This is a genomic window from uncultured Granulicatella sp. (assembly GCF_963515615.1).
Lineage (GTDB): Bacteria > Bacillota > Bacilli > Lactobacillales > Aerococcaceae > Granulicatella.
Genome location: NZ_CAUPZT010000007.1, coordinates 1 through 47,465 on the forward strand (window position 1 = coordinate 1; position 47,465 = coordinate 47,465).

At 33.5% G+C, this 47,465-nt stretch carries 46 protein-coding genes; 3 read left to right on the forward strand and 43 right to left on the reverse strand.

Going from position 1 to position 47,465, the window contains the following annotated elements:
• The 36 genes from relB to tig form a co-directional block, all read right to left on the reverse strand.
• Positions 1–135: type II toxin-antitoxin system RelB family antitoxin (gene relB / locus RYL55_RS02270; RefSeq protein ID WP_315006982.1), on the reverse strand; the 135-nt coding region annotated here is incomplete at its 3' end.
• 354 nt (positions 136–489) lie between these two features.
• The gene (locus RYL55_RS02275) at positions 490–2,037 is read right to left on the reverse strand and encodes an ABC transporter ATP-binding protein (RefSeq protein ID WP_315006911.1); all 1,548 of its coding nucleotides are present in this window, start codon (positions 2,035–2,037) and stop codon (positions 490–492) included.
• A 472-nt stretch (positions 2,038–2,509) separates the two neighbouring features.
• Entirely contained in the window at positions 2,510–3,724 is a 1,215-nt protein-coding gene (gene hflX, locus RYL55_RS02280; RefSeq protein ID WP_315006913.1) for a GTPase HflX, read from the reverse strand.
• Positions 3,725–4,669 carry a tRNA (adenosine(37)-N6)-dimethylallyltransferase MiaA gene (gene miaA / locus RYL55_RS02285; protein WP_315006914.1) on the reverse strand — a complete coding sequence of 315 codons (945 nt, stop codon included), beginning with the start codon at positions 4,667–4,669 and terminating at the stop codon, positions 3,725–3,727.
• A gap of 1 nt (position 4,670) precedes the next feature.
• Positions 4,671–5,396, reverse strand: a complete 726-nt coding sequence (locus RYL55_RS02290) for a glycerophosphodiester phosphodiesterase (RefSeq protein ID WP_315006916.1) — start codon at positions 5,394–5,396, stop codon at positions 4,671–4,673.
• Positions 5,389–7,107: a DNA repair protein RecN gene (gene recN, locus RYL55_RS02295; RefSeq protein WP_314257253.1), complete on the reverse strand. Its 1,719-nt coding sequence runs from the start codon at positions 7,105–7,107 to the stop codon at positions 5,389–5,391. Before recN ends, RYL55_RS02290 begins: the two co-directional genes overlap by 8 nt.
• 10 nt (positions 7,108–7,117) lie before the next feature.
• Positions 7,118–7,945 (reverse strand): TlyA family RNA methyltransferase, encoded by an 828-nt coding sequence (locus RYL55_RS02300; protein WP_315006918.1) that lies wholly within the window; start codon positions 7,943–7,945, stop codon positions 7,118–7,120.
• A gap of 10 nt (positions 7,946–7,955) precedes the next feature.
• Entirely contained in the window at positions 7,956–8,840 is an 885-nt protein-coding gene (locus tag RYL55_RS02305) for a farnesyl diphosphate synthase (protein WP_315006920.1), read from the reverse strand.
• An 11-nt stretch (positions 8,841–8,851) separates the two neighbouring features.
• On the reverse strand, positions 8,852–9,052 hold the full coding sequence (locus RYL55_RS02310; protein WP_006702549.1) for an exodeoxyribonuclease VII small subunit: 201 nt from the start codon (positions 9,050–9,052) through the stop codon (positions 8,852–8,854).
• Positions 9,046–10,386: an exodeoxyribonuclease VII large subunit gene (xseA, locus tag RYL55_RS02315; protein ID WP_315006922.1), complete on the reverse strand. Its 1,341-nt coding sequence runs from the start codon at positions 10,384–10,386 to the stop codon at positions 9,046–9,048. The genes RYL55_RS02310 and xseA overlap by 7 nt, the downstream gene beginning before the upstream one ends.
• The gene (folD, locus tag RYL55_RS02320; protein ID WP_315006923.1) at positions 10,379–11,227 is read right to left on the reverse strand and encodes a bifunctional methylenetetrahydrofolate dehydrogenase/methenyltetrahydrofolate cyclohydrolase FolD; all 849 of its coding nucleotides are present in this window, start codon (positions 11,225–11,227) and stop codon (positions 10,379–10,381) included. The genes xseA and folD overlap by 8 nt, the downstream gene beginning before the upstream one ends.
• Positions 11,228–11,322: 95 nt before the next feature.
• On the reverse strand, positions 11,323–11,787 hold the full coding sequence (nusB, locus tag RYL55_RS02325; protein ID WP_006702546.1) for a transcription antitermination factor NusB: 465 nt from the start codon (positions 11,785–11,787) through the stop codon (positions 11,323–11,325).
• Positions 11,784–12,182: an Asp23/Gls24 family envelope stress response protein gene (locus RYL55_RS02330; RefSeq protein ID WP_314078075.1), complete on the reverse strand. Its 399-nt coding sequence runs from the start codon at positions 12,180–12,182 to the stop codon at positions 11,784–11,786. The genes nusB and RYL55_RS02330 overlap by 4 nt, the downstream gene beginning before the upstream one ends.
• 126 nt (positions 12,183–12,308) lie before the next feature.
• Positions 12,309–13,370, reverse strand: a complete 1,062-nt coding sequence (locus RYL55_RS02335) for a Xaa-Pro peptidase family protein (protein WP_315006925.1) — start codon at positions 13,368–13,370, stop codon at positions 12,309–12,311.
• Between the two features lie 161 nt (positions 13,371–13,531).
• Entirely contained in the window at positions 13,532–14,299 is a 768-nt protein-coding gene (gene accA, locus RYL55_RS02340; protein WP_315006927.1) for an acetyl-CoA carboxylase carboxyl transferase subunit alpha, read from the reverse strand.
• On the reverse strand, positions 14,296–15,159 hold the full coding sequence (gene accD, locus RYL55_RS02345) for an acetyl-CoA carboxylase, carboxyltransferase subunit beta (RefSeq protein WP_315006929.1): 864 nt from the start codon (positions 15,157–15,159) through the stop codon (positions 14,296–14,298). Before accD ends, accA begins: the two co-directional genes overlap by 4 nt.
• A 12-nt stretch (positions 15,160–15,171) precedes the next feature.
• On the reverse strand, positions 15,172–16,542 hold the full coding sequence (accC, locus tag RYL55_RS02350) for an acetyl-CoA carboxylase biotin carboxylase subunit (protein WP_315006931.1): 1,371 nt from the start codon (positions 16,540–16,542) through the stop codon (positions 15,172–15,174).
• 3 nt (positions 16,543–16,545) lie between these two features.
• A complete protein-coding gene (fabZ, locus tag RYL55_RS02355) occupies positions 16,546–16,977 on the reverse strand; it encodes a 3-hydroxyacyl-ACP dehydratase FabZ (protein WP_006702538.1) in 432 nt (143 codons plus the stop codon).
• Positions 16,978–16,987: 10 nt separating this feature from the next.
• Positions 16,988–17,476 (reverse strand): acetyl-CoA carboxylase biotin carboxyl carrier protein, encoded by a 489-nt coding sequence (gene accB / locus RYL55_RS02360; RefSeq protein ID WP_315006933.1) that lies wholly within the window; start codon positions 17,474–17,476, stop codon positions 16,988–16,990.
• A gap of 3 nt (positions 17,477–17,479) precedes the next feature.
• Entirely contained in the window at positions 17,480–18,715 is a 1,236-nt protein-coding gene (gene fabF / locus RYL55_RS02365; protein WP_315006934.1) for a beta-ketoacyl-ACP synthase II, read from the reverse strand.
• Positions 18,716–18,727: 12 nt separating this feature from the next.
• Positions 18,728–19,459, reverse strand: coding sequence for a 3-oxoacyl-[acyl-carrier-protein] reductase (fabG, locus tag RYL55_RS02370; protein WP_315006936.1), 732 nt, complete (start codon positions 19,457–19,459; stop codon positions 18,728–18,730).
• The gene (fabD, locus tag RYL55_RS02375; protein ID WP_315006938.1) at positions 19,456–20,415 is read right to left on the reverse strand and encodes an ACP S-malonyltransferase; all 960 of its coding nucleotides are present in this window, start codon (positions 20,413–20,415) and stop codon (positions 19,456–19,458) included. The genes fabG and fabD overlap by 4 nt, the downstream gene beginning before the upstream one ends.
• A 47-nt stretch (positions 20,416–20,462) precedes the next feature.
• Positions 20,463–21,422 carry an enoyl-[acyl-carrier-protein] reductase FabK gene (gene fabK / locus RYL55_RS02380; RefSeq protein WP_315006939.1) on the reverse strand — a complete coding sequence of 320 codons (960 nt, stop codon included), beginning with the start codon at positions 21,420–21,422 and terminating at the stop codon, positions 20,463–20,465.
• A gap of 15 nt (positions 21,423–21,437) precedes the next feature.
• Positions 21,438–21,668 (reverse strand): acyl carrier protein, encoded by a 231-nt coding sequence (locus tag RYL55_RS02385; RefSeq protein WP_314111816.1) that lies wholly within the window; start codon positions 21,666–21,668, stop codon positions 21,438–21,440.
• 19 nt (positions 21,669–21,687) lie between these two features.
• Positions 21,688–22,641 (reverse strand): beta-ketoacyl-ACP synthase III, encoded by a 954-nt coding sequence (locus tag RYL55_RS02390; RefSeq protein WP_315006942.1) that lies wholly within the window; start codon positions 22,639–22,641, stop codon positions 21,688–21,690.
• Positions 22,641–23,105 carry a MarR family transcriptional regulator gene (locus RYL55_RS02395; RefSeq protein ID WP_315006944.1) on the reverse strand — a complete coding sequence of 155 codons (465 nt, stop codon included), beginning with the start codon at positions 23,103–23,105 and terminating at the stop codon, positions 22,641–22,643. The genes RYL55_RS02390 and RYL55_RS02395 overlap by 1 nt, the downstream gene beginning before the upstream one ends.
• Positions 23,106–23,248: 143 nt before the next feature.
• Positions 23,249–25,366: a heavy metal translocating P-type ATPase gene (locus RYL55_RS02400; protein ID WP_315006946.1), complete on the reverse strand. Its 2,118-nt coding sequence runs from the start codon at positions 25,364–25,366 to the stop codon at positions 23,249–23,251.
• Between the two features lie 285 nt (positions 25,367–25,651).
• Positions 25,652–25,936, reverse strand: coding sequence for a post-transcriptional regulator (locus RYL55_RS02405; protein ID WP_315006948.1), 285 nt, complete (start codon positions 25,934–25,936; stop codon positions 25,652–25,654).
• A gap of 15 nt (positions 25,937–25,951) precedes the next feature.
• Positions 25,952–26,242 carry a preprotein translocase subunit YajC gene (gene yajC, locus RYL55_RS02410; protein WP_315006950.1) on the reverse strand — a complete coding sequence of 97 codons (291 nt, stop codon included), beginning with the start codon at positions 26,240–26,242 and terminating at the stop codon, positions 25,952–25,954.
• A gap of 56 nt (positions 26,243–26,298) precedes the next feature.
• On the reverse strand, positions 26,299–27,444 hold the full coding sequence (tgt, locus tag RYL55_RS02415; protein WP_227931275.1) for a tRNA guanosine(34) transglycosylase Tgt: 1,146 nt from the start codon (positions 27,442–27,444) through the stop codon (positions 26,299–26,301).
• A 154-nt stretch (positions 27,445–27,598) separates the two neighbouring features.
• Positions 27,599–27,901: an iron-sulfur cluster biosynthesis protein gene (locus tag RYL55_RS02420; RefSeq protein ID WP_314111828.1), complete on the reverse strand. Its 303-nt coding sequence runs from the start codon at positions 27,899–27,901 to the stop codon at positions 27,599–27,601.
• A 62-nt stretch (positions 27,902–27,963) separates the two neighbouring features.
• Positions 27,964–28,389 carry a GNAT family N-acetyltransferase gene (locus RYL55_RS02425; RefSeq protein WP_315006953.1) on the reverse strand — a complete coding sequence of 142 codons (426 nt, stop codon included), beginning with the start codon at positions 28,387–28,389 and terminating at the stop codon, positions 27,964–27,966.
• 5 nt (positions 28,390–28,394) lie between these two features.
• Positions 28,395–28,988, reverse strand: coding sequence for a ribosome biogenesis GTP-binding protein YihA/YsxC (yihA, locus tag RYL55_RS02430; RefSeq protein WP_314111832.1), 594 nt, complete (start codon positions 28,986–28,988; stop codon positions 28,395–28,397).
• Positions 28,989–28,990: 2 nt separating this feature from the next.
• Positions 28,991–30,265 (reverse strand): MFS transporter, encoded by a 1,275-nt coding sequence (locus RYL55_RS02435; RefSeq protein WP_315006956.1) that lies wholly within the window; start codon positions 30,263–30,265, stop codon positions 28,991–28,993.
• A gap of 102 nt (positions 30,266–30,367) precedes the next feature.
• Complete coding sequence (gene clpX, locus RYL55_RS02440; RefSeq protein ID WP_315006958.1) at positions 30,368–31,606, reverse strand: ATP-dependent Clp protease ATP-binding subunit ClpX; 1,239 nt, start codon at positions 31,604–31,606, stop codon at positions 30,368–30,370.
• Between the two features lie 147 nt (positions 31,607–31,753).
• Positions 31,754–33,034 (reverse strand): trigger factor, encoded by a 1,281-nt coding sequence (tig, locus tag RYL55_RS02445; protein ID WP_315006960.1) that lies wholly within the window; start codon positions 33,032–33,034, stop codon positions 31,754–31,756.
• Between the two features lie 232 nt (positions 33,035–33,266).
• On the opposite strand from tig, the gene recU reads away from it, so the two are divergent.
• Both recU and RYL55_RS02455 read left to right on the forward strand, forming a co-directional pair.
• On the forward strand, positions 33,267–33,854 hold the full coding sequence (gene recU, locus RYL55_RS02450; RefSeq protein ID WP_399545504.1) for a Holliday junction resolvase RecU: 588 nt from the start codon (positions 33,267–33,269) through the stop codon (positions 33,852–33,854).
• Between the two features lie 10 nt (positions 33,855–33,864).
• Positions 33,865–36,363 (forward strand): PBP1A family penicillin-binding protein, encoded by a 2,499-nt coding sequence (locus RYL55_RS02455; RefSeq protein WP_315006964.1) that lies wholly within the window; start codon positions 33,865–33,867, stop codon positions 36,361–36,363.
• 36 nt (positions 36,364–36,399) lie between these two features.
• Here RYL55_RS02455 and rny read toward each other — a convergent pair whose 3' ends face one another.
• The 6 genes from rny to gtfA form a co-directional block, all read right to left on the reverse strand.
• Positions 36,400–37,965 (reverse strand): ribonuclease Y, encoded by a 1,566-nt coding sequence (gene rny, locus RYL55_RS02460; RefSeq protein ID WP_315006966.1) that lies wholly within the window; start codon positions 37,963–37,965, stop codon positions 36,400–36,402.
• Between the two features lie 124 nt (positions 37,966–38,089).
• On the reverse strand, positions 38,090–39,058 hold the full coding sequence (locus RYL55_RS02465; protein WP_315006968.1) for a bifunctional oligoribonuclease/PAP phosphatase NrnA: 969 nt from the start codon (positions 39,056–39,058) through the stop codon (positions 38,090–38,092).
• Between the two features lie 8 nt (positions 39,059–39,066).
• On the reverse strand, positions 39,067–40,383 hold the full coding sequence (locus tag RYL55_RS02470) for a DRTGG domain-containing protein (protein WP_315006970.1): 1,317 nt from the start codon (positions 40,381–40,383) through the stop codon (positions 39,067–39,069).
• 39 nt (positions 40,384–40,422) lie between these two features.
• Positions 40,423–40,827 carry a metal-dependent transcriptional regulator gene (locus tag RYL55_RS02475; protein WP_315006972.1) on the reverse strand — a complete coding sequence of 135 codons (405 nt, stop codon included), beginning with the start codon at positions 40,825–40,827 and terminating at the stop codon, positions 40,423–40,425.
• A gap of 244 nt (positions 40,828–41,071) precedes the next feature.
• Positions 41,072–43,705, reverse strand: a complete 2,634-nt coding sequence (adhE, locus tag RYL55_RS02480) for a bifunctional acetaldehyde-CoA/alcohol dehydrogenase (protein WP_315006974.1) — start codon at positions 43,703–43,705, stop codon at positions 41,072–41,074.
• A gap of 195 nt (positions 43,706–43,900) precedes the next feature.
• Positions 43,901–45,343: a sucrose phosphorylase gene (gene gtfA, locus RYL55_RS02485; RefSeq protein ID WP_315006976.1), complete on the reverse strand. Its 1,443-nt coding sequence runs from the start codon at positions 45,341–45,343 to the stop codon at positions 43,901–43,903.
• Positions 45,344–45,499: 156 nt separating this feature from the next.
• Between gtfA and RYL55_RS02490 the strand changes: the two genes are divergently transcribed.
• Positions 45,500–47,029: an AMP-binding protein gene (locus tag RYL55_RS02490; RefSeq protein ID WP_315006978.1), complete on the forward strand. Its 1,530-nt coding sequence runs from the start codon at positions 45,500–45,502 to the stop codon at positions 47,027–47,029.
• A 243-nt stretch (positions 47,030–47,272) separates the two neighbouring features.
• On the opposite strand, the gene RYL55_RS02495 is transcribed toward RYL55_RS02490, so the two are convergent.
• Entirely contained in the window at positions 47,273–47,398 is a 126-nt protein-coding gene (locus RYL55_RS02495) for a hypothetical protein (protein ID WP_315006980.1), read from the reverse strand.
• Positions 47,399–47,465: the final 67 nt, after the last annotated feature.

The following is a 47,465-nucleotide window of genomic DNA, read 5'->3' on the forward strand; positions in this document are numbered from 1 at the left end:
AGCATCGTATTCATCTTCTAGAGCTTCAAGAGTTTTGGTGCGGATAAGTTCCGATAGGGAAACTACTTCAAACTTAGCCATTGCTTTCATAAATCTTTTATCAGCTTCAGAAACTTTTAATGTAATAGTAGTCATCTTTTATACTCCCTTTTCTAAGGGTAACACCATTGTATTACTTTTTAGGTATTCAGTCCATTTAAAAAGAACATCTTCTCTTGTTTTTTATATTGAATGTTTAACTTCCATTTTTTACGTAACAAATTTAAAGTAAAAAGAACTTTTCTCCGTGGCCAAAGTAAAATTAGCTTGAAAAGCTAATTTTACAGGAAACTTTGAGACCGTGGCTCAAAGTTTAGGCATGAGACTCGCAAAGCGAGGCTGCTGCCGTCCTAGCTACTTTTAGAAAAGTTCTTTTTACTTTAAACGCCATTAATGATCTCTAAACAAAAGTACACATTTATTATCCTTCAAAAATAAATATGATTTAAATCATTTAAAGATATCTATCGAATCATACTCAATATCTTCTAATTCTTGCTTACGATGTGTTATCATAATAACCATTGTATTTTCTAATTTAGATAAACTATTTAAAATCATTTTCGAACTGGCAATATCTATACTTGAAAAACTTTCATCTAATAAAATGATAGGATTTGGATTAACTAATAACCTTGCAATCGCAATCTTTTGCTTTTCTCCACCTGACAAATCATTTATATTTTTAGTTAAATCAATATTTAATTGCCTAATAATTTCCTTAAAATTATCTGACTCTTCTTTTCCTAATAAAATATTCTCCTTGATACTTGTATCAAACATATAACCTTGTTGTCTTAAATAACTAAATAAGTTATCTGTATTGTATTGTGTAATATTATCCCCATCAATCAAAATGGTACCTTTTTTTGGTTCTAATTGCTGTAATAATAACTTGAAAAGTGTGGACTTTCCTTTACCAGAAGCCCCATTCAATACATACCATTTTCCTTTATCTAATTGTAAATTAACATTGCTAAATAATACATGATCTGTTGAATAACCAAATTCTAAATTTGAAATAGTAATATTATCCCACGATAATATTACTGGTTTTTCAATAGTTTTATCATCACTTGCTTCAACCTTATCAATTTTATCTAACAGTTGAACTGAAGAATGAATAATAGTCATATATTGATTAATCGCAGAAATTGAATCAAATAATTTCATTGCTAAATCAGTTGTAGTAAGAATTGCACCAACTAAAATTAACTGATTTATTATCAACAACCCTGTTACAAATATGACCGATAATTGACTGATTACATTCAATAGAAAAATAATAAATGTAACTTTACTCGTTTCTTTAGCAAGTAATACTCTACTATTCTTAATTTTAAATAACTCTTGACTAAAGGAATCCTGATAAAAATTTAATGCACCAAATTCTTTTAGAACATCAATTCCTGTTATCATATTATTAATTTTATTCAAGTAACTTTTATTTGCCTCAGCAACATGATTTCCTGCATTAGACACCATTTTTTTGGTCATTATCGGGATAAAATATAATACAATTGATAATGCAAGACTGACAATGAATAATAAATAATGGACGTAAAATAAAGCAATTAAAGATAAAATAGCACGCAACATAAATTTTATCATACCAAAAATACTTCTTAGTACTTTATTTTCAATCATATTTACATCATTTTGAAGAAATGACTCAATTTCCTTTTGTTCTTTACCGTTAATATAATTAGCTTTAATATTCCAAGAAGCATCTGACATATCACTACGCATCTTATTACATATGTTTTGAATAACAATTTCTTGATAAATTGTTTGATAGTAAGAAATGATTAAACTAATAATCCATAATCCCAAAATAATGAATACTTCAATCATGAATACCTTTACATTTTGTTGGATGAGATATTCGGCTACCTTTGTCATTCGTAAGGCAGCATAAACTTGTAAGCCAGATACAGTAAATAAACCTGCTATATTCAACAGAAATCCTAACATCTCTCTTCTTAAATATTTAATCATTTCTATCCTCCTTAAAAAAATGGGTCGTATTCTAACACGTAAAGCAATAAACAAGACTTTTACAGATTGTAGCAAGGTCGACAGCAGCCTCGCCTTGCGAGTCTCATGTCTAAACTTTGAGCCTTGGTCTCAAAGTTTCCCTGTAATATTAGCCAAAATGGCTAATATTACTACTGCTACAATAAAAGTCTTTCCTATTGCTTTACTTTTTATCTTCCAATGATTTTTAAATCAACCTTTAGAATTTTCTTTCATAAATTTTCCAGATAAAAATTTCTTACGTAACAAATTTAAAGTAAAAAGAACTTTTCTCCGTAGCCGAAGTAAAATTAGCTTCTCAAGATAATTTTACAGGAAATTTTGAGACCTTGGCTCAAAATTTAGGCATGAGACCGCAGGGCTGCTGTCGTCCTGGCTACTTTTTAGAAAAGTTCGGTTTACTTTAAATGCCTTAAGAGAAGTTTAAATAATATTACATTCCTTTTTTACGATAGCCTTTTACATAGTATTGGTTTTTCTCTTCATTAAACTCCAAAATTTCTACTAATGTATTCTGTTGTAGTTGTGAAAGTTTTTGTGCTTCGTAAACTTCTACCCATTCTTCATAATGGTCCATTTCTGCTTTCATTTGAGCTGCAAGAAATTCTCTCAATCGCTCAATATCTGTTGCATTTTCAGCAGACATTACTAACGAAGGATAAGCATTTGGTTGAAATTCTCCAACGATTAAATCAGATTTATTATAAATCGTCACCATTGGAATAGTTTCCATTTCTAAATCCTCAACTAAATCATGAACCGTTTTTTCATGCATTAAGAAATTCGGAGATGATGCATCAACTACGTGCACTAATAAATCAACATCCGCACTCTCTTCTAAAGTTGACTCAAATGCGTGAATTAAAGTCATTGGTAAATCTTGAATAAATCCAACGGTATCCGTTAATGTCACATCATAGTGATCGGCCAAATCAACTTTTCTTGTTAATGGATCTAAAGTTGCGAATAATTGATCCATCTGGTAAGTTCCTGCATCTGTTAATTGGTTTAGAATTGTTGATTTTCCAGCATTTGTATATCCAATTAATCCCATTCTAAAACCATTCGAACGATTTCTCTTCATTCTTGAACGTTGACGATGTAATTTCGTTTGTTCTAATTGTGCTTCAATATCTGAAATTTGTTTACGAATGTGTCGTTTATCCGTTTCTAATTGAGTTTCCCCTGGTCCTCTTGTCCCAATTCCCCCACCTTGTCTCGATAAGGCTGTACCTTGTCCTGATAAACGTGGTAATAAATAATTTAATTGAGCCAGTTGTACTTGAAGTTTTCCTTCTTTTGAACGAGCACGCATCGCAAAAATATCTAAAATTAATTGAACACGGTCAATAATTCGTGCATTAATCGTTTCATTTAGATTTTTCGTTTGAGAACCTGTTAAAGATTGGTAGAAAACAATTAAATCAATTTCTAATTCATCGACTAAATGACTAATTTCTTCTACTTTCCCTTTTCCAATCATTGTACGACCACTATAAGTTTCTCTTTTTTGAGTAACTGTTACAACAACTTCTCCTTGAGCGGTATCTACTAATTGCTTCATCTCTTCTAAAGCATATTGGAATTGCTCATCTGATTGTGTTGTTTGCACAGCAACAATCATGACTCTTTCTTTTGTGTTTTCCATTTATTCACTTCCCAGTAAAAACTGCTGACAATCTAAAATAACTTGAGCAATTGTATTAGGATTTTCTACTAAATCATACCAATGTACAGCTTCGAATCGGTTTCTAAACCATGTGAATTGTCGTTTGGCATATCGTCTAGAGTTTTGTTGAATTTTTTGAATGGTAGCTTCTTTTGATAATTGACCCTCAAAATAATCCACCCATTCTTTGTACCCAATTCCTCGAATCGATTGAACATCTAATCCTTTTACAGCATCATATAATTGTCTAGCTTCTTCTTCTAAACCATTTTGCATCATCATTTCTACTCTTGTATCAATTCTTTCATAAAGGACTGCTCTATCCGTTGATAATCCGATAATATAGGCATCAAAAATAGCTTCTTTTTGTTGTTGGTCATTAGCTGAGAATGGTTTCCCGCTTGCATGAGTAACCTCTAATGCTCGAATGACTCTTCTTGTATTGTTTGGATGAATAGTTTCAGCACTGACCGGATCAACTACTTTTAATTGTTCCCACATAGCCTGAGGTCCAATTTCTTCTAACTCTTTTTCCTTTTCTAGTCGATAAATTGGATCGTTAGAATCTTCACCACTAAAATGAAAATCAAATAATAAACCTTCAATATACAGTCCAGTTCCTCCAACAATAATTGGAATTTTTCCACGACTTGCAATGTCTTGAATCGTTTCTCTTGCCATTTGTTTGAAATCACTAGCAGTATACTCTTCTTTCACATCACAGATGTCTAATAAGTAATGAGGAATTCCAAGTGATTCTTCAGGAGTTACTTTAGCTGTTCCTATATCCAATGTTTTATAAACTTGCATCGAATCCCCATTAATGATTTCTCCATTTAATTGTTGTGCTAATTCGATACTAAGAGCTGTTTTCCCAACACCAGTTGGACCAACAATAACAATGATTTTTTGTTTGTCTACCATATTACTCCTTTATTTCACCTCGAAGATCTAGTGCTTTTTGCGGACAATCTGTAAAAATTGCTTCTACATGAAGCTCAAAACAATGGTTCATCTCTTCTTCTTGATTGACTGTCCATACACGTTTTGGATACTGTGAATGAATCTCAAAAGCTTCTTTTAATAAGCGATAGTCCGGATGAACAGCTTCAAACTTCACTTCTTCAAATACAAAATTTGCCATTTCTACCGATTCATATAAAAAGGCAATTTCTTGATTTGGTCGTAATTGTTTCATTTGAATAATGCTTCTCGGATTAAAACTAGAATAAATAATCGCAAAATTTGGTTGCATTTTTTCTTGTAATGCCACACATTTTTCAACAATTCCGGCATATTCAATTTGATCCGTTTTTAATTCAATATTTAATTCACCTTTGAAATTCAATTCCTTTAACAACTGAAAAACTTCTTCCAATGTCGGAATTTTTTCTCCAGTAAATGATTCATGAAACCAACTTCCTGCATCTAATGCTTGAATTTCTTCTACTGTTAAATCTTGAATGAAACCACTACCATTCGTCGTACGATCCACTGTTTCATCATGAATCACGACTAATTCTCCATCTTTTGAAACATGAACATCTAATTCAATCCCATCACTATGAACACGTACTGCCTCTTGAAAAGCAGCTAATGTATTTTCTGGATGAGTTCCTCTACTTCCTCTATGTGCAAAAATTTTAGTCATTTGCAATCACCTGTTTCTTTTGAACTTTATTTTGTTGACGAATCTTCCCAGACAATGCAATCAATTCTGCTGCATGTTGTTTGGTTAATGCTGTCATTTCTTCTCCAGACAACATACGACCAATTTCTTCGATACGTTTGTCTTCTTCTAATGTTGTTAGAGTCGTGCGTGTACGCTCATCTTTTTCCATTTTTTCAATAAAAATATGAACTCCCGCAATACTTGCCACCTGTGGTAAATGAGTAATACATAATACTTGGGCAAATTCAGAAATATAATGCATTTTATTCGCAATTGCTTGAGCTACTCGTCCACTAACTCCTGTATCTACCTCATCAAATACAATCGTTCCCACTCCATGCTTACGCACAAAGATCGTTTTCATGGCAAGTGTAATTCTAGATAATTCCCCACCAGATACAATCTTTTGTAATGGTTTAACAGGTTCACCTTTGTTTGTTGAAATATAGAAGTATACTTCATCCATCCCTGTTTCAAGTAATTGTTCACTTGGTAAGACACGAATTTCAAAAATAGCTTGTTCCATATACAATTCATGTAACTGTGTTTCTATTTTTTCCGCTAATTCAAGTGCGATTTCTTGTCTTTGTTTTGTCAATTCATCTGCCACTTGTTTTGCTTTTTGTTCGATTTGTGCTTTTTCTTGAATTAAAGTTTCGATAATACTTTCTTTATTTTCAATTTGATTTAATTGAGCTTGTGCTTGTGCTTGGAACTCTAATATTTCTTCTGCATTATCTCCATACTTCCGTTTTAACTGATAATAAACATCTAAACGTTCTTCTATATAGGCTAATCGTTCTTCATCATATTCTGCATGATCTAATTCATGACTCATATGAGAAACAGCATCTTGTAATTGATAATAAGATTCTTGTAATTGTTGATACAATTGTTGGTAATTTTCTCCAATTCCTTGTAAAAATCCTATTTCTTGAGAAGCTTGACTAATGGCATCTACTGCAGAATATTCTTCCGTTTGTAACATAGATAAAGCAGACATTAAGTGTTCTTGAATTTTTTGGAAATGAGTGAAATATTCTTTTTCTTGAACTAATTCTTCCTCTTCTCCCATATAAATATTTGATAATTCAATTTCTTCTACTTGAAATTTTAATAAATCAATTTTTTGTGCATCTTCTTTTTCAGCAGTTTGTAACTTTCTTAATTGCTCTTGAATACTACAAAAATGTTCATAATACCTACGATAGTCATCTTTTAACGGTTGCAACTTTTGTCCTGCATAGGCATCTAAAAGACTTAAATGATGCTCTTCGTTTAATAATAAGAAATGTTCATTTTGCCCATGAATATCAATCAAATAAGGACCAACTTGTTTTAATAATGAAACTGTAACCATTTGTCCATTAATGCGACAAGTCGATTTACCTGTTTGATATAATTCACGTTGAATCATGATTTCATCATTTTCAATTTCAATGCCTAATGCTTCGATGTTTCTTTTTGTCTCTTCTGAATCAATGGTAAAAACTGCTTGAATTGTCGCTTTTTCACTGCCATATCGAATCATTTCTAAACTAGCACGTTCTCCAGCGAGTAATCCTACTGCATCAATAATAATTGATTTACCTGCACCTGTTTCACCAGTTAATACCGTCATGCCTTTTTCAAATTGGCAGCGAACTTCTTCAATAATTGCAAAATTTTTAATAAACAATTCTTGAATCATCGTTCCACCTCTATTTTAGATTTTTTAATTGTTGATGTGCTTCTTTCACAACTGCTTGAATACCAGTCTTCCAATCATAAGAAGAAGCAACTGTTTCATGTAATTGCAGATGTGCTAAAAACTCAATATTTCCACTTCCTCCCGTAATTGGAGAGAAGGTTAGCTGATTTACAGAAAAACCAATTTGTTCGCAGTATTCTAGAATTTCTTCTAATACATCTTGATGAACTTTTGGATCACTAACGATCCCTTTTTTTCCAATACGTTCTCTTCCAGCTTCAAACTGTGGTTTAATCAGTACAAGAACGTCCCCATCCATCTCTAAAATATCTTTTAATGGTGGTAGAATTAATTTTAATGAAATAAATGAAACATCAATCGATGCCACTTGAGGTTTTCCTTTTGTAAAATCTTCAGGCTTACTAAATCGGAAATTCACTCTTTCCATGACTTCTACTCGTTCATCTTGTCTTAATTTATAATCTAATTGATTATATCCAACATCTAATGCATAGCTTAATACAGCACCATGTTGTAGAGCAGCATCTGTAAATCCTCCTGTTGAAGCGCCAATATCAAGTAAAATCTTACCTTCCACACTTACATCAAAAGTTGCGAGTGCTTTTTCTAATTTCAATCCACCTCTTGAAACGTAGCGAAGGGTTTCTCCTTTGATATAAAGTTCAGTTGTAATTGGAATTTTTTCGCCAGGTTTATCATAGCGAATATGTTTCACAGCATCGACAATTTGCCCTGCCATGACAAGTCTTTTCGCTTTTTCCCTAGAATCTGTCAATCCTTGTTGTACGACTAGAAGGTCTACTCGTTCTTTTTCCATTCTTTCTCCTTTAAATCTCTACATATGATAGAATTTTTATAAATATTTCTTGTACTTGTCTTTGAACCGTTGTTTCATTTGGAATAGATAGAATCGCTTGTTTTGCCTGGTTAATTTCTTGTTCTAAGGCAAGTTTTGCTCCATCAATTCCTAAAATGCTAGGATACGTATTTTTTTCTAATGCTGCATCTTGTCCAGTGACCTTACCTGTTTTTTCTGAATTCCAGCAAACATCTTGTAAGTCATTTTGAATTTGAAAAGCTAAGCCAAAATGCAAGCCAAATTTTAAAAGAGCTTCTTCATAAGGTGTTGCAAACTCTAATACGAGTAAGCCTAAACGAATCGCAGCTAATAATAATTGTCCTGTTTTATCTGCATGAATTTGTTTGAGTTGCTCTAATGTAATTTCTTGATGTTCACTTGCAATATCTCTCATTTGACCTGTAATCATACCACTAGCTCCAGAAGCTGAGCCTAATACTTGCATGGCACGAACTTTTTTTGCATCCGATAATTGACATTGAGCTAATTCTTCAAATGCAAGTGTTAGTAAAGCATCCCCTGCTAAAATAGCAGTTGCTTCATCAAATTTCTTATGAACCGTTAACTTGCCACGACGATAATCGTCATTATCCATTCCTGGTAAGTCATCATGAATTAATGAATACGTATGAATCATTTCTAAAGAAGCTGCTACCGGTAACACTTTTTGAAGTTCTACTTCTTCTAAATGACTGATTAACAGTACTAATAATGGACGGATTCTCTTTCCTCCACTACTACAAGCATATAGCATAGCTTCTTTCAATCTTGTTGAAATATTTGGAATTTTATCTATTCGAGTTAATAAATAGTTCTCTATTTCTTGTTGCCAATATGAAATCATTTCACTCATGAGTTACTCCACTAATCTTCTTTTACAACAATCATTTTGCTGACTGTTTCTTCTGCTTTTGTTAATGTTTCATTACAATATTGACTTAAAGCCATTCCTTCTTGAAATTTAGCAATGGCTTCATCTAAAGGAACATCTCCTCTTTCCAATTGCTGTACAATTTGTTCTAATTCACTCATTGCTTCTTCAAATTTTTTCTCTTTCTTTACCATAGTTGATTTCCTTTCTCTACAGAAGTCACTTTAGAACGAACTGTTCCATCGACTAATTGAATCGTTAATTCTTGATTTACTTCTAACTGGTCAACACTTTTAATAATTGTTTCCTCTTGTTGCAAAATCCCATACCCACGATTCATAATTTTTAATGGACTTAATAAGTCTAATTGTTGAATCGCTCTTTGAAATTGTTGTTTTTTATCCTTCATCAATTGACCTTGTGCTTGTTCTAATCGTTTTGCTAAATATTGGAGTGCTTGTTTTTCCGTTTGCACTCTTCTACTTGGTGAACCTAATTCTAAACGATGTTGATTTTTTACTAATTGTTGACGTTTGTGCTGAACACTTTGTTGCATCATTTGCTGCAATCGCATTTCTAATTGATCCACTCGTTGTTGATAGACTTGATAAATCCTTTCTGGATTTTGGAAAATACTTGCATTCGCTAATGCTTGCATTCTTTCTCGTTTGATTTGTAATTGTCGAGATAACGCTTGTTCCAGACGTGTCTGCAAATTTCTCAATTGTTGATGAATTTCCATTAAAACAGGCGTTGCAATTTCTGCAGCAGCTGTTGGAGTGGCAGCTCTCATATCCGACACAAAGTCAATTAAAGTTGTATCTGTTTCATGCCCTACACTTGAAATAACTGGAATCGACAACTCAGCGACTCTTCTTACAACAGGCTCCTCATTAAACGCCCACAAGTCCTCAATCGATCCACCACCACGTCCAATAATGACAACATCATAATCTTCTTGTTCTACTAAGTCTAAATTTTTCAAAATACTATTGACTGCATGAACTCCTTGTACAACTGTTGGATATAAGACTAATTGAACAATAGGAAATCTTCGAGCCACCGTTGTTTGAATATCTTGAATAACCGCACCTGATTCACTCGTTAAAATCGCAATTTTTTTAGGGAATTGAGGGATTGGCTTTTTAGGAAGAGAAAATAAACCTTCAGCTTCTAATTTCTTTTTCAATTGTTCATAGGCTAAATAAAGAGCCCCAACTCCATCCGGTTCCATATGTTCAATATTAATTTGGTACTGTCCTGATTTTTCAAAAACGGAAACTTTACCAATCACTAATACTTTCATCCCTTCTTCAGGGCGGAATTGAATCTTTTTAAAGGCAGATTGAAACATTGTTGCTGAAATAATCGCCTGTTCATCTTTTAAACTAAAATATTGGTGAGTTGGACGTAAACGAAAATTTGAAATTTCCCCTGTTAGATAAACTCTTCCAAGATGAGGGTCTTTATCAAATTTATATTTAATATATTTCGTTAATGCCGAGACTGTTACATATTCTTCACTCATGAATGTTTACCCTCTTACATGCATTAAGATACGTCTGTTCTAATAACATAGCAATCGTCATTGGACCAACTCCTCCTGGTACTGGAGTAATGGCACTTGCTTGATCTTTAACACCATCAAAATCTACATCTCCAACGAGTTTACCAGATTCTAATCGGTTAATGCCCACATCAATAATGACCGCACCTTTTTTTACATGTTCTTTCAAAACTAAATTTGGTTTTCCAACCGCACTAATAATAATATCGGCACGAGCGATTTGTTTCTCTAAATCTTTTGTTCGACTATGACAAACAGTTACAGTTGCTCCACGATTTAAGCCTAATAAAGCCATTGGACGACCAACAATCGTACTTTGTCCAATGACAACCATTTCTTTTCCAGTAAGATCAATTTCATACTCTTCTAATAATCGAATAATTCCTTTTGGGGTACACGGGACAATACTTTCATCTTTTTGAAGTAATTTTCCTAAATTTACAGGATGGAAGCCGTCTACATCTTTTTCGGGAATAATGGCTTCTAATACGGTCTGGCTATCAATCTGTTTTGGTAATGGTAATTGAACTAAAATTCCATGAATAGCGTCATCTTCATTTAGTGTTTTAATTTTTTCTAATAACTCTTCTTGAGTAGTAGTCTCAGGTAATCTTTCAACAACCGAATGAAAGCCCACTTCATTTGCAGCACGTTCTTTATTTCGTACATAAATTTGACTAGCAGGATCTTCTCCTACTAATAATACGACTAAGCCGGGTTTTACTGCCTGTTCTTCTACTTTTTGTTTCAATTCTTGACGAATTTTTAAGGCTAAACTTTTACCATCTAATACAATCGTCATTTACTCACTCCTTTAAATAAAAAATTGAGCAAAAAGTGTTCCTGGAAGCAAATCATTGCTTCGGAGCGCCTTCTTGCTCAACCTCCTATACTGACTTACCCTTCAACAAAGTTTGATAAGACACCATTAATAAATTTCGCTGATTTTTCATCACTATATAATTTTGCAATTTCAATTGCTTCATTCAATGCAACTGTTTGAGGAACTTCCAATTCAGGTGAACGCATTTCGCAAACTGCTACACGCATAATCATTAAATCTAAGCGAACAATCCGATTTAATTCCCATCCTTTTAAATGTGAGGAAATTAAAGCATCAATCTCTTCTAACTGGTTTTGAACCCCTTGGATTAAATCTAATGAATAATGAATTTCTGGAAACTCATCTAATAACGCTTCATTAGAATATACTTCTTCATCAAATGATTGTTCATCATGCAATACATCTAACGCTAAGCGAACAGCATCAAATTCTGATAAATCTTTACAAATATCCATTTGATACAAAGCTTGAATAGCAATAATACGTAGTGCACGTCTTTTTAATGGGTTACGACTCACTCTTCATCCCCCAATTCGAAAAATTCTGAATCAACATTTTTTGCTGGAATAATTGTTTGAACATGAATATTTACTTGAGAAATTTCTAATTCACAACTAAATAATAATTGTTCTTTAATTTTATTTTGTAATAATAATGCTAATTTTGGAATAGATACTCCATAATCAACATTACCGTACACATCAAGAATAAATTCACCTTGTTCTTGGGTTAAATAAGCACCTTTAGCTAGTTCTTCACGGCCAAAAAGTGTATTCACACTTGTCTTAATAATTCCTGATAAAGGATGGAATCCTTCCACTTTAGAAGCAACAATTCCTGCAATGCTCTCAATCACTTCAGGGGCAATTTCAATAGCACCTAAAACGGCTGTTTGATTTGAATATTTTTCCATAATGAACCTCCTTTTACAAAGATTCTGAATCGCTATCTAACTCAATGAGCATCACGAATCATGATCTTCACTCTCTTCTACAGTTTACCATGATTTTTGTTCTATCACAACTCACAAGGTAGTATCTTATAAAATAATCAATTCGCGTGGAACTTGTTGAATCACTTCTCCACCAGTTGGTGTAATAATAATATCATCTTCAATACGAACACCACCAACACCTGGAATATAAATTCCTGGTTCATTTGTAATCACATTCCCTGGAACAAATGCTTGAGTTGCTAAACGACTTACATTTGGTGCTTCATGAATTTCTAAACCAATTCCATGACCAGTTGAGTGCGTGAAGTATTCGCCATATCCTTTACTTGCAATATAGTCACGAGCAATTTTATCTAATTCTACCCCAGTTTTACCTGGTCCTGCTGCTGCACTTACTAATAATTGAGCTTGTAATACAACATCATGAATTTCTTTTAATTGATCTATTGGTTCCCCTACAGCAATTGTACGAGTCATATCAGAAACATACCCTTGATAGTAACATCCAAAGTCTAATGTTACTAAATCACCCGTTTCGATTAATTTTTCACTAGCAACACCATGTGGCATTGAAGAACGCACACCACTTGCAATAATCGTATCAAATGAAACGCCAGATGCGCCTTGTTTTCTCATGAAGAAATCTAATTCATTGGCCACTTCAATTTCACTCATTCCAGCTTTTAGTACATTTAAAATATGTAAAAAGGCTGCATCAGAAATCGAACAAGCTTTACGAATCGTTTGAATTTCTACTTCATCTTTAATTTCACGAATTTTTTCTACTAATCCTTGAGTTGGAACTAAATTTGTATCAAATTCATCTTCAAAAACTTCTAGCATAGAAACAGATAAGTGGTCTGCTTCAAACCCAACATGTTTTAATCCATGTTTTTCTATTAATTCACGGAATACACCTAACCAACCTGTTTTATGTTCAATCACTGTAAATCCTTGTGCTTGTTTTTGAGCTTGTTGAGTATATCGAGCATCTGTTACAAAATATGCTTCATTTAATGTAATTAATGAAAAACCTGTTGTACCTGTAAAATTCGCTAAGTAACGTAAATTATATGGACTATAAACAATCAATCCATCAATTTCTAAATCCTTCATCGCATTTCTTACTTTTTCAACTCTAATCATATAATCACCTTCCAAAATCTTTTGTGTAACCTAGTATAACAAAAAAACTCAATAATATATATGATTTTTAAGAAAAAAATAAACTTTTTAGGTTTACCTAAATTTAATTCACTTCAATAAAAAACAACTACAACAAAATGTCATAGTTGTCCTGTATTATTTTAAAATTTTCTAAATCTTTCTAAGCGTTGGCTTACTAATTCTTCTTTTGATTTTGTCCGCCATTCTTTTAAAGATTCCAATAAAGATGTTTGAAGATCTGCCGCAATTTTTTTAAACGAACGGTTTTTCTCTAAAATAATTTTATCGACAATTCCTTCTTCGAGTAATTCCTTACTTGTAAACTTCATTAATTCACTTGCTTGTTCTGCTTTGGTACTATCCTTCCACAAAATCGAAGCAAATCCTTCTGGAGATAAGATTGAATAAATGGCATATTCCATCATCCAAACTTCATTAGCAACAGCTAATGCAATGGCTCCTCCACTTCCGCCTTCACCCATTAAAATGGCAATAACCGGAACGGTTAAATGACTCATCTCTTGAAGATTTTTGGCAATGGCTTCCCCAATCCCTCTATCTTCAGCGCTTTTACCACAAAAAGCTCCAGCAGTATTAATCATCGTAATAATTGGTCGATTAAATTTTTCAGCCTGTTTCATCAGTCTTAAACTTTTTCGATAGCCTTCTGGATGAACTTGTCCAAAATTACGCTCAATATTTTCTTTTAACGTATGACCTTTTTGCATTCCAATAACTGTAACTGGAATCTCTTTTAAACGAGCAATACCACCAATAATGGCAGCATCATCTGCAAAAAAACGATCTCCTTTTAATTCAATAAAGTCATCAAAAATTTCGTCAATCCATTCTTTAGTAGTTGCACGGTTTATATCACGTGCTTTTTGGACGATTTTCATTGGTTTCATCTGAATTCCTCCTCTAAAGAATGTAGACTTAGAATAGTTTTTAATGTTTCCTTTAACTGAGTACGATGAATAATGGCATCAATAAATCCATTTGCCTGTACAGTTTCAGCTTGTTGGAAATCATCCGGTAACTTTTCTTTCATCGTTTGTTCAATAACACGTTTACCAGCAAAACCTACGATAGCTTTCGGTTCACTAATAATAATATCCCCTTGCATCGCAAAACTTGCTGTGACACCACCGGTTGTAGGATCTGTTAATACCGTGATGTATAATAATCCTGCTAAGTGATGTGCTTGAACTGCTGCACTAATTTTTGCCATTTGCATTAAAGAAAAAATTCCTTCTTGCATTCTAGCTCCTCCTGAAGCTGTACAAACAATAATTGGAAGCTTTCTCTTTATTGCTTCTTCAAAGGCTAGAGTCAATTTTTCACCAACGACTTGTCCCATTGAACCCATCATAAAATAAGGATTCATAATCGCTAAAACAAAGGGAAACTGACTAATTTTTGCAAGCCCAACCGTTACAGCTTCTTGTTCTCCTGTTGTTTGTCTAGCTTTTTTCTGTTTCAAATCATACCCTGGAAACTCAACGGGTACTTTTACCTTTGTATCAACAAACCATTCTTCAAACTCATCTGTCATAAAAGCAATTCTTTGCTTTGGTGTTAATCTAAAATGATAATCACAATTTGGACAAATTTGAAATTCCCCAATATCATCCAAATAAACTGTTTTTTGACATTGAGGGCATTGAATCCATTTTCCATCGGGAATCATTGGAGCTTTTTCAGATTCTACTACATCAACAGGATTCTGTTTTAATGAAATATAAGGACGTTTTTTAAATAAACCCATCTAATCACCCCTTTATGGACGAGACTCATGAAACCACTCTGGTAAGAATTTTTCTTCTACAACATTTGTCGTATAATCTCCTCTTTCAAAGAAAGGTGTTACTAATAAATCTTGTAAAAATTCTTTATTTGTCTCTACGCCTTCAACTACTAATTCTTGAAGAACTCGTTGCATTTTTGAAATGGCCTGAGTTCGACTTGGTGCATGTACAATTAATTTTGATAACATGGAATCATAAAATGGTGGAATTTTATATCCAGAATATAAGGCAGATTCAATTCTTACACCTAAACCTCCATTTGGTTGATGTAAAACTTCAATCTTACCTGGAGAAGGTCTAAAGTTTTCTCTTGGGCATTCTGCATTTAAACGACATTCGATTGAGTGTCCTTTAATATGAATGTCATCTTGAGTAAAGCTTAATTTTTCCCCATAAGCTACTTTTAATTGCCATTCTACTAAATCAATTCCTGTAATCATTTCTGTAATAGGATGTTCCACTTGAATACGAGTATTCATTTCCATAAAGTAGAAATTTTTATCCTCATCTACTAAAAATTCAATCGTACCCGCATTTTCATAACCTACTGATGTTGCAGCTAACACGGCTGCTTGCCCCATTTTTTTACGTAATTCATTATCTAAATAAGGACTTGGTGCTTCTTCAATGATTTTTTGATTTTTTCGTTGTAAAGAACAATCACGTTCTCCTAAATGAACAACATTACCATGAGAATCTGCTAAAATTTGAAACTCAATATGTTTGGCAGGATAAATGATACGCTCAATATACACTTCTTCATTTCCAAATCCTTGAAGAGCTTCTTGTTGAGCAGCAAGAAATTGTTTTTCAAATTCATCAATTGTTTGAACTTTACGAATTCCTTTTCCTCCACCACCTGCAACAGCTTTAATTAAAAGAGGGAATCCAATTTTTTCTGCAATTTTCAAGCCTTCTTCCACTGTAGGAACAACCCCATCACTACCTGGTATAACGGGAACTCCTGCTTTCATCATTTGTTTACGAGCTTGTGCCTTATCCCCCATCATTTGAATAACATGTGCGCTAGGTCCAATAAATTTTACTTGACATTCCTCACACATTTTTGCAAATTTAGGATTTTCTGATAAAAAACCAAAACCTGGATGAATCGCTTGTGATCCAGTTAATACAGCTGCACTTAAAATATTTTCAACATTTAAATAAGATTCTTTACTAATATTTTTACCAATACATACTGCATAATCTGCTAACTGCACATGTAATGCTTCAGAATCAGCCTGAGAATAAACTGCTACTGTTTCAATTTGAAGCTCTCTACAAGCACGGATTAGGCGACAAGCAATTTCTCCACGATTCGCAATTAAAATTCTTTTAAACATAACTTACCTACCAATAATAAAGGTTAACTCCGCTTCACAAACAACTTTACCATCTACAAAGGCTTTTGCTTTACCAATTCCTGCATATTCTTTTAGCTTAAGAATGTCCACTTGAAGTGTTAAAACATCACCCGGTGTTACTTTTTTTCTAAATTTTACGTGATTTAATCCGCCTAAATAAGCTGTTTTTCCTTTAAAACTTTCTAATGATAATAATGGAATTGATCCAGCTTGTGCTAGAGCTTCCACAATTAAAACTCCTGGTAATACAGGTTCTCCTGGGAAATGTCCTTGAAAAACATGCTCATTATACGTTACATTTTTAGTAGCCACTACGTGCTCACCTGGAATTAATTCTTCAACTCGGTCAATATATAAAATCGGAAAACGATTTGGAATTAATTTCATTACATCTGTTACTGTCATTACACTCATGATGAACCTCCTAAATTTTCTTTAAAGCAAATAATTCTTGCCCATAATCTACCATTTGTCCATTTTCAACAAGTATTTCAACTACTTCACCTGAAAAATCTGCAGTAATTTCATTCATAATTTTCATAGCTTCGATAATACATACTGGTTGTCCAACTTGAACTTTATCTTGTACTTGTACAAAAGTAGGATCATCTGGAGAAGGTGCTAAATACACAATCCCCACAATTGGACTTTTAATATACTGTAAATCTTCTTTTGCAACTGTTTCTTGAACTTCCGGAGCTTTCGCAACTACCGTTTCAGAAACAATTTCTTTTGTAGGTACTACTGCCGCCGGCTTCTCTTCAATAGCTTCAGTAACTTTTTTAGAACCACTTACTGGATAATTTTCACGTTTAGAAAGTTGAAGATCTACTCCCTCTTGTTGTAAATGTAATTCCATTAAACTTGAACTATCGAATAATGAAACAATGGCTTTTAAATCCTCTATATTCATACATTACCCTTTCCACTTTTTAAAGCATAATACTGCATTATGTCCACCAAATCCTAGTGAATTACTAATGGCAACATTTACTTCCTTTGCTATCCCCGTTTGAGCTGTAACATTTACAGAACATGCTTCATCTTGTTCTTTTACATTAATAGTTGGCGGAATAAAGTCTTCTCCAACTGCTTTGATACAAGCAATCGCTTCAATAGCTCCTGCTGCACCTAATAAATGTCCTGTCATTGATTTTGTACTTGAAACATGTACATGATCTGCTGCATCTTTTAAAGCATAGCGAATCGCTGTTACTTCAGAAGAATCATTTGCAGGAGTACTTGTTCCATGAGCATTAATATAATCTACATCACTTGGAGATAATTGCGCTTCATCCAAAGCATGTAAAATAGCTTTTCCTGCACCACTACCATCTGGAGTAGGTGCTGTCATATGATAAGCATCAGCTGTTGCTCCATAACCAACGATTTCAGCATAAATCGTTGCGCCTCTCTTTTGAGCATGTTCTAAACTTTCTAATACAACAACTCCTGCTCCTTCTCCCATTACAAAACCATTACGGTTTTTATCAAATGGGATAGAAGCTGCATTTGGATCCTGACTATTACTTAATGCTGTTAAAGCAGCAAATCCAGCAATACCAATTTCACAAATCGTTGCTTCTGAACCACCAGCTAAAATCACATCAGAATATCCATGTTTAATATTTCTAAATGCTTCTCCAATCGCATGACTTCCACTTGCACATGCTGTTACAATTGAAGAACAAATTCCTCTAGCTCCAGTTTTCATTGAAATATTTCCAGCAACCATATTTCCAATTGTCATTGGTACAAATAATGGTGCAACTCTTGTAGGACCTTTTTCATGCATTTTAATAATTTGTTGTTCCATCGTTGGAAGACCTCCAATACCAGAACCAACAATTACTCCAAAACGATCAAAGTCTGTATTTTCTGTTGTAATCCCACTATTTTCAACGGCTTGTAACGCTGCAGCAATTCCATATTGGCAAAATAAATCCATACGTTTTGCTTCTTTACGGTCCATATATAAAGTAGGATCAAACCCTTTTACTTCTGCTGCTACATGAACATCAATATCTTTCGTATCAAATTTTGTAATGAAATCTATCCCATTCTTACCATTTTTCAATCCATCCCAGTAACTGGCAACATCATTTCCTAATGGCGTAATAGCCCCCATTCCTGTAATGACAACTCGATTCATGATTTTCCTCCTTTACATGTATAAACCACCGTTAATTTGTAGTACTTGTCCTGTCATATATTTCTGTTCTGCTAAATACAAACAAGCTTCAGCAATATCTTCTACTGTTCCAAATTTACGCATTGGAATTTGTTTTTCCCATTCCTTACGAATTTTTTCTGGAAGTGCTTGTGTCATTTCAGTATCAATATAGCCAGGTGCAATTGCATTGACCGTAATACCTCTTGATCCAATTTCTTTAGCTACTGATTTTGTTAGGCCAATAATCCCTGCTTTACTTGCAGCATAATTAACTTGACCAGCATTACCAGAAACACCAACAATACTTGTCATATTAATAATACTTCCTGATTTTTGACGTACCATGTATGGACTAGCAAAACGAATGAGATTAAAACATCCTTTTAAATTAATATCAATGACATCATCAAAATCTTCTTCTTTCATTTTTAACACTAATCCATCACGTGTAATCCCAGCATTATTGACTAATACATCAATTTTTGAAAACTTTTCAATCGTTTGTTCGACTAAATTTTCTGCAACTTCAAATTTTGAAATATCACCAACAACAGTTAGTACTTCTCCAGGATATGGAGTAAATAAATCTAATATTTCTTGACTAATTTCTGAAGTTGCATTGAGTACAATATTAGCTCCTTCTTTTGCAAAAGCTAATGCAATGCCTAATCCAATTCCTCTTCTACTTCCAGTTACAACGACTGTCTTATCGATAAATTTCATATACTCTCCTCTTTCATTCTACGTAATTCTTGTACTGTTTGATTCAATTGTTTGATTGATTCCGTTTGAAGTACAGTTACTTCGATTGAATGACTTTTGGCAATTTGTTTAATCATTTGAGATAAACTTTTTCCAGGTCCAATTTCTACAAACACTCGAATTCCTTGTTCTAACATCCATTCAACATTTTGTTTCCATTTAACTGAATGAGTGATTTGTTGTGTTAATATCTCTACTTCAATTGGAACGGAATGTGGTACTCCAGTTACATTACTTAATACTGAAATACTTGGTGTTTGAAACGGAATTGTTTGTACAAAGTCACTAAATTTTTCTGCTGCTGGAGTCATTAATTCTGTATGAAAAGCTCCACTTACTGGAAGAAGGACGGCACGTTTTGCCCCTTGTTCTTTTAATATTTCTACTGCTATTTCAACAGCATCCTTTTTTCCACCGATTACTAGTTGCCCTGGTGTATTATAATTTGCAGGCGATACTAATAATCCTTGTTGTTGTAATTCTTTACATACCTTTTCAATGACTTCATCTTCTAATCCCAAAATAGCAGCCATTGTACCAGCATTTTGATTAGCTGCCTCTTGCATCCATTCTCCTCGTTTTGAAACAAGCTTCAATGCTGATTCATAACTTAATGCACCACTTGCCATTAATGCACTATATTCCCCAAGAGATAGACCGGCAACGATATCTGGATGAAATCCTTCTTCTTCAAGAAATTGTAAAATAAGCTTAGAAACAAATAATAATAATGGCTGTGTATACTTTGTTTCGTGAAGTTTTGTAGAATGTTCATCTTCTAATAGTTCTAATACTGAAAAATCTAATACCTTTTGTGTTTGTTCTAATAAATTCTGACCCTTAGGATTTTCTAGAAATTCTAACCCCATTTGAGGTTTTTGACTTCCTTGTCCCGGGAAAATAAAAGCCGTTTTCATAAGCACTCCTTATATTTTGAAGTTCAAAATAAAATTTCCTTAAAAAATTAGAATCCAAAACGTTTCATTTGTTCTTGAATCGTTTTTTGAGATTCAACCATTAATTCATCAATAATTTCTTTACAAGTTTCTTCTTTTTGAATTAAACCAGCAATTTGACCTGCCATCATCGATCCCATTTGAGTGTCACCTTCGACAACAATTCGTCTTAAAGCTCCTTTTCCGATTTCTTCTAATCGCTCAAAATCAGGATTTTCTTTACTAGTTTCTTCTTTTTCTGCCTGTAAATAAATTTTTGTTAATTTATTTCGCAATACACGAACTGGATGTCCTGTGATTTGACCTGTAATAACAGTATCAATATCTTTTGCTTTAATCACTGCTTGTTTAAAATTATCATGTGCAGTAGATTCTTTTGCAACTAAGAATCTAGTTCCTAATTGTACTGCTTCAGCCCCTAACATAAAGGCAGCTGCCATTCCACGTCCATCTCCAATACCACCAGCAGCGATAACTGGAATAGTTACAGCATCGACAACTTGAGGTAATAATGCGATAGTTGTTGTTTTACCAATATGACCTCCAGCTTCCATCCCTTCGATAACAACAGCATCAGCTCCAGCTTTTTCCATACGTTTTGCTAAAGCAACAGAAGCCACTACTGGAATTACAGTAATACCTGCCGCTTTAAATTTATCCATATATTTCCCAGGATTTCCAGCTCCAGTACAAACAACTTTTACACCTGCTTTGCAAACTACATCGACAACTTCATCAACAAACGGACTTAATAACATAATATTCACACCATATGGTTTATCCGTTAATTGCTTCATTTCATCAATGAATCCTTGTACAACTGGACCAGGAGCATGACCACATGCAATAATTCCTAGTCCACCTGCATTGGATACTGCACTTGCAAGTGACGGATTAGCAACCCATGCCATTCCGCCTTGAATGATAGGATATTGGATACCAAGTAATTGACAAATTTTTGATTCCATATAACTCATTCCTTATTATTTTTCTGCTAATTGACTATCAACGTATTTTACTAAATCTTCTACTGTTTCTAATCCATCTTCTGTATCAATTTTTACATCAAATTCATCTTCAATATCATTAATGATTTGGAATAAATCTAAGCTATCAGCATCTAATTCATCTTTTAAGCTAGTTGATAATTGTACTTCTTCTTTTTCTTTTCCTAATTGCTCTGTAATAATTTCTTGAATTTTTTCGAATGTCATGTTTGTTTCCTCCAAATAGTTAAATTGTTATGATGATACTTCCCCAAGATAAACCACCACCAAAGCCACTTAAGAGTAGCTTTTGTCCACTACCAATTGTAATCGATTGATTTTGAACTAATTCATCAAGAAGAATCGGAACACTTGCTGCTGAAGTATTACCAACTCGTTCTAAATTTGTTGGGAATTTATCGATTGGTTGTTTTAATTTTTTTGCAACTTGTTCGATTAAACGAATATTTGCTTGATGAAGAATATACAAATCTACTTCATCAGCGCTCATATGAGCTTTTTCTAGAGTTTCTGAAATATTTTTAGGAACTTCCCTTGAAACGAGTTCAAAAACTCCCCTACCGTCCATTTTCATTGTGGAGAGTGTATGTTGCTCCATTCTTTCACCACAAACTAAAGCATCTCCTTTTAAACCGTCAGAACGTAAACTTTCAACGAATACATTTGTTTGATCAGATTTTTCTAATAAAACTGCACCCGCTCCATCCCCAAAAAGAATGGCAGTTGAGCGATCCTTCCAGTCTAAAACAGATAACATTGTTTCAGCACCAATCACAATACCATATTTGTGATTTCCGGCTGAAAGCATCTTTATAGCTGTGGATAAAGCAAATACAAATCCTGCACAAGCAGCACTTATATCAAATGCAAATGCATGATTCGCTCCAATTGCTCCTTGAACTTTTGCTGCACAAGAAGGACTCATAGTGTCAGGAGTCATTGTAGCTACAATGACAAATTCAATTTCATCTGGATGTATTTTAGACTCTTCTAAAAGCTTTTGAGCAGCTCTTATAGCTAAATCACTTGTTGTTAATTCTTTAGCGTAGCGTCTAGTTTGAATTCCAGTTCTTTTTCGAATCCATTCATCTGTAGTATCTAATTGCAGTTCCCAATCAGCATTTTTTATTTCATGAATTGGTAGGTAAGAACTTGTATGAATCACTTTTACAGTGGACATCAAATCTCTCCTTTTTGAACTTCAGCTTTAGCTTCATGTAAAAAGTTATATAAATTATGAAGACCTTTTACTAAGATAGCCATTTCTTCCTCGTTCATTCCTTGAATCGTTCGCTTCACTAGTTTTTCATGAAACTTGCGATGTAATCGATACAAAAGACGTCCTTTACTTGTTAAACCTAATCTAACAATACGTCGATCTTTTGCATCTTTTAAACGTACAACATACCCTTTTTTCACTAATGCATTAACTGCTACTGTTAGCGTCCCAACAGTTACATTTAATGAATTGGCAACTTCAGTGGTCGTAAGTTCATGGTACATACCAATGGCTTCAATGGCATGCATTTCTTTAATAGATAAATCTTTAAATTGACTTTGCGCCAATGAAGATTCTTCAATATCCAGCATTTGGTTAAAGACGTCTACCAAATACTCATTAATTTTCTCTAGAGGTGTTTCCATTACTTTCTCCTAATTAGTTTGAATATCAAATCATTTGATATTCAAACTATACTAAATAATACTTTGAATGTCAAACATTTTTTTGCAAAAAAAATTTCTCTTTCAACCTTCATTTTTAAGAATTTGAAAGAGAAATACTTCATTTATTCAATTGGTGTAAAAATTAACCTTAATGCATGTAATAGCACTACTACTGTACTTCCTTCGTGAAGAATAACTCCAAGCGTTAAATCACTCCAACCAAGAAAATTTAATAGCACTAATATAATCACAATCAATAAAGAAAAAATTAAATTTTGCTTTGTAACAGTCATCATTAATTTGGAAACCTGATGCAATGTTTTTAAAGAATCTAATTGACTATTCATCAATACAATATCACTTGATTCCATTGCAACATCCGTTCCTTTTCCCATTGCAATTCCAACTTCTGCATTCACTAATGCTGGAGCATCATTAATACCATCTCCTACCATTGCAATACTCGGATATTTCATAGACCACTCTTTTAAGATGTTTGTTTTTTCTTCAGGTAATACATTACCTCTTACTTCATCCACTTCTAGTTCTTTTGCAATCGCCTCAGCTGTTTGGATAGAATCTCCTGTTAAAAGCATCGTTTGAATATATTCTTGTTTAAAATAATTAATCACTTGTTTTGCTTCTTCTTTTGGAGTATCTAATAGCGCTACTGCTCCGACTACTAAATGGTCCTCACTTAATACGACAACTGTTTTCCCTTCATTCATCCACTGCTCAACAATTTCTGTATATTTTCCTAATGTAGCAAAACTAGAAGGTTTTCCAATACGATACGTATGATTTCTGTAAGTTGCTTCTAATCCAATTCCTACTTTTGGTGTAACAGATAATGAGTAAGTACGATAAGCCAATCCAGATTCTACGATTGCAAAGGCTAATGGATGATTCACTTTTTTCTCCATAGATACTAGAATAGAATATAATTCAAATTCACGATCTTTATCCATCACTTTTGCCACAACTTTAGGTGTACCATTTGTTAGTGTACCAGTTTTATCAAAAGCAATCACTTCAACTTCAGACATTTTCTCTAAAGAAGCTCCAGATTTAATGAAGATGCCTTTTCTAGACAAAGTTGAAATAGCTGCTACTGTTACTGGTGTAGCACTAGCGGCTAGCGCACATGGAGATACGGCAATTAAATAAACCATTCCACGATAAAAAGCTGTTAAGAAATCCCATTTTAACAATAGAATTCCGATGGCTAATACAACTGGGAATAAAGCCAATACAATTGTGACATAAACAGGTTCCCATTTCTTTAAGAAACTACCTGTGCGAGTTAATGATTGACCAGCTTCTTGTACTAAAGTAATAATCTTTCCAAGTACACTGTCATGTTGTGTTTTAGTAACTTTAATGAGCAGTGTTTGTGTTAAATTTAAAGTTCCAGCAAATACTTCACTTCCTACTTCTTTTTCAACTGGAATGGATTCTCCAGTTACAGAAGCTTGATTAATAGAGGACATTCCTTCAATAATGATTCCATCTGCTGAAATTTGACTTCCATTCAATACTTGAATAATATCTCCAACTTCTAAAGAAGAAGCATCTACTTCTTCAAAGTGTCCGTTATTCATTTTTTTCAACGCTACTTTTGGCTGTAATTGTAATAAGTGAGTCATATCTTTACGACTTTTCTTTTCTACATATTCCTCAAGGGAATGGGCAAGCGTAAAAATAACAATTAGCATTGCTGCTTCTTCAAATTTCCCAATAAAAATTGCACCTAGTGCAGCAAGTGTCATTAGTAAGTGAACATTAGGACGAAACTTTTTAAAATGCTTTGTTTCCTCTATTGTGTCCATAATACCTTCAACAATGACTTCTTTCCCAATACAAGCAATGGTTAAAAGGAATAAAGCATTTGCAATCCAACCTACACTTTTTTCTAACATCAATGCTAGTACAAACATTCCAATAGCAAGAATCCAACGTTTCCAAGAAATTTCATGATGATGATGACCAGAACAATGACCACAATGATCATGATGGTGGTGGTGGTCACCGTGTTCATGCAAATGATGATGAGAATCATGATTGTGACTATGATGTTCACTGTGTTCATGAGAATGATGGTGAGAATCATGATTGTGACTATGATGTTCACTATGTTCATGATGATGTGTTTCTTCATTTATTCTTTGATTCAATAATTGATTCCATTTTAGTTTAAAAACTTCTATAAATTCTTCTAAAGCTTTAAATTGATATTTCATACCCCACACCCTTTCTTACTAAATTTGAGAAAAAAGAAAAGACTTATCATAATAGCAAATAAAATCGCAGGTTTACTAGTATCCGTTTGCTATTATACTTATAAGTGCACATTCATAATCTAACGTATAAAAGAATTGACTTTTTTAGTAGTAGAAGCAATATAAGCCAGTTTGGCTTATATTGCAGGAAACTTCGAGACCAAGGCTCGAAGTTTAGCCATGAGATTCGCATAGCGAAGCTGCTGGCGTCCTTTACTACTTAAAAAGTCAATTTCGGCAAATTTTCTAATCTAACAATTCGCTCAAATCAATGGTGTCTAATGTCATTTCCGTTGAAGTTTGAGCCATAATCGATTCATAATCAAAATAATCATTAATTGTTAATTGATTCAACTGATAAATTTGCTCAAACAAATTTTCAGGCTTCTGCTTCTTCCAGCGATACGTCACAAAATAAGTGGCAATATCATAACTAGAAATCGATTCATATCCCTGAGTTATAAATTCAATAATTTTATAACTTAACCAAGGACGAAACTGTTCCAATAATTCCTCTTGCTTATTCATCATACCAACACAAAACCACTATTCCGCATCAGCAACAGCTAAACCACTATCGCCAACAGTTGGAACAACATGATGAATCGCACGACGTTCAAAAGTTAAATAAACACCATCACAATCGATTTCAACAGTTTGTGCATCCGTATCAATATAATGAACAACTCCATGTAACCCACCGATCGTAACAACATGATCCCCAGCTTTCAAAGCATTCATTTGCTCTTGTAATTTTTTATTACGCTCACGATTTTTACGACCAATAAACCACCAAAGGGCTCCTAAACCTACAATATAAAGTAACATTAATGCCATTTTCAACACTCCTTCATTTAATGTATTACTACTGTATCAAATTTTTCCTAAGAATACTAGAAATTACGAGCATTTTCTTTATTAAATCCATATTCTTCGAAAAATGCTTCTCTAAATTCTAGTAAATTATCATCCATAATCGCTTGACGAACTTGTTTCATTAAGTTCAATAAGAAATATAAATTATGGTAACTTGTTAAACGTAAACCAAATGTTTCATCTGCTTTAAATAAATGACGAATATACGCACGAGAATAATTACGACATGTGTAGCAATTACATTTTTCATCGATTGGACGGAAATCACGTTCATATTTCGCATTTTTAACAACCAGACGTCCGGCACTCGTCATACAAGTCCCATTTCTTGCAATACGTGTTGGAAGTACACAGTCAAACATATCGACTCCACGGATTACTCCGTCAATTAATGAGTCAGGAGAACCTACTCCCATTAAGTAACGTGGTTTATGAGATGGAATCAGTGGTGTTACATAGTCTAGTACTTCATTCATTTCTTGCTTTGTTTCTCCTACAGACAATCCACCAATCGAATACCCTGGGAAATCAAGTGAAATCATATCCTTAGCATGATCCATTCGTAAATCCTTGTATCCTGCCCCTTGTAAAATTCCAAATAAAGCTTGAGTTTCTGGAGATTTATGAGCTTTCAATCCACGTTCTGCCCATCTAGTTGTACGAGCAATAGAGTTTTTCACGTAATCATGAGTATGATGGAAATCTGGACATTCATCAAAACTCATAATAATATCTGCCCCTAATTTATTTTGTACGTCAATTGAAATTTCTGGAGACAAGAATAATTTTGATCCATTTAAATGGTTTCTAAAATGTACGCCCTCTTCTTCAATTCTTCTCATATCACTTAAAGAGAATACTTGGAAACCTCCTGAATCTGTTAAGATTCCTTTTTTCCAATTCATAAAATTATGTAATTTTCCTGCTTCATCTACAATATCCGCACCTGGACGTAACCATAAGTGATATGTGTTACTTAAAATAATATTTGCTCCCATTTCATCTAATTCTTCTGGAGACATTGATTTTACAGTTGCAAGTGTTCCTACAGGCATAAACATTGGAGTTGGAAAAGTTCCATGTGGTGTAATAATTTCTCCAAGACGAGCACCTGTATGTTTTTCTGTTTTAATTAAACGATAAGTTACAGCTGGTTGTGTCATTTCTACATTCCTTTCTTTGTACAGTCAACTATAACTGTATCTTACTATGCTCTATTTGTCCAATGTTTTATAAGATTTTAAGTAAATAAACAAAAAAACTTCAAAAGTCAGATTCTGTTCCTAACTTTTGAAGTTTAATTTCTCTATTGATTGATTATGCAGTTTGAATGGCACGATAGCTATAGGATGGTTCTTTTAGTTTTTCATCAAACACAATATCTAAATCGTGACCTTGGAAAAACCATTCATCACCTATTTCAACAAAATAAGTAATCCCATTTTTTTCCACACTAACAAATGGATTATTTGGTGAATCAACTTCTACTGCCAAAGAAAAACCTTCATGAATTGGACTGCATCCATAAACTTTCCCTAAAAAGCGAACACCACGTTCTTTAGAAACTCCCATTTCTTCTTCAAACCATGCTTGTGATTTTTCATCAATTGTTAATTTCATATGCCCCATCCTTTAACTTCATTTCTTGATAATAGTTTACCATAATTTCTAAAATCTTGCTTTTACTTTGCTTGCAATAATGGGTTAACCATAAAAGAAGTACACCCATATTTAGAAAAAGCGGTAAATCCATTTGCTTCATAAAATGCAATTGTTTTTACTTCACTATCCGTTGTTAAAATGATTTGATACACTTCATTAAAATACTCCAGTGTTTGACGAAGTAATTGTGTACCGATTCCCTGCCTTTGATATTCGGGAAGTACAATAATATCTTGAATATAGAGAATAGAATACCCATCTCCTACTGCTCTTAAAAATCCAATTAACTTTCCTTCTTCATCTCTTGCTGTAAGAATAAACAAACTATGTTCTAATGCATTTTGTAGCATTATTGGATTAGACGTATAATTCGTCCATCCTACTGCTTCATATAATGGAAATATTTCTTCAAAGGAAACTACATCATTTATCTTATACCCAATCAACCTATTCACTCCTCATCTAATACGATTGATTCAATCCATTCCCAAGCTTTTTCTACCCCTTCTCCTGTTTCAGAAGAAAATGTTAAAAATAACTCTTCCGGTGGTTTTCCAAAAGCTTTTCGAATTTGACTGACATGTTTATTCCATTTACCACGAGGGATTTTGTCACACTTCGTCATAATAATTCGATAAGGAATTTCATAATACTCTAAAAACTCACGCATTTGAACATCTTCTGTACTAGGTTCATGACGGAAATCAACGAGGATTAAAACAAGTTCAAGATTTTCACGAGTTGTAATGTACTCTTCAATCATTTTCCCCCATTTTTCGCGTTCTTTTTTTGAGACTTTTGCGTATCCATAACCCGGAACATCAACAAAGTAAAACAAATCATTAATATGATAAAAGTTTAATGTCTGAGTTTTACCTGGTTTACTAGAAGTTCTTGCTAAACTTTTTCGTTGAATTAAACGATTAATAAAAGATGATTTTCCCACATTCGAACGACCCGATAAAGCAATTTCCACTTTTTGATCCGTTGGATATTGATTAGGTCCCACCGCACTAATCGTAAATTCAGCATTTGTCACTTTCATGATTACGCTCCTTTCTCAGTTGTTTGAGGATTTATTTTTACAAAGAATAATAATCCTCCTCCAATTAAGAATAGAACAATTAGAGAAAAGACTCCATCTAATGAATTACCAGTCATTTGCGCAGTAATTCCTAATAATGTTGTTCCAAGAATCGATGAAAATTTCCCAAAAATATTATAAAATCCGAAAAATTCATTGGCACGATTTGCCGGAATAATTTGTCCAAAAATAGAACGACTTAAAGATTGAACTCCACCTTGAGCAGTACCAATACAAATGGCTAATAATAAGAAGTCCGTATAAGTTTTTAACCCTGTTGCTAAAATACAGATAATAATATAAGTCGCAATTCCTAAAAACACTGTATTTTTTGCACCAATTTTTTTGGCAAGATATCCATAGAAGATACTAAATGGAAATGCAACAATTTGAACGATTAACAAAATCATAATCAAACTATTTCCATCTAATCCTACATCGCTTCCTACAGCTGTTGCCATTTTTATAATTGTCCCAATTCCATCAATATAGAAGAAATAAGCAATTAAAAATAAAAATACTTGTTTATGTTCACGAATATGTTTAATCGTTTCAAATAAACGTGCAAAACTGTCAAATACCGGATGCTTATCATGTTCGATAAAATGTTTTTGTTTTACATACTTCCAAAATGGAATCGTAAATACAAACCACCAAACAGCAGTAATAAGGAATCCAATTTTTACAATGATATCTCCAGCAAATGAAGAAAATTGCATAATCATCATAAATAAGACAAATGGAATGACACTTCCAATATACCCATAACCATATCCTGCTGCTGAAATGCGGTCCATACGATCATAAGTTGTCACATCCATAATGGAACTATCATAAAAAATATTAGAAGCAGAAAATCCAATGGCAGAAATCGTATATAAGACTAATAAGAACATCCATTGATCACTGCCCGAAAAAATCATACCAAGAACTGAGAGTACACCGACCATTGTTGAAATGGTAAACATTGGGTTTCGATATCCTCTATAATCCGCTAAGGCTCCTAATACAGGTGCCATCACAGAAACAACAAAAGTTGCAATTGAATTGGCATAGCCTAAATAAGCTGTTGAGTTAGCTGCAGATACTCCTGCATTTGTAGTAACTGTTTTAAAGAAAATTGGGAATATAGCTGTAGTAATCATTAATGAATACACTGAATTAGCCCAATCTTGTAAAATCCACGAAAATTCTTCTTTTGTGTAACGCTTTGCAAAAAATTTACGAATTGCAGACATAAAAATCCCCCTAATTCATAGGAATCTCGTAAGAGATAAAACTTAGATTTTTGATTGTTTCATCTTTAATGAATTACGAAATCCTATTGTTGTCATATACTATTATACTTTTAATAATTTGCCTTTCTTATTATATAATTCAGGTTGTCCTTCATTATCCACAACCGCTTTTGTCACAATGACTTTCGCAACTTCTTCTCTACTTGGAATTTCAAACATTAAATCCATCATCACAGATTCAATAATTGAACGAAGTCCACGAGCTCCTGTTTTTCGTTCAATGGCCTTTGCTGCAATTGCCTCTAAAGCATCTTGTTCAAATTCTAATTGAACTTCATCCATCAAGAATAATTTTTGATATTGTTTCACTAAGGCATTTTTAGGCTCTGTTAAAATCGAAACTAAATCTTTTTGTTCTAATTTTTCTAATGCTGCAATAATCGGTAAACGTCCAATAAATTCTGGAATCAATCCAAATTTTTGTAAATCTTCTGGAATTATCATTTGCATTAAACTATCATGCTCACTAAGATTTTTATTAGAAGAACCGAATCCAATCACTTTTGCTCCAAGTCTTTCCTTAACAATTGTTTCAATTCCGTCAAAAGCTCCACCAACAATAAATAAAATATCCGTCGTATCGATTTGGATTAATTCTTGTTGAGGATGTTTACGTCCACCTTGTGGTGGAACAGAAGCTATCGTTCCTTCTAAAATTTTTAATAATGCTTGTTGTACACCTTCACCACTTACATCTCGAGTAATCGATACATTTTCACTTTTACGTGCAATTTTATCGATTTCATCAATATAAATAATTCCTTTTTGTGCACGTTCAACATCATAATCCGTTGCTTGAAGAAGTTTTAGTAAAATATTTTCCACATCTTCCCCAACATATCCAGCTTCGGTTAATGTTGTTGCATCGGCAATGGCAAATGGTACATTTAATAGTCGCGCTAATGATTGAGCTAAATACGTTTTCCCTGAACCAGTTGGTCCAATTAAACAAATATTACTCTTTTGTAACTCTACTTCATCTTCCTCTACTAAATGATTAATACGTTTATAATGATTATATACAGCAACCGCTAATGCTTTTTTAGCATTTTCTTGCCCAATGACATATTCATTTAAAATCTCACGAATTTCTTGTGGTTTTGGTACGGTTAATTCTCCTTCAAAAAATTGTGTTAATAATTCTTCATCAATGATTTCTTTACATAAATCTACACATTCATTACAAATAAAAACATCTGGTCCAGCGATAATTTTTTTCACTTGATCTTGTGACTTCCCGCAAAAAGAACAACAGACATGGTTTTGTTTATCTTTATACAACTATGTAACCTCCATTCAATTTTTGACACTATAATAGTAGATTAGCATATCTAAAGACTTAGAACAAGGAAAGTCCATTCTATTTTCAATATTTTCCATAAAAAAGAACAACCTTGTTTCCAAGATTGTTCTTCATCACTTTTATAATTATGCTTCTACTGCAGATTCAGTAATTAAAGCTAATGCTTTTTTCATTGAAATATCGTTTTTCAACATTTCAACTGAAACAGCTGCACGAACAGCTCCTTCTTCCATACCGTATTGAGCAGCTAATTCTTTCACTTCTGCATCAACATCAGCTTCAGTAACTTCAATGTTTTCATCTTTAACGATTTGTTCTAATACTAAGTTCGTTTTAGTACGTACATCAGCATCTTTTTCCATCATTTTGTGTAAATCAGCTTCAGTTGTACCTGTGATTTGGTAGTACATTTCTGGTGTAATACCGTTACGACGCATGTCGTTTAAGTAGTGTTGCATTTGACGATGTACTTCTTCGTGAACCATTTCAGCTGGTAATTCAACGATTTCAGCATTTTCAACTGCTTGGCGTAATGCTAAGTCAGCTACAGCTTCGTCAGCTGCTTCAGCTTTAGCTTCTTCTAATTCTTTACGGAATTTTTCTTTTAATTCTGCTAATGTTTCAACTGAATCATCAATATCTTTAGCAAATTCATCTGTTAATTCTGGTAATTCTTTTGTTTTAACTTCGTGAACTGTTACTTTGAATACCGCATCTTGACCTTTTAAGTTTTCTGCATGATATTCTTCTGGGAATGTAACTTTTACTTCAACGTTGTCGCCTTCTTTCGCGCCTACTAATTGATCTTCAAATCCAGGAATAAATGAACCTGAACCTAATTCTAATGAGTAGTTTTCACCTTTTCCACCTTCAAATGCTTCTTCACCTAAGAAACCTTCAAAGTCAATAACAACTGTATCTGCTAATTCAGCAGCACCTTCTTTAACAACTAACTCAGCTGATTTAGCTTGTTCTTGTAATAAGCGGTCTTCTACATCTTGTTCAGAAACTGTACGATCTTGTTTTTCAACAGTTAATCCTTTGTATTCACCTAATTTTACTTCAGGTTTAACAATTACAGTTGCTTTGATAACCCATGGTTGACCTTTTTCTAATGATTCAATATCAATTTTTGGTTGAGTTACTGGGAAAATACCAGTTTCTTCTACTGCATTGTCATATGCATCTGGTAATAAGTAGTTTAATGCATCTTGATATAATGCTTCTTCACCATACATTTTGTTGAAAACTTGGCGACTTACTTTACCTTTACGGAAACCAGGAACGTTTAAGTTCTTTTTCACACGGTTAAAAGCAACTTCTAAACCTTGTTTAATTGATTCTTCTGAAATTTCAAATGTTAACACAACTTCATTTGTGTTGATTTTTTCAAATTTTGCTGTCATAGCTTTCCTCCAAAAAATTCTTACTTCATCAAATGAATTGATGAGCTATTTACATACTCATTTATTTTACAACACCTTTGTAAAATTGTAAAATATTTCTGTTTATTTTTTTAATAAATCATTAAAATTTCTATCTCGAAACCAAATTGTAATCTAGTTGTTGCGAATCTTAACAATAATTTTAGCTTTTACACTAAAATCAATGGTATAATAGATTAAGATTAGGGGTGATATTATGATTCAATACCCAAAAGGACATGGAAAAATTTCCTCTCCTCAAACTTCTACTGTTACATATGGTAGTCGAGGAATGTTCTTAGAAACTTTATTGAATCAAACAAACGATTATTATCGATTAAGAAAAATAGCCGTTATCCATAAAAAACCAACTCCCATACAAGTAGTTAAAGTGGATTATCCAAAACGAAGTGCAGCAGTGATTAAAGAAGCTTATTACCGACATGCTTCTACTACTGACTACAACGGAGTTTATCGTGGATGCTATATTGATTTCGAAGCAAAAGAAACAAAAAATAAAACTTCGTTTCCTTTTATAAATATACATGAACATCAATTACAACATATGGAAGAATGTATTTTTCAAGGTGGCATTGTATTTGTAATCTTTTATTTTTCTTCTTTGAATGAATACTATTTATTAGAAAGTCAGTATTTAATATCGTTTATAAAAGAAAATAAAGAAAATAAAAAATCTATTCCATTAGATTACATAAAAAAATATGGAGAACCTATTCCATTAACCGTACAGTCTATTTTAGATTATATTCCAGTAGTTGATAAATTGATTGATAAAATTTAGGAGGTTGTCTATGCCAGAAACACGACGAACTAGACGTACAAAACAAAATCAAACAAAGAAAACTAAAAGTAATAAGAAAGGTCGTATTTGGAAAAAAATAGGATTAACTCTATTTTTTATCATTGTTTTAATTTCCATTACACTTTCTGGTTTATTTTTCTACTATGCTTCTACAACACCAAAGATTTCAGCTGCGGATCTTCAAGGAGCTACGGAAACTCAAATTTTTGATATGAATCAGGAACTCATTACTAAATTAGGTGGTGAAAATCGTGATTTAATTGAACCAGAAGAAGTTCCACAAGGATTAAAAGATGCCATTACTTCAATTGAAGATAAACGTTACTATTCCCACTTAGGAATCGATCCAATTCGTATTGTTGGTTCTTTTGTTCGTAACTTACGTGCAGGACATATTACTCAGGGTGGTAGTACTATTACTCAACAATTAATTAAACTATCTGTTTTCTCTACTAAAAAAGAAGACCAAACTTACAAACGTAAAATTCAAGAAATATTATTAGCTTTACAAATTGAACGAGAATTTTCAAAAGAACAAATTTTGACATACTATTTAAACAAAGTTTATATGGCTAATAATACTTATGGATTTGGTACTGCTGCTAATTACTACTTTGGAAAAGAATTGAAAGAATTAACAATTCCGCAATTAGCATTACTCGCTGGAATGCCACAAGCTCCAAGTTCATATGATCCATATGCTCATCCAGAACAAGCTCAAGAACGTCGTGATATTGTATTACAATCTATGAAAGATAATGGCAAATTAACAGACGCTCAATTACAAGAAGCAAAAGCAACTCCGATAACTGAAGGCCTAATTGCCGAACATGAGCAAGTATCAACAGATGATAATCGTTTAATCTTTGACTCATTTTTAACAATGGTAGCCGATGAAGTAAAAGAAAAAACTGGCTTAGATGTTTATTCAGATGGATTAACAATTGAAACTACGGTTAATTCACAGGCACAAAATCATTTATATGAAATTCTCAATACAAATCATTACGTTCAATACGTAGATGACAACGTACAAAATGCGGTTGTTATGTTAGATTCTACTACAGGTGCGGTAAGAGCGATTAATGGTGGCCGTAAACAAACGAATTTATTAGCTTATAATCGTGCGGTTCAAAATGATAGAAGTACTGGTTCAACGATTAAACCAATTATGGATTACGGTCCTGCCATTGAATATTTAAATTACTCTACTGGACAAACCATGGTCGATAAACCAACAACTTATTCAAGTGGATTCGAACTAAATAACTGGGATAATCAATTTATGGGAACAATGACGATGCGTAAAGCATTAGTATTATCTCGTAATACTCCTGCCTATCAAACTTTTAAAGCAGTTGGAAATGATAATATTCAAGCTTTCCTAAAAAAATTAGAATTATCTGTTACAAATGATGGAAAAGAATCCTTAGTAGAAAGTAACTCTATTGGTGCAAACTTATCTCCGTTAAAAATGGCTGCAGCTTACTCTGCATTTGCCAACTATGGTACTTATTCTAAACCATATACAGTAACAAAAATTACAACACGTGACGGTCAAGTATTACAATTTAAACCAGATCAACATCAAGCCATGAAAGACTCTACAGCGTATATGATTACAAATATGCTAAAAGATACGTTCACTTATGGATTTGCAAATGATTTACGTATGGGAAATCTTCCACATGCTGCTAAAACTGGTTCAACGAACTATACACCAGAACAAAGAAAACAACTTGGAGCTTCAGATAGTGAATTTGTCATTCCAGATTCATGGTTTATTGGATATTCTCCTGCATACACTATTTCTGTATGGACTGGGTATGATAATCCTTATACAAAAGGTCATGGATTATCTCAAACTGAAGCCAATTATTCAAAATGGATTTACGGTCACTTAATGAATTTTGCCATGAAACAAACTCCAGTTAAAGATTGGGAACAACCTTCGAGTGTTGTCTCTTCACAAATTGTTGTTGGATCAAATCCTCTAGCATTAGCTGGACCAAATACTCCTGCTGATAAAGTAAGTATAGAATTATTTGTAAAAGGTGCTGTACCAACTCAACAATATGTAGAGGAAAAAATTGCTCCGCCATCAGGATTAAATGTTAGTTATGATGCTACTAAAAAAGAAGTTACCGTTACATGGAATGCTGTTAAATCTGACGAAGAAAAACCTAAATATACTATTAGCGTTGGAGGACAAACTCAAACCGTTGATAAAACTACCGCTACTTTCAAAAATATTGCAGGTGAATCTGTAACCATTAGTTTAACCGTTACAATAAAAGATAAAACATCGGATCCAGTAACACATGAACTAAAATTAGGAACTAAACCTGAAGAAAAAGAAAAAACTAGCACAATAACGAATCAACAAAATCCTCAGCAACCACAACAACCCGCCCAACAAAATGGGCAAACAACTCAAGCTCCTGTTAGAAACGAAGTAACAACACAGACGACGGGACAAAATAACTAGTAAAAAAACACGCTAGATTTTCTAGCGTGTTTTTCATTATTTAGCATATTCTACAGCTCTTGTTTCACGAATAACTGTAACCTTAATATGTCCTGGATATTGTAGTTCTTCTTCAATTTGTTTACGAATTTCACGTGCTAATAAAATCGAACTTGCATCATCAATTTTCTCTGGATGAACCATCACACGAATTTCACGACCCGCTTGAATTGCAAAGCTACGTTCTACACCTTCGTGTTCATTTGCAATAGCTTCTAATCGTTCTAAACGACGAATGTAGTTTTCCAAGGATTCACTACGTGCTCCTGGTCTTGCAGCTGATAAGGCATCTGCTGCAGCTACTAATATCGCAATTGTCGAGGTCGCTTCAACATCTCCATGATGAGATGCAATAGCATTAACCACAATTTTGTTTTCTTTGTATTTTTGAGCAATTTCCGCACCGATTTCAACGTGTGAACCTTCAATTTCATGGTCTAATGCTTTTCCTAAATCATGAAGTAAACCAGCTCTTTTAGCAATATTTACATCTTCTCCAAGCTCACCAGCCATAATTCCTGCTAGTTTTGCAACTTCGATACTATGATTTAAAACATTTTGTCCATAACTTGTACGGAAATATAATCGACCTAAAATTTTAATTAAGTCTGGATGTAATGAATGAATTCCAACTTCAAATGTTGCTTGTTCCCCAATCGAACGAATTCTTTCATCCATTTCTTTACGAGATTTTTCAACCATTTCTTCAATTCTTGCAGGATGAATACGTCCATCTGCAATTAATTTTTCTAGAGTCATCTTAGCAATTTCTCTACGAATTGGGTCAAATCCACTTAGTACTACAGCTTCTGGTGTTTCATCGATAATTAAATCAATCCCTGTTAATGATTCTAAAGTACGAATATTTCTTCCTTCACGTCCGATAATTCGTCCTTTCATTTCGTCATTTGGTAATGTCATCACAGTAACTGTATTTTCTGCTACTAAATCTGCAGCAGAACGTTGAATGGCTTGTAAGATAATATCTTTAGCCGCTCTATCTGCTTCATCCTTAGCACGTTGTTCAGATTCTTTTATCATGACAGCACGTTCGTGACTTAATTCATCACGTGTTTCCTGCATGATAATTTGTTGTGCTTCTTCACGACTAATCGTTGAAATGCGTTCTAATTCTGCTCTTTGTTCAGATAGCACATTGTCAATCTCTTCTTCTTTTTCCGTCATGACTTGTACTCTCTCTTGAAGTTTGTTTTCTTTATCTTCAATGGATTGTTCACGTTTTTCTAAAACTTCATCTTTACGATCAAGATTTTGTTCCCTTTGAATCATCCGTTTTTCTTGCAGTAAAACTTCATTTCTTCTTTCTTTTAACTCATTTTCAACTTCAGTACGATACTTATGATTTTCTTCCTTAGCTTCTAATAATACTTCCTTTTTTAATCGGTCAGCATCTTTTTTAGCATCTTCTAAAATCATTTCAGCCGATTCACGAGCAGCTACAACTTTTTTCTCATAATTGGATTTGAAAACAAAATATCCAGCAACAATTCCGATTACTAAAGTTAAGATCGCGAGGCCTCCTGTTAATAGTTCTGAGTTCATTGAGTCACCTCCGTCTCATTTTTAAATTTTCAAAATTAATTGCATAAACAATCGTTGGATAGAATAATCCAACTCAATAACCATTGTATTATTCTATCCAACTAAAGTCAACTATAACTCGTCATTATTTCAATGAAGAGATAAATTTTTTAGAAGATTCATTCAATTCTTCAGCCATTTGGTGTACTTCTTCCAATGTTTTCACAACTGCACCAGATGCAAGCGGATGTCCTCCACCTCCATGGTTCGCAGCAATTTCATTTACGATTGGTCCTTTTGAACGTAAATTACAACGATAAGTACCATCTGGTTGCTCTACAAATAAGCACCAGCAATGAACTCCTTCAACTGTACTTGGTAATGAAATAACTCCATGAGTTTGATGTTCTTCTACTCCAAACTCTTTTAATTGTTCTTGGCTTAAAATGGTAATCGCTACTCCATTTTCAGAAATTTCCATATTTTGGTAAATGTAACCAGCTAAACGACTAACTGAAACAGGATTCGTAATCATATGATAAGCAATTTCTGAAATTTTCACTGGAAATTCTAATAATTTAGACACCATTTCGAAAGTCACTGTTGTAGTTGCTGGGTATAAGAAACGTCCTGTATCCCCTACAATTCCTGCATATAAGGCATTCGCAACTTCTTCATTCACTTTCCAAGGTGAATTTTCACTAAATACAAATTGACATAAAATTTCACTTGTACTACTAGCAGTTGTATCAACGTATGAAATTTTCCCATAAACATCTCTATCAGGATGGTGATCAATCTTAATCACTTCTGATGGATGAACTTCGTATGGAGAATCAATACGTGGAGTATTTGCTGTATCATTCACAATGATTAATGAAGCATCAAATACTTCTTGAGAAATGTCATCCATTGTACCAAAATATGCTAAATCTTCATTCATTTCTCCTAAAGCATACACTTTTTTATTTGGGTATGTTGCTTCAATAATTTTTTTCAAAGCAATTTGAGAACCAATGGCATCTGGATCAGGTAACTCATGTCGTAAAATTACGATAGAGTCCGCCTTTTGAATTTCTTGATCAATTGCTAATAAGTATTCTTGTTTATTCATTCTAACTATTAATTCCTTTCCATCAATTGACTAGACATCACTGCTTTAGCAACAATACTATTTTCTAAGTAAACAGAAATATCTAATTTTGTAATTTTTCTTCCATTATCAAGTGACTGAATTTGTAAAATAATATCACTATCAATTGGAATCATTTTTAAATAATGTAAATCTAACTGTTCAATAACAGCATTTCTTCGTTGACTACGAGAAATAAACTCTTTAGAAGCTACACTCACTACTTCACAAAGAACCCCGAATGATAACATTCCTAAATTATTGGTCATTTGTGGAGTCACTTTAAATTGGAACTTAGATAGTTGAGTATCCATTTCTACAACATTCAAACTTTCCGCTACATCATCTTCAAAAGTGTTTCCCACTTGCGGTTGTCTTTGAGCTAATTGCATAGCTTTCATCACATCTTGACGGGAAATAATTCCAATTAATTCCATATTATCTTGAACTACTGGAAGCATCTCTAATCCATTCCAAATCATAGAATGTGCTACACTCGCTACACTTGCATGCAATTTCGTAATGCTTGGGTTTCTTGTCATCACTCGTTCAATGACTATATGATCATTTTTACCAATAACATCTTTTGCCGTAACAATTCCCACTAATCGATTAGAATGATTAATGACTGGGAATCTTGAATTTCCAGTTTTATGATTCATTTTTCGATAATCTTCGACTGTATCATCTAACATTAAGTAATTTGTTTGAGAAAATTCAGTATAGATGTCTGCTACAATCATAATTTTTTTCTTAATTAATTGGTCACTCATTGCACGATTAATTAAAGATGCTACTGTAAATGTATCATAAGTTGTTCCAATTACAGGAATTTCCAATTCATCCGCCCTACGGATTAATTCAATAGAAGCAGAAAATCCACCCGTAATTAACACAGCAGCACCCTGCTCTAAGGCTGATAATTGAGCAGCATCTCGATTCCCAATAATTAATAATGATTCTGGTTGAATATAGCGTGTCATCGCTTCTTCCGTCATTGCTCCAATAACGAAACGATTTAAAATTTTATCTAATCCTTTAGAACCGCCATATACTTCTCCTTCAATAATTTTAACAACTTCCCCAAAAGAAAGTTTTTCAAAATTATCTTTAGATTTTCTTTCAATACGAATAGTTCCAACACGTTCAATCGTTGAAACAATTCCTAAGTTTTCTGCCGCTTTGATGGCTCGATATGCCGTTCCTTCACTTAACTGCATATTTTTGGCAATTGTTCGTACAGAAATCTTTTCGCCAACAGGCAATGATTCAATATATTCAATAATTCGTTGGTGCTTGGTTGACATATTTTCTCCTCCAAATCGCATTTATTTCATGCATTGGTATTACTCATGAAGTGTTGGAATAATTTCTCCATGAGGACAATGAGTTGGATCATCTAAAAATTCTACTAAGCGTTCAATTAATTCAGGTGAAGAGGCATGTTCTAATACTTCAGCTTGAGCATGTACTTCTTCTGGCGAAAAGCCTAAAGACTTCACTAAAAAAACTTCCCAGATTTTATGTGTGCGAATTAAACGTTCGGCAAACATGATTCCCTTTTCTGTCAGTCTCGCACCCTTATATCGTTCATAAGTTACATATTCCTCTGCTACTAATTTATTTAGCATTTCAGTAGTAGATGCTGCTGAAATTTGAAGCATTTTCGTGATTGACTTATTAGAAACGAGTTCATGATTACCACCTAATTTATAAATTGCCTTGATATAGTCTTCTTTATTAGGTGTCATATTGCTTCCTCCTTTGAACTTCCCTGACAACTGTATAAAAGATTTGCATGTAACCTTTTATTTGTAAAATAGTATACCATAAAACTGTATCAAAATAAACAAAGCAACTGTACTACTTTTCAGAAAAAATATATTTTTTTATATAAAACTTACGGAATATTTCTCTTCTAAATAAAATTTTCCTTATGCATACAAAAAAGCGTAATAGTTCGAACACTACTACGCTTTATAAATATCTAACGAATTATTTTAAACGTCCAGGACGAGCTGCGTAACCATAGTATGCATCAGCAAGAATTTCTTCCATGTGAGCAACCATTGGTAAACGAGGGTTCGCTGGTGAACATTGATCTTCATATGCTAATAATGCGATTTCATGGATTGTTTCTTTCCATTCTTTTTCATCTACACCTTGAGCTTTGAAGTTCATTTCAATTCCTACACGTTCTCCTAATTCATAAACAGCTTTTGCTAAAGCATCTACTGCTTCTTCAGGAGTTGATGAAGGTAATCCTAACATTCTAGCAATGTCTTGGAATTTTTCATCTGCACGGTAGTAGTTGTATTTAGGCCATGTAGAAGTTTTAGCTGGACGAGTACCATTGTAACGGATAACATATGGAAGTAAGATCGCATTTGTACGTCCGTGAACTGTATGGAAGAATCCACCAACTTTGTGAGCCATTGAGTGAGACATTCCAAGGAATGCATTGGCAAATGCCATACCAGCCATTGTAGAAGCATTATGCATTTTTTCTCTTGAAACGAAGTCTCCGTTTTTAACTGAACTTTCTAAGTTTTCAAATACTAATTTGATTGCTTGTAATGCTAAACCATCAGTATAGTCATTCGCTAATGTTGAAGTATATGCTTCAACTGCGTGAGTTAACACGTCCATACCTGTGTCTGCAGTAACAAATCCTGGAACAGTCATTACTAATGCTGGGTCAACAATCGCAATTGTTGGAGTTAATGAGTAGTCTGCTAAAGGATATTTACGATTATTTGCTTTATCAGAAATAACGGCAAACGGAGTTACTTCAGAACCTGTACCTGAAGTTGTTGGGATACCAACATATTTAGCTTTTTCACCTAATTCAGGGAATTTGAATGCACGTTTACGAATATCCATGAATTTTTGTACTAAATCACGGAAGTCAATTTGGGGTTGTTCGTAGAACATCCACATTACTTTAGCAGCATCCATTACAGAACCACCACCAAGAGCTACGATTGTATCTGGTTCGAATGATTTCATAATTTCAGCACCACGGTTAACAGTTGTAATATCTGGATCTGGTTCAACATCTGAAAATACTTCGTAAATAACTTTGTTTGGACGTAATTCTAATTGTTCAATGACACGTTGTAAGAATCCTAAGTTAACCATTTGTTGGTCAGTTACAATCATTACACGTTCTACATTTTTCATTTTTTGTAAGTATTGAATTGAATCACGTTCGAAATAGATTTTCGAAGGAACTTTAAACCATTGCATATTATTTCTACGTCTCCCTACTTTTTTGATATTTAATAGATTCACAACGCTTACGTTATCACCAACTGAGTTACGTCCATAAGAACCACAACCTAAAGTTAGAGATGGAATGAAGGCATTGTAAACATCCCCGATACCACCAAATGTAGATGGAGCGTTCCAAATAACACGAATCGCACGAACAATACGTCCAAATTCTTTCGCTAATTCAGCATCTTCTGTATGAATAGCTGCAGAGTGTCCTAAACCGTTAAATTCAACCATTTGTCTTGCTTTCTCAACACCATCTTCACGAGATTCAGATTTTAAGATTGCAATCACTGGAGATAATTTTTCACGAGTTAAAGGTTCTTTTTCCCCTACTTCACTACATTCAGCTGCTAAAATATTTGTTCCTTCTGGAACTGAGAATCCTGCTTGTTCTGCAATCCATGCAGCAGGTTTACCTACGATATTAGCGTTTAATTTAGCACCTGCACAGTTTTTACTGTTTGCTTTTACGCCGAAGCAGAACTCTTCAAGTAATGCTTTTTCTTTTTTAGATACAAAATAAGTATGGTAGCTCTTTAATTCTGCTACAAACTCATCATAAATTTCTTTATCAATAATAGCTGCTTGTTCTGAAGCACAAACCATTCCGTTATCGAATGATTTACTCATTACGATATCGTGAGCAGCTTGACGAATATTTGCAGATTTTTCAACATATGCAGGTACGTTACCAGCACCTACCCCTAAAGCTGGTTTTCCGCAAGAATAAGCGGCTTTAACCATTGCATTACCACCTGTTGCTAAGATCGTTGCAATACCATCATGATTCATTAAAGCATTTGTTGCTTCGATTGATGGATGTTCAATCCATTGAATACAGTCTTCAGGTGCTCCAGCTGCAATCGCTGCATCACGAACGATTTGAGCTGCATGAGCTGAACTCTTTTGAGCTGATGGATGGAATGCAAATACGATTGGGTTACGTGTTTTCAAAGCAATTAATGATTTGAAAATTGCTGTTGAAGTTGGGTTAGTTGTTGGTGTAATACCACAGACAACCCCTACTGGTTCTGCAATTAATGTTAAACCTGTTACTTCGTCATCTTCAATAACTCCAACGGTTTTCGTATGACGCATATTATGAACTACGTGTTCACATGCAAATAAATTTTTAGTCGCTTTATCTTCGAAAACTCCACGACCAGTTTCTTCTACAGCGTGTAATGCTAACACACCATGTTGATCAAGAGCTGCTACTGATGCTTTCGCTACAATATAGTCCACTTGTTCTTGATTGAGCAATCTAAACTTTTCAAGTGCAACTAGCCCTTTCTCCACTAATTCATTCACTTCTTTTTGAGAGTCTACTACTTTTTTCTCTTCACTCACTGGGAATTCCTCCGTTGCTTGTTATTTTTATCACATATTTATCATACAATATTTTTCTGTTTTTGTAAATAGTAGAAAACGAATTTTTTAAAAGAAAATATTTTCATTTAGTTTCAATTATCATTTTCATAAATAGTTTTATATTCTTACAAGCAGATATAAAAGGGGAGAAATTCCTCCCCTTTATTCAATTTTTTATAAATAGATTGCTACTCCATTTTCTTCAATGGTATATTCTTTTGAAGCTAAGTTTGCAATTAAACGAGCTTTTGTTTGTTGATCAGCACTTGTACGAACAATTTCAATCGTTGATTCATCTGGAGTTAAAATTTCTATGTCTCCTTCCAAATCAAATGCTTTTGAAGTATTTCTAAAACGTAATAATGATAATAATTGTTTAACAACTGGTCGTTCAACTTCTTTTTCAATTTCTTCTAATGTATAGTAATGACGATTAATATTACGTCCTTCTTTTGTTGCTTCAAGAAGTTCAATATCATTTTCCCCAGCTAATAATCCTACATAATAAATCTGAGGAATCCCTGGAGCAAAACATTGTAAAATTCTTGATAGTAAGTAACTTGCATCATCATTTCCTAATGCACTATAGTACGTACTATTAATTTGATAAATATCCAAGTTATTATATTTTTCACTTGAATAGACTCTCTTCACATTCGCTCCAACTTTATACAATTGTTCTGAAGTATAATCTAATTCTTCATCTGTTAATAAATCTCTTGCATCTACAACACCAATTCCATCATGTGTATCTAATGTTGTAAATTGTTTCATTGGACTCATTTTTAACCAATTAGCTAGTCGATTAGACTTGCCACTATAAAGCGAATACAACACAACCATTGGTAATGCAAAATCATATACAAAATAATCATGATCTGCAATTTTCATTTGTATCGAATAATGTTCATGAATTTCAGGCAATAATTCTACTTGATGTTTCGCAGCTTCTGCTCGTACTTCATCTAATAAATCCCAAATTTCAGGCTCTACAAAGAAATCATTTGTATCTAATTTTTTCACAGCATAGGCAAAAGCGTCTAAACGAATTAAGGAACATCCGTGACTTGCCATATCTTTAATAGTTTCACGAATAAATGCTTTTACAATTTCTTTTTTAACATCTAAGTCAATTTGTTCCTCACCAAATGTATTCCACACTTCTTCTGTTGTACCATCTTCAAAATGAACTGTTTGGAAAGGTGCTTTATCTTTTCTCTTGTAGATTAAATCGATATCTTCTTGTGTTGGACGTCCAGGAGGGAAAAATTCATGGACACGAATAAACATATCTTTATAAGGAGAATTTTCATGATTCTTTTTAAAATCTTGGAAAAATTTTGATTCACGAGAAATATGATTAATCATAAAATCAAACATTAAGTAATATTTCTCTCCTAATGCATCGACATCTTCCCAGCTACCTAAGTCTGGATCAACGGTCGTATAATCACTTGGTGCAAATCCTCTATCACCTGTTGAAGGGAAAAATGGAAGTAAGTGTACTCCTCCAATTGATTCTTTAAAGTAGGTTTCTAAAACAAATTTTAGATCCTTCATGTTTTTTCCTAAGCTATCTGAATAAGTAATCAGCATCGCTTCATTTTTAATTTGCACATTTATCAACTCCTATTTCTACCAGTATTAAACCGGTTGCATAAGTGTATTTTACCAAATATTAAAACGTTTGCATACACCTATATAAAAATTTTTTTTGCATGTTATTTTCTACTCTTGTATACTAGATGAAGATTATTTCGAAAGGATGTTACTATGTCTACCATTTATGAACACGAACCTTTACAGTTATATAAAAATTATGAGAAAGCTTGCTATGACTTCCCAAATACAAAAATCTATTTCGATAAAGTTTTATCTGCTTTCCCTGAATTTGGCTTAGAAACAACTTACCAAGAAAGTTTAACCATCATTCAAAAACGTGCCTTTCAATTAGCAAATTTAGGCATTCAAAAAAGAGAAAAAGTGATGGTATATAAATCTTCTGCTATCGATACTTATTTATTAGCCTGTGCAATTTCCTATTTAGGAGCTATTCCAGTGATGACTTCTGGTCACTTACCTACTTCCATCATTGATACATTTTTTGAGCGATTAGAAGATGCTTGGTTAATTTATGATAATAAAACAGCAGAAAAAGTAATGCTTTTACAAGAAAAAAATAAAGCAAAGGCTCTTTCGATACAAGAAATCCAAGAACAAATTGAAACCATTACCCCTTTCATTTCCCTTGATCCAAATGAAATTAGTTATATGACACACACTTCTGGTACAACCGGTATTCCTAAACTAATTGCACACTCTGCTAACAGCATGGGATGGCGAACCGCTTTCCAAAAGAGTATTTTTTCAAAAATGAAAGAAAAAGGATTGCTAGCATTTCATATTTCTCCGGTACACTCTCGTTTTAATATTGGAATCTCTTCGTTAATGAGTTTAGGATATCCTTATTTAGCGATTAAAGATCCTAGTATTCAAAATATCGAGTATTTACTGCAACAATACCAACCAATTGGAATTGAAACGCATCCAAATAATTTTGTTCAATGGGCTACACTAGCTAAAAAACGTCCAGAATTATTTGAACATACTCGTTATTATCACTCGACATTTGATGCGATTAATAAGGAAACTATGGCTACATTTTTAAAAACGAATCGCAAGAAAAATGCCATTTATTTACAAATTTATGGACAAAGTGAATGCGGACCTGCCATCGTTCGTAAACACACATTAGAATCATTATCAGGAATGAATATTCGTAATATGGGAGTCGGGTTTGAACATTTTACAAAGGCAAGAATTGCAACAAATGACGGTACACTTCTACCAACGAACACACCAGGTAATATTCAATTATATTCTAAAGGACGAGCGTTAACGTACTTCAAAGAAGATGCTCGATTCCAAGAAAATGTGTACAATGAATGGTGGGATACTGGTGATTACGGCCTTATCAATGATAACGGTGAATTACTCCTTCATGACCGTCAAGTAGACTTAGTAGAAACCGTAGAAAGCACACTAGCAATAGAAGATTATTTACTAGACCATCTACCGTTCCTTGAAGAAGTCGTCATTATTCGTGATAATCATGGCTATCCACAACCAATCGTAGCTATTGCCGATGGAGAACTCTTCCAAGAGGAATTATGGTTTAAAGCTATTGAAAACTTACCTCATCTAAATGAACCAATTATGATGGATTATGATAAAATTCCAAGAACAGCAACCATGAAAGTTCAACGACGTGAACTCGAACAATTGCTATTTGGTAGTAATTAATATGAATGGTAGTGAAAAAGCTCTCCGTGTAGCGTAATCGTCCAATCACCAATCGTATCAAAAACGAGCTCCCCGAAATAATCGGAGAACTCGTTTTCACTTCTATTGATTTAGGTTGTTACTCCTCATCAACTGATAAGATGTAACAACATTTTATTTTTTACTGTATATACGAAGTCAATTCTAATTCTGAAATGTTTAACTGTTGAGCTCCATTTTCAATAGACAAAAGGCCTTTCTTTATTAAGCCAACAATGGTTGTGAGGGCCCTTCTTCTCTACCTTCCATTCTTGCTAATTGTTTTTCTTCTGCCACATACTCTAAATGCGCATAGTAGCCATCTAGTTTCCTTGTTCGATCATCAAACATCGTTTGTTCCTCCTACAATAAGTATGCAGTCAATTCCGACTCTGACATATTTAATCTCTTTGCCCCA

What these genes read in the sequence shown, in the direction of transcription:
- RYL55_RS02275 (WP_315006911.1), bottom strand. Translation starts at nt 2,037, where the DNA reads ATGATTAAATATTTAAGAAGAGAGATGTTAGGATTTCTGTTGAATATA.
- hflX (WP_315006913.1), bottom strand. Translation starts at nt 3,724, where the DNA reads ATGGAAAACACAAAAGAAAGAGTCATGATTGTTGCTGTGCAAACAACA.
- miaA (WP_315006914.1), bottom strand. Translation starts at nt 4,669, where the DNA reads ATGGTAGACAAACAAAAAATCATTGTTATTGTTGGTCCAACTGGTGTT.
- RYL55_RS02290 (WP_315006916.1), bottom strand. Translation starts at nt 5,396, where the DNA reads ATGACTAAAATTTTTGCACATAGAGGAAGTAGAGGAACTCATCCAGAA.
- recN (WP_314257253.1), bottom strand. Translation starts at nt 7,107, where the DNA reads ATGATTCAAGAATTGTTTATTAAAAATTTTGCAATTATTGAAGAAGTT.
- RYL55_RS02300 (WP_315006918.1), bottom strand. Translation starts at nt 7,945, where the DNA reads ATGGAAAAAGAACGAGTAGACCTTCTAGTCGTACAACAAGGATTGACA.
- RYL55_RS02305 (WP_315006920.1), bottom strand. Translation starts at nt 8,840, where the DNA reads ATGAGTGAAATGATTTCATATTGGCAACAAGAAATAGAGAACTATTTA.
- RYL55_RS02310 (WP_006702549.1), bottom strand. Translation starts at nt 9,052, where the DNA reads ATGGTAAAGAAAGAGAAAAAATTTGAAGAAGCAATGAGTGAATTAGAA.
- xseA (WP_315006922.1), bottom strand. Translation starts at nt 10,386, where the DNA reads ATGAGTGAAGAATATGTAACAGTCTCGGCATTAACGAAATATATTAAA.
- folD (WP_315006923.1), bottom strand. Translation starts at nt 11,227, where the DNA reads ATGACGATTGTATTAGATGGTAAAAGTTTAGCCTTAAAAATTCGTCAA.
- RYL55_RS02330 (WP_314078075.1), bottom strand. Translation starts at nt 12,182, where the DNA reads ATGGAAAAATATTCAAATCAAACAGCCGTTTTAGGTGCTATTGAAATT.
- RYL55_RS02335 (WP_315006925.1), bottom strand. Translation starts at nt 13,370, where the DNA reads ATGATTAGAGTTGAAAAAGTAAGAAATGCGATGAAGGATTTAGAAATT.
- accA (WP_315006927.1), bottom strand. Translation starts at nt 14,299, where the DNA reads ATGAAACCAATGAAAATCGTCCAAAAAGCACGTGATATAAACCGTGCA.
- accD (WP_315006929.1), bottom strand. Translation starts at nt 15,159, where the DNA reads ATGGGTTTATTTAAAAAACGTCCTTATATTTCATTAAAACAGAATCCT.
- accC (WP_315006931.1), bottom strand. Translation starts at nt 16,542, where the DNA reads ATGTTTAAAAGAATTTTAATTGCGAATCGTGGAGAAATTGCTTGTCGC.
- fabZ (WP_006702538.1), bottom strand. Translation starts at nt 16,977, where the DNA reads ATGAGTGTAATGACAGTAACAGATGTAATGAAATTAATTCCAAATCGT.
- accB (WP_315006933.1), bottom strand. Translation starts at nt 17,476, where the DNA reads ATGAATATAGAGGATTTAAAAGCCATTGTTTCATTATTCGATAGTTCA.
- fabF (WP_315006934.1), bottom strand. Translation starts at nt 18,715, where the DNA reads ATGAATCGAGTTGTCATTACAGGAATGGGGGCTATTACGCCATTAGGA.
- fabG (WP_315006936.1), bottom strand. Translation starts at nt 19,459, where the DNA reads ATGAAATTTATCGATAAGACAGTCGTTGTAACTGGAAGTAGAAGAGGA.
- fabD (WP_315006938.1), bottom strand. Translation starts at nt 20,415, where the DNA reads ATGAAAACGGCTTTTATTTTCCCGGGACAAGGAAGTCAAAAACCTCAA.
- fabK (WP_315006939.1), bottom strand. Translation starts at nt 21,422, where the DNA reads ATGGAATCAAAAATTTGTCAATTACTTGGTATCCAATATCCTATCATT.
- RYL55_RS02385 (WP_314111816.1), bottom strand. Translation starts at nt 21,668, where the DNA reads ATGACATTCGAAAAAATTCAAGAAATTATTACAGAGCAATTAGGAAAA.
- RYL55_RS02390 (WP_315006942.1), bottom strand. Translation starts at nt 22,641, where the DNA reads ATGTCCACTGTAAAAGTGATTCATACAAGTTCTTACCTACCAATTCAT.
- RYL55_RS02395 (WP_315006944.1), bottom strand. Translation starts at nt 23,105, where the DNA reads ATGGAAACACCTCTAGAGAAAATTAATGAGTATTTGGTAGACGTCTTT.
- RYL55_RS02400 (WP_315006946.1), bottom strand. Translation starts at nt 25,366, where the DNA reads ATGAAATATCAATTTAAAGCTTTAGAAGAATTTATAGAAGTTTTTAAA.
- RYL55_RS02405 (WP_315006948.1), bottom strand. Translation starts at nt 25,936, where the DNA reads ATGATGAATAAGCAAGAGGAATTATTGGAACAGTTTCGTCCTTGGTTA.
- yajC (WP_315006950.1), bottom strand. Translation starts at nt 26,242, where the DNA reads ATGGCATTAATGTTACTTTATATTGTAGGTTTAGGAGCCCTTTGGTGG.
- tgt (WP_227931275.1), bottom strand. Translation starts at nt 27,444, where the DNA reads ATGACACAACCAGCTGTAACTTATCGTTTAATTAAAACAGAAAAACAT.
- RYL55_RS02420 (WP_314111828.1), bottom strand. Translation starts at nt 27,901, where the DNA reads ATGAAATTAACAATTGATGAAAAATCACAAGCATGGTTTGAAGAAGAA.
- yihA (WP_314111832.1), bottom strand. Translation starts at nt 28,988, where the DNA reads ATGAAAGTGACAAATGCTGAATTTACGATTAGTGCGGTGGGACCTAAT.
- RYL55_RS02435 (WP_315006956.1), bottom strand. Translation starts at nt 30,265, where the DNA reads ATGTCTGCAATTCGTAAATTTTTTGCAAAGCGTTACACAAAAGAAGAA.
- tig (WP_315006960.1), bottom strand. Translation starts at nt 33,034, where the DNA reads ATGACAGCAAAATTTGAAAAAATCAACACAAATGAAGTTGTGTTAACA.
- RYL55_RS02455 (WP_315006964.1), top strand. Translation starts at nt 33,865, where the DNA reads ATGCCAGAAACACGACGAACTAGACGTACAAAACAAAATCAAACAAAG.
- rny (WP_315006966.1), bottom strand. Translation starts at nt 37,965, where the DNA reads ATGAACTCAGAACTATTAACAGGAGGCCTCGCGATCTTAACTTTAGTA.
- RYL55_RS02465 (WP_315006968.1), bottom strand. Translation starts at nt 39,058, where the DNA reads ATGAATAAACAAGAATACTTATTAGCAATTGATCAAGAAATTCAAAAG.
- RYL55_RS02470 (WP_315006970.1), bottom strand. Translation starts at nt 40,383, where the DNA reads ATGTCAACCAAGCACCAACGAATTATTGAATATATTGAATCATTGCCT.
- RYL55_RS02475 (WP_315006972.1), bottom strand. Translation starts at nt 40,827, where the DNA reads ATGACACCTAATAAAGAAGACTATATCAAGGCAATTTATAAATTAGGT.
- RYL55_RS02490 (WP_315006978.1), top strand. Translation starts at nt 45,500, where the DNA reads ATGTCTACCATTTATGAACACGAACCTTTACAGTTATATAAAAATTAT.
- RYL55_RS02495 (WP_315006980.1), bottom strand. Translation starts at nt 47,398, where the DNA reads ATGTTTGATGATCGAACAAGGAAACTAGATGGCTACTATGCGCATTTA.